The sequence below is a fragment of the Cytobacillus purgationiresistens genome, assembly GCF_030813235.1.
Lineage (GTDB): Bacteria > Bacillota > Bacilli > Bacillales > Cytobacillaceae > Cytobacillus > Cytobacillus purgationiresistens.
Map to the genome: position 1 here is coordinate 1 of NZ_JAUSUB010000013.1, position 57,671 is coordinate 57,671.

At 37.0% G+C, this 57,671-nt stretch carries 57 protein-coding genes and 10 pseudogenes (1 of these 67 running past the window's edge); 26 read left to right on the forward strand and 41 right to left on the reverse strand.

The window, feature by feature from the left end; translation table 11 throughout:
- Window positions 1–366: 366 nt before the first annotated feature.
- The 15 genes from J2S17_RS14690 to J2S17_RS14760 form a co-directional block, all read right to left on the reverse strand.
- Complete coding sequence (locus tag J2S17_RS14690; RefSeq protein WP_307476109.1) at window positions 367–1,350, reverse strand: hypothetical protein; 984 nt, start codon at window positions 1,348–1,350, stop codon at window positions 367–369.
- Window positions 1,351–1,582: 232 nt separating this feature from the next.
- On the reverse strand, window positions 1,583–1,762 hold the full coding sequence (locus tag J2S17_RS14695) for a hypothetical protein (RefSeq protein ID WP_307476111.1): 180 nt from the start codon (window positions 1,760–1,762) through the stop codon (window positions 1,583–1,585).
- Window positions 1,763–1,789: 27 nt separating this feature from the next.
- Complete coding sequence (locus J2S17_RS14700; protein ID WP_307476113.1) at window positions 1,790–2,110, reverse strand: hypothetical protein; 321 nt, start codon at window positions 2,108–2,110, stop codon at window positions 1,790–1,792.
- Between the two features lie 63 nt (window positions 2,111–2,173).
- Window positions 2,174–2,656, reverse strand: a complete 483-nt coding sequence (locus tag J2S17_RS14705; RefSeq protein WP_307476115.1) for a hypothetical protein — start codon at window positions 2,654–2,656, stop codon at window positions 2,174–2,176.
- 33 nt (window positions 2,657–2,689) lie between these two features.
- Window positions 2,690–4,852, reverse strand: coding sequence for a type IA DNA topoisomerase (locus J2S17_RS14710; protein WP_307476117.1), 2,163 nt, complete (start codon window positions 4,850–4,852; stop codon window positions 2,690–2,692).
- Window positions 4,853–4,856: 4 nt separating this feature from the next.
- A complete protein-coding gene (locus tag J2S17_RS14715; RefSeq protein ID WP_307476119.1) occupies window positions 4,857–5,342 on the reverse strand; it encodes a hypothetical protein in 486 nt (161 codons plus the stop codon).
- Window positions 5,339–5,596 (reverse strand): hypothetical protein, encoded by a 258-nt coding sequence (locus tag J2S17_RS14720; RefSeq protein WP_307476121.1) that lies wholly within the window; start codon window positions 5,594–5,596, stop codon window positions 5,339–5,341. The genes J2S17_RS14715 and J2S17_RS14720 overlap by 4 nt, the downstream gene beginning before the upstream one ends.
- A 152-nt stretch (window positions 5,597–5,748) precedes the next feature.
- Window positions 5,749–6,507 carry a hypothetical protein gene (locus tag J2S17_RS14725; protein ID WP_307476122.1) on the reverse strand — a complete coding sequence of 253 codons (759 nt, stop codon included), beginning with the start codon at window positions 6,505–6,507 and terminating at the stop codon, window positions 5,749–5,751.
- 12 nt (window positions 6,508–6,519) lie between these two features.
- Window positions 6,520–6,918, reverse strand: coding sequence for a DUF6075 family protein (locus J2S17_RS14730; RefSeq protein ID WP_307476124.1), 399 nt, complete (start codon window positions 6,916–6,918; stop codon window positions 6,520–6,522).
- A 24-nt stretch (window positions 6,919–6,942) separates the two neighbouring features.
- Window positions 6,943–7,179 (reverse strand): hypothetical protein, encoded by a 237-nt coding sequence (locus J2S17_RS14735; protein ID WP_307476126.1) that lies wholly within the window; start codon window positions 7,177–7,179, stop codon window positions 6,943–6,945.
- A 149-nt stretch (window positions 7,180–7,328) separates the two neighbouring features.
- The gene (locus tag J2S17_RS14740) at window positions 7,329–7,490 is read right to left on the reverse strand and encodes a hypothetical protein (RefSeq protein ID WP_307476127.1); all 162 of its coding nucleotides are present in this window, start codon (window positions 7,488–7,490) and stop codon (window positions 7,329–7,331) included.
- 230 nt (window positions 7,491–7,720) lie between these two features.
- Window positions 7,721–8,227 (reverse strand): hypothetical protein, encoded by a 507-nt coding sequence (locus J2S17_RS14745; RefSeq protein WP_307476129.1) that lies wholly within the window; start codon window positions 8,225–8,227, stop codon window positions 7,721–7,723.
- Between the two features lie 533 nt (window positions 8,228–8,760).
- A complete protein-coding gene (locus tag J2S17_RS14750) occupies window positions 8,761–8,967 on the reverse strand; it encodes a hypothetical protein (RefSeq protein WP_307476131.1) in 207 nt (68 codons plus the stop codon).
- A 518-nt stretch (window positions 8,968–9,485) separates the two neighbouring features.
- Entirely contained in the window at window positions 9,486–9,800 is a 315-nt protein-coding gene (locus tag J2S17_RS14755; protein WP_307476132.1) for a hypothetical protein, read from the reverse strand.
- 405 nt (window positions 9,801–10,205) lie between these two features.
- A complete protein-coding gene (locus tag J2S17_RS14760; RefSeq protein WP_107338624.1) occupies window positions 10,206–10,751 on the reverse strand; it encodes a TetR/AcrR family transcriptional regulator in 546 nt (181 codons plus the stop codon).
- A gap of 168 nt (window positions 10,752–10,919) precedes the next feature.
- On the opposite strand from J2S17_RS14760, the gene J2S17_RS14765 reads away from it, so the two are divergent.
- Window positions 10,920–11,042, forward strand: coding sequence for a hypothetical protein (locus tag J2S17_RS14765; protein WP_301554600.1), 123 nt, complete (start codon window positions 10,920–10,922; stop codon window positions 11,040–11,042).
- 159 nt (window positions 11,043–11,201) lie between these two features.
- The gene (locus tag J2S17_RS14770) at window positions 11,202–12,119 is read left to right on the forward strand and encodes an alpha/beta hydrolase (RefSeq protein ID WP_107338623.1); all 918 of its coding nucleotides are present in this window, start codon (window positions 11,202–11,204) and stop codon (window positions 12,117–12,119) included.
- Window positions 12,120–13,084: 965 nt separating this feature from the next.
- Here the strand turns inward: J2S17_RS14770 and J2S17_RS14775 are convergent.
- The 5 genes from J2S17_RS14775 to J2S17_RS14795 all read right to left on the reverse strand — a co-directional run bounded on the left by J2S17_RS14775 (window position 13,085) and on the right by J2S17_RS14795 (window position 16,695).
- Window positions 13,085–13,291 carry a hypothetical protein gene (locus J2S17_RS14775; RefSeq protein ID WP_307476137.1) on the reverse strand — a complete coding sequence of 69 codons (207 nt, stop codon included), beginning with the start codon at window positions 13,289–13,291 and terminating at the stop codon, window positions 13,085–13,087.
- Between the two features lie 71 nt (window positions 13,292–13,362).
- The gene (locus J2S17_RS14780; protein WP_307476318.1) at window positions 13,363–13,809 is read right to left on the reverse strand and encodes a JAB domain-containing protein; all 447 of its coding nucleotides are present in this window, start codon (window positions 13,807–13,809) and stop codon (window positions 13,363–13,365) included.
- Window positions 13,810–13,965: 156 nt separating this feature from the next.
- On the reverse strand, window positions 13,966–14,361 hold the full coding sequence (locus tag J2S17_RS14785; RefSeq protein WP_307476139.1) for a hypothetical protein: 396 nt from the start codon (window positions 14,359–14,361) through the stop codon (window positions 13,966–13,968).
- 90 nt (window positions 14,362–14,451) lie between these two features.
- Window positions 14,452–14,886 (reverse strand): hypothetical protein, encoded by a 435-nt coding sequence (locus J2S17_RS14790; RefSeq protein ID WP_307476140.1) that lies wholly within the window; start codon window positions 14,884–14,886, stop codon window positions 14,452–14,454.
- Between the two features lie 1,215 nt (window positions 14,887–16,101).
- Window positions 16,102–16,695: a TetR/AcrR family transcriptional regulator gene (locus tag J2S17_RS14795; protein ID WP_307476142.1), complete on the reverse strand. Its 594-nt coding sequence runs from the start codon at window positions 16,693–16,695 to the stop codon at window positions 16,102–16,104.
- A gap of 159 nt (window positions 16,696–16,854) precedes the next feature.
- On the opposite strand from J2S17_RS14795, the gene J2S17_RS14800 reads away from it, so the two are divergent.
- The 4 genes from J2S17_RS14800 (at window position 16,855) to J2S17_RS14815 (ending at window position 22,149) form a co-directional block, all read left to right on the forward strand.
- Entirely contained in the window at window positions 16,855–18,039 is a 1,185-nt protein-coding gene (locus tag J2S17_RS14800; protein ID WP_307476143.1) for an MFS transporter, read from the forward strand.
- 447 nt (window positions 18,040–18,486) lie between these two features.
- A complete protein-coding gene (locus J2S17_RS14805) occupies window positions 18,487–19,575 on the forward strand; it encodes an endospore germination permease (protein WP_307476145.1) in 1,089 nt (362 codons plus the stop codon).
- A complete protein-coding gene (locus J2S17_RS14810; RefSeq protein ID WP_307476147.1) occupies window positions 19,568–21,025 on the forward strand; it encodes a spore germination protein in 1,458 nt (485 codons plus the stop codon). Before J2S17_RS14805 ends, J2S17_RS14810 begins: the two co-directional genes overlap by 8 nt.
- Window positions 21,022–22,149 (forward strand): Ger(x)C family spore germination protein, encoded by a 1,128-nt coding sequence (locus J2S17_RS14815; RefSeq protein WP_307476149.1) that lies wholly within the window; start codon window positions 21,022–21,024, stop codon window positions 22,147–22,149. The genes J2S17_RS14810 and J2S17_RS14815 overlap by 4 nt, the downstream gene beginning before the upstream one ends.
- Window positions 22,150–22,335: 186 nt before the next feature.
- Here the strand turns inward: J2S17_RS14815 and J2S17_RS14820 are convergent, their stop codons facing one another.
- A complete protein-coding gene (locus J2S17_RS14820) occupies window positions 22,336–22,848 on the reverse strand; it encodes a MerR family transcriptional regulator (RefSeq protein ID WP_307476151.1) in 513 nt (170 codons plus the stop codon).
- 178 nt (window positions 22,849–23,026) lie between these two features.
- Here J2S17_RS14820 and J2S17_RS14825 point away from each other — a divergent pair.
- Window positions 23,027–23,230, forward strand: a pseudogene (locus J2S17_RS14825) (SDR family NAD(P)-dependent oxidoreductase); the annotation flags it as partial.
- A gap of 95 nt (window positions 23,231–23,325) precedes the next feature.
- On the opposite strand, the pseudogene J2S17_RS14830 reads toward J2S17_RS14825, so the two are convergent.
- Both J2S17_RS14830 and J2S17_RS14835 read right to left on the reverse strand, forming a co-directional pair.
- Window positions 23,326–23,882 (reverse strand): annotated as a pseudogene (locus J2S17_RS14830) (recombinase family protein).
- A gap of 496 nt (window positions 23,883–24,378) precedes the next feature.
- Entirely contained in the window at window positions 24,379–24,894 is a 516-nt protein-coding gene (locus J2S17_RS14835) for a DinB family protein (protein ID WP_307476153.1), read from the reverse strand.
- Window positions 24,895–25,678: 784 nt separating this feature from the next.
- Between J2S17_RS14835 and J2S17_RS14840 the strand changes: the two genes are divergently transcribed.
- The 3 genes from J2S17_RS14840 (at window position 25,679) to J2S17_RS14850 (ending at window position 29,091) form a co-directional block, all read left to right on the forward strand.
- Window positions 25,679–26,287, forward strand: coding sequence for a TetR/AcrR family transcriptional regulator (locus J2S17_RS14840; protein WP_307476155.1), 609 nt, complete (start codon window positions 25,679–25,681; stop codon window positions 26,285–26,287).
- A 95-nt stretch (window positions 26,288–26,382) separates the two neighbouring features.
- On the forward strand, window positions 26,383–27,333 hold the full coding sequence (locus J2S17_RS14845) for an SDR family NAD(P)-dependent oxidoreductase (protein ID WP_307476156.1): 951 nt from the start codon (window positions 26,383–26,385) through the stop codon (window positions 27,331–27,333).
- Window positions 27,334–28,155: 822 nt separating this feature from the next.
- The gene (locus tag J2S17_RS14850) at window positions 28,156–29,091 is read left to right on the forward strand and encodes a reverse transcriptase/maturase family protein (RefSeq protein ID WP_307476158.1); all 936 of its coding nucleotides are present in this window, start codon (window positions 28,156–28,158) and stop codon (window positions 29,089–29,091) included.
- 783 nt (window positions 29,092–29,874) lie between these two features.
- On the opposite strand, the pseudogene J2S17_RS14855 reads toward J2S17_RS14850, so the two are convergent.
- Window positions 29,875–30,018 (reverse strand): annotated as a pseudogene (locus J2S17_RS14855) (IS3 family transposase); the annotation flags it as partial.
- Between the two features lie 210 nt (window positions 30,019–30,228).
- On the reverse strand, window positions 30,229–30,975 hold the full coding sequence (locus J2S17_RS14860; RefSeq protein ID WP_307476160.1) for an SDR family oxidoreductase: 747 nt from the start codon (window positions 30,973–30,975) through the stop codon (window positions 30,229–30,231).
- Between the two features lie 287 nt (window positions 30,976–31,262).
- Between J2S17_RS14860 and J2S17_RS14865 the strand changes: the two genes are divergently transcribed.
- Both J2S17_RS14865 and J2S17_RS14870 read left to right on the forward strand, forming a co-directional pair.
- Window positions 31,263–31,640 (forward strand): MerR family transcriptional regulator, encoded by a 378-nt coding sequence (locus tag J2S17_RS14865; protein WP_307476162.1) that lies wholly within the window; start codon window positions 31,263–31,265, stop codon window positions 31,638–31,640.
- A gap of 278 nt (window positions 31,641–31,918) precedes the next feature.
- On the forward strand, window positions 31,919–32,143 hold the full coding sequence (locus tag J2S17_RS14870) for a hypothetical protein (RefSeq protein WP_307476164.1): 225 nt from the start codon (window positions 31,919–31,921) through the stop codon (window positions 32,141–32,143).
- Between the two features lie 142 nt (window positions 32,144–32,285).
- On the opposite strand, the gene map is transcribed toward J2S17_RS14870, so the two are convergent.
- The gene (gene map / locus J2S17_RS14875) at window positions 32,286–33,029 is read right to left on the reverse strand and encodes a type I methionyl aminopeptidase (protein ID WP_307476166.1); all 744 of its coding nucleotides are present in this window, start codon (window positions 33,027–33,029) and stop codon (window positions 32,286–32,288) included.
- A 507-nt stretch (window positions 33,030–33,536) separates the two neighbouring features.
- Window positions 33,537–33,938, reverse strand: a pseudogene (locus J2S17_RS14880) (Tn3 family transposase); the annotation flags it as partial.
- Between J2S17_RS14880 and J2S17_RS14885 the strand changes: the two are divergent.
- Window positions 33,936–34,019, forward strand: a pseudogene (locus tag J2S17_RS14885) (IS3 family transposase); the annotation flags it as partial. The pseudogenes J2S17_RS14880 and J2S17_RS14885 overlap by 3 nt on opposite strands.
- On the opposite strand, the pseudogene J2S17_RS14890 reads toward J2S17_RS14885, so the two are convergent.
- Both J2S17_RS14890 and J2S17_RS14895 read right to left on the reverse strand, forming a co-directional pair.
- Window positions 34,014–34,283: pseudogene (locus J2S17_RS14890) on the reverse strand (transposase); the annotation flags it as partial. The pseudogenes J2S17_RS14885 and J2S17_RS14890 overlap by 6 nt on opposite strands.
- A 19-nt stretch (window positions 34,284–34,302) precedes the next feature.
- Window positions 34,303–34,542, reverse strand: a pseudogene (locus J2S17_RS14895) (RidA family protein); the annotation flags it as partial.
- A gap of 350 nt (window positions 34,543–34,892) precedes the next feature.
- Here J2S17_RS14895 and J2S17_RS14900 point away from each other — a divergent pair.
- From J2S17_RS14900 to J2S17_RS14920, 5 genes are all read left to right on the forward strand, one after another.
- Window positions 34,893–35,477, forward strand: coding sequence for a nuclear transport factor 2 family protein (locus J2S17_RS14900; protein ID WP_307476168.1), 585 nt, complete (start codon window positions 34,893–34,895; stop codon window positions 35,475–35,477).
- 64 nt (window positions 35,478–35,541) lie between these two features.
- Entirely contained in the window at window positions 35,542–36,099 is a 558-nt protein-coding gene (locus J2S17_RS14905; protein WP_307476170.1) for a TetR/AcrR family transcriptional regulator, read from the forward strand.
- Between the two features lie 52 nt (window positions 36,100–36,151).
- Complete coding sequence (locus J2S17_RS14910; RefSeq protein ID WP_307476172.1) at window positions 36,152–37,078, forward strand: oxidoreductase; 927 nt, start codon at window positions 36,152–36,154, stop codon at window positions 37,076–37,078.
- Window positions 37,079–37,171: 93 nt separating this feature from the next.
- Window positions 37,172–37,873 (forward strand): NAD(P)-dependent oxidoreductase, encoded by a 702-nt coding sequence (locus J2S17_RS14915; RefSeq protein WP_307476174.1) that lies wholly within the window; start codon window positions 37,172–37,174, stop codon window positions 37,871–37,873.
- A gap of 3 nt (window positions 37,874–37,876) precedes the next feature.
- Complete coding sequence (locus J2S17_RS14920; protein WP_307476320.1) at window positions 37,877–37,957, forward strand: hypothetical protein; 81 nt, start codon at window positions 37,877–37,879, stop codon at window positions 37,955–37,957.
- Window positions 37,958–38,445: 488 nt separating this feature from the next.
- Here the strand turns inward: J2S17_RS14920 and J2S17_RS14925 are convergent.
- From J2S17_RS14925 to J2S17_RS14950, 6 genes and pseudogenes are all read right to left on the reverse strand, one after another.
- Window positions 38,446–39,821, reverse strand: a pseudogene (locus J2S17_RS14925) (Tn3 family transposase); the annotation flags it as partial.
- Window positions 39,822–39,925: 104 nt separating this feature from the next.
- Window positions 39,926–42,871 carry a Tn3 family transposase gene (locus J2S17_RS14930; protein ID WP_307476176.1) on the reverse strand — a complete coding sequence of 982 codons (2,946 nt, stop codon included), beginning with the start codon at window positions 42,869–42,871 and terminating at the stop codon, window positions 39,926–39,928.
- A complete protein-coding gene (locus tag J2S17_RS14935) occupies window positions 42,823–43,488 on the reverse strand; it encodes a recombinase family protein (protein ID WP_251162682.1) in 666 nt (221 codons plus the stop codon). Before J2S17_RS14935 ends, J2S17_RS14930 begins: the two co-directional genes overlap by 49 nt.
- An 806-nt stretch (window positions 43,489–44,294) precedes the next feature.
- Entirely contained in the window at window positions 44,295–44,462 is a 168-nt protein-coding gene (ytzI, locus tag J2S17_RS14940) for a YtzI protein (protein WP_251162683.1), read from the reverse strand.
- 73 nt (window positions 44,463–44,535) lie between these two features.
- Complete coding sequence (locus J2S17_RS14945; protein WP_251162684.1) at window positions 44,536–44,994, reverse strand: DNA mismatch repair protein; 459 nt, start codon at window positions 44,992–44,994, stop codon at window positions 44,536–44,538.
- A 148-nt stretch (window positions 44,995–45,142) separates the two neighbouring features.
- Entirely contained in the window at window positions 45,143–45,346 is a 204-nt protein-coding gene (locus J2S17_RS14950) for a hypothetical protein (RefSeq protein WP_251162685.1), read from the reverse strand.
- 576 nt (window positions 45,347–45,922) lie between these two features.
- On the opposite strand from J2S17_RS14950, the gene J2S17_RS14955 reads away from it, so the two are divergent.
- The 4 genes from J2S17_RS14955 to J2S17_RS14970 all read left to right on the forward strand — a co-directional run bounded on the left by J2S17_RS14955 (window position 45,923) and on the right by J2S17_RS14970 (window position 48,896).
- Window positions 45,923–47,683: a SulP family inorganic anion transporter gene (locus tag J2S17_RS14955; RefSeq protein WP_251162686.1), complete on the forward strand. Its 1,761-nt coding sequence runs from the start codon at window positions 45,923–45,925 to the stop codon at window positions 47,681–47,683.
- 27 nt (window positions 47,684–47,710) lie between these two features.
- Window positions 47,711–48,049: an ArsR/SmtB family transcription factor gene (locus J2S17_RS14960; RefSeq protein WP_251162687.1), complete on the forward strand. Its 339-nt coding sequence runs from the start codon at window positions 47,711–47,713 to the stop codon at window positions 48,047–48,049.
- A gap of 202 nt (window positions 48,050–48,251) precedes the next feature.
- The gene (locus J2S17_RS14965; RefSeq protein WP_251162688.1) at window positions 48,252–48,596 is read left to right on the forward strand and encodes a zinc ribbon domain-containing protein YjdM; all 345 of its coding nucleotides are present in this window, start codon (window positions 48,252–48,254) and stop codon (window positions 48,594–48,596) included.
- A gap of 39 nt (window positions 48,597–48,635) precedes the next feature.
- Window positions 48,636–48,896, forward strand: a complete 261-nt coding sequence (locus J2S17_RS14970; RefSeq protein WP_251162689.1) for a hypothetical protein — start codon at window positions 48,636–48,638, stop codon at window positions 48,894–48,896.
- A gap of 575 nt (window positions 48,897–49,471) precedes the next feature.
- On the opposite strand, the pseudogene J2S17_RS14975 reads toward J2S17_RS14970, so the two are convergent.
- Together J2S17_RS14975 and J2S17_RS14980 are read right to left on the reverse strand one after the other, a co-directional pair.
- Window positions 49,472–50,178, reverse strand: a pseudogene (locus J2S17_RS14975) (Tn3 family transposase); the annotation flags it as partial.
- A gap of 294 nt (window positions 50,179–50,472) precedes the next feature.
- Window positions 50,473–51,372: an AraC family transcriptional regulator gene (locus J2S17_RS14980; RefSeq protein ID WP_307476179.1), complete on the reverse strand. Its 900-nt coding sequence runs from the start codon at window positions 51,370–51,372 to the stop codon at window positions 50,473–50,475.
- A gap of 217 nt (window positions 51,373–51,589) precedes the next feature.
- Between J2S17_RS14980 and J2S17_RS14985 the strand changes: the two genes are divergently transcribed.
- Window positions 51,590–52,345 carry an SDR family NAD(P)-dependent oxidoreductase gene (locus J2S17_RS14985; RefSeq protein WP_307476181.1) on the forward strand — a complete coding sequence of 252 codons (756 nt, stop codon included), beginning with the start codon at window positions 51,590–51,592 and terminating at the stop codon, window positions 52,343–52,345.
- Window positions 52,346–53,002: 657 nt separating this feature from the next.
- Here the strand turns inward: J2S17_RS14985 and J2S17_RS14990 are convergent.
- Window positions 53,003–53,278, reverse strand: coding sequence for a hypothetical protein (locus J2S17_RS14990; protein ID WP_307476182.1), 276 nt, complete (start codon window positions 53,276–53,278; stop codon window positions 53,003–53,005).
- 260 nt (window positions 53,279–53,538) lie between these two features.
- Window positions 53,539–53,706: pseudogene (locus J2S17_RS14995) on the reverse strand (cupin domain-containing protein); the annotation flags it as partial.
- A 387-nt stretch (window positions 53,707–54,093) separates the two neighbouring features.
- On the opposite strand from J2S17_RS14995, the gene J2S17_RS15000 reads away from it, so the two are divergent.
- The 3 genes from J2S17_RS15000 to tnpC all read left to right on the forward strand — a co-directional run bounded on the left by J2S17_RS15000 (window position 54,094) and on the right by tnpC (window position 56,278).
- Window positions 54,094–54,288 carry a hypothetical protein gene (locus J2S17_RS15000; RefSeq protein WP_307476185.1) on the forward strand — a complete coding sequence of 65 codons (195 nt, stop codon included), beginning with the start codon at window positions 54,094–54,096 and terminating at the stop codon, window positions 54,286–54,288.
- Window positions 54,285–54,638 (forward strand): IS66 family insertion sequence element accessory protein TnpB, encoded by a 354-nt coding sequence (gene tnpB / locus J2S17_RS15005; RefSeq protein ID WP_307476187.1) that lies wholly within the window; start codon window positions 54,285–54,287, stop codon window positions 54,636–54,638. The genes J2S17_RS15000 and tnpB overlap by 4 nt, the downstream gene beginning before the upstream one ends.
- A 122-nt stretch (window positions 54,639–54,760) precedes the next feature.
- Window positions 54,761–56,278 (forward strand): IS66 family transposase, encoded by a 1,518-nt coding sequence (gene tnpC, locus J2S17_RS15010; protein WP_442342043.1) that lies wholly within the window; start codon window positions 54,761–54,763, stop codon window positions 56,276–56,278.
- Window positions 56,279–56,398: 120 nt separating this feature from the next.
- On the opposite strand, the gene J2S17_RS15015 is transcribed toward tnpC, so the two are convergent.
- Both J2S17_RS15015 and J2S17_RS15020 read right to left on the reverse strand, forming a co-directional pair.
- On the reverse strand, window positions 56,399–57,475 hold the full coding sequence (locus J2S17_RS15015) for a Ger(x)C family spore germination protein (RefSeq protein WP_307476191.1): 1,077 nt from the start codon (window positions 57,473–57,475) through the stop codon (window positions 56,399–56,401).
- Window positions 57,462–57,671, reverse strand: the 3' portion of a protein-coding gene (locus tag J2S17_RS15020) for a GerAB/ArcD/ProY family transporter (protein ID WP_307476322.1). The gene runs 846 nt beyond the window's last position; 210 of the gene's 1,056 nt are visible here — the last part of the coding sequence; its start codon lies beyond the right edge, outside the window; its stop codon occupies window positions 57,462–57,464. The genes J2S17_RS15015 and J2S17_RS15020 overlap by 14 nt, the downstream gene beginning before the upstream one ends.

A 57,671-nucleotide genomic window follows, 5' to 3' on the forward strand; every position in this document is an offset into this window, starting at 1 on the left:
TCAAAATTGGTCAATGGTCATGAATCAATTCTTACTCCACGAAAAGCTGAAAGAACGTGCCCTTACCTACCTAGAATAATTTACACACTTAATTTGACAAACCCTTCAATTAACTCATTCTTTTAAAAAAAAGATTAGTATTATTACATCTAAAGGTGTTCATGGATTTTTTAGCTTCCTTCATGACTTCACCCCTAAAATTGCAACAATGAACATTGATAAAACTACACTTAATAACAAAGATATAACCCAATGTTTTTTTTCTGTCATCTTAAAAATTATATTCAAGAATGAACTAATGCCAATAAAGATTAAGAAAACAAATAAAATCATAATAAGCTCCATTTTTTCTAACTCCTGAACAGGTTATTTTTTCTTTGATGAAGCTTCTAGTTGTTGGATTTTATTCATTAATTCTGCTATTTCCTTCTCTTTTGAAGCAATAACAGATTCTTTCTTTTCATTATCACTTTGTTCACGATCTAAAGTAACTTTCAATTCATAATTGGCATTCATTAATTTATCTTTCTCTCCAAGAACCTTTTCGTACTTTTCTTGAGAACGATTCATTTCTTTTGTTAAATGGTCCTGAATGACCTTAATTTCCTTAGCCTTTTCTTTATTTAATTCTTGTTCACATGCAAACACACGCTTTTGACATTCAAATTCAAGACTTTCTTTTTGTTTCTTTAATTCTTCATCCTTTGAAGCAATTGTTTGTTGTAAAACAGTAATTTCAGTATGTAATGAATCAATATCTTTCTTTAACTTGTCATTTTGAGCAATATCTTCTTTCATTGCTGAAATAACTTCTTCTTTTTGTGAAATCATCTCGTTTTTGGTAGCAATTTTTTCTTCTTTTTCATCAATAATCGATTTTTGCTCTACAATACGCTCCGTATAGCCGTTTTGAACACCTTCTAGTTCTTTCATTCTTTCTTGGTTAACCTTTAGTAGTTCAGTTAACTCCTTCATTTTATTATCTTTTTCAGTTAACAATCCCTTAATTTCATTATTCTTTTCTTTTAATTCCTTTATTTCTTCGTTCAAACCAATGGTCATGTTGTCATGTTGATTTCTTAGATCTTCTAGGTTTGTTTCATTTCGTTCTGCTAGATTAACAAAAATATCATTTATTCTTCTGGTGATTTGATTAAGTTCTTTCAAGTCAGCCCCGTATTCCATTTTCGTGGATAGTTCATCATGTTGAAATCTTTCAACAAACAAATCATAAATATCACCGTTAAATTCAATCATACCTGCTGCTTTTGCTTTTTCAGTTAACTCGGAGATGCGATCCTTTGTCTCGGATTTCACCTTAACACCCAATAATTCAGTATTTTTACTCACTTTAAGACACCCCCTCGAATAATCATAAACAGTTTATTATATCTACAGTATAACCATTAATGCTTATATTCACAATGGTTAACTATAATTTATATGGTTAACCATTGATATCATAGTATTTTCTAGTTAACAAAACTAAACCAAGAAATTACCACCAAGTAATAAGTGCAATCCTTACCCCTAGTAACCAAAAAAAACGAGTAGCAATTCGCTACTCGTTTTTTATTATTAATTATTCTTCCCAGAACTTCATTGCCTTTTTATCGTTTGTATAGACCGTGACATATTTTCCTTTTGTCAGATGTTTGTATGGTTCACCTTCACCTTTCATTTTCCGAAGCATTTCATCCTGTTTTTCAATTCGATTTAACAACTCATTGACTTCAAGAAAATCAGCTTTTTCTTCCTTCATACCAACACTCCCTTAATCTGAAAAGTGCTACTTGTTTTTCTTTAGATCATCCCAAAATACACCTTGTTTTCGATATTTATTAAGTAAACCTTCAATCATATTTATAGCAGTTTGCAAGGCATCTTCTTTAGTCTTGAAAAATGCGGCCAGCTCCATTTCAAGCTCTTGTAAGATTTCGTCGTTGTTGCTCGCACCATGATAAAATTTTTCCGGTAATTCTGGCCAAAACTTATCATCTTTGTAAATTTCAAATTCAAAACCCACTTGTTCTCCTGGAACATCAATCGTTTTAATATCAGCAGCTGTAATACCCTTATACCTAAATTTATAAGTTTCTACTTTGTACAACAGACTTCCTTCTGTGTGTTTGTAGGGATATGATGACATTTCAATCTACTCCTTTAGTGTCTTTTACTTAAATAATAAGGGAATATTTCTTTCCTCTAAGACATCTTTCAGTTCCTTATATATTTCGAGAAGGTATTCACAATTACTTTTCTTATGTTCAGTTCTTTGTGTTATATAGTTCTCTTGATACTTGAACATCTCTGCATAGCTTAAGTTAAGTTCCTTCATTTCAATATTTAATGCTAAGCGTTTCTCTTCCTCTTGAATGGTAAATATATTTATCATGTGGTTTGCATATTTAGGAAAATCATACCCATAGAACATAACAGCAGATGGATTTACTTTTCTTTCTTTGATTAGATCGATATAGCCAGACAGCCAATAATAAGCTCGCAAACCGTCCCCTGAAAACCACAAACAACAATGGTTGGCATAAGACGCAAATAGTTCTTGTTGTATTTGCGGATGTACATCATTCAGCAAAAACAATAAAGATCCATTTGGGTCATTGATCGAATCTACTACATTTTCTTTTAATGGATGCAAAACAATCACCTCCTGCTTTGAAAGTTTTATAGGTTAAGATTTTACTTTTTCTTTTTTGAATTCAAACCGTATGCTACCCGCTGCTTTATCTTTCCAAACAACATAAGCATCAAAATCGGTCTTTCCCTTGAAGCTCTTTATCAAATTTGTTTTTCCTTTTTCAAGCAATTTTTTCATATTGGACTCATTTATGGTCTTTTCTAAAAGCTTTTTATTCATTGTAAAATTACATTCTGCCGATTTATAAGCGGAACATCCATAAAAATTCCCTTTATCCACCACACCAGCACCGCATTTTGGACATGGACCAACATATTTATCTTCTTCCATCTTCTGAATGTAGGAATCAAAATTCCATGAATCGGCTTGCTGCTTAGCATCTCGGACAACCTTTTCAGCTAGCTTCTTTGATTGCTCAATAAAGTTTTTTGCAGAAGCATCGCCTTTTCCTATTTCTTTTAGGCGCTGTTCCCAACGTCCAGTTAGTTCAGGAGAAGCTAAAACAGTATCTTGTACCGCATCGATCAGAATAAAGGCTTTCTGCGTTGGTGCTACACGATTTTTTTCAATTTCAATATAGTCCAGCTGTTTTAAACGTTCTATAATATTTGAGCGTGTACTTTCTTCACCTATCCCTGAAACGGATTTCAGAACCTTGCTGATCTCTGAATCCTCAACCACTGGATTTTTCATCGCAAGAATCAATTCACCTTCTGTATATCGCTTTTTTGGACTGGTTTTTCCCTCTTTAATACTAACAGACTTTACCATTCCACTTTGATCTTTTTGAACGTTCGGAAGCAAGGCTTCATCCTCTTTATTTTCCTCTTCATCCGAATCAAACATAACTTTGCGCCAACCTTCCTTTAACAACTGTTTACCCTTTGTGATAAACACATGTTCACCCACATTAGTTTGAATCGTTGTATGAGAAAATGCAGCTGGTTCATAATGGGCAGCAATCAACGAGCGAACTATGATGTCATAAATTTTCTTTTCATCTTCACTCAAATCAACCAAGGAAGGAACTTTTTCTGTTGGAATCACGGCATAATGATCACTGACATGCTCCACATTGACATAACGCTTATCAGCCGAAATACTCCGTTCTACGCCTTCTATCAAGCCTGAATACGGCTCTAATGACTTGAGATTCTTTAGAATCTCTGGAAAGGCTTCAGCTTCTCCATCTGTTACATACTGACTGTCTGATCTTGGGTAACTGACATATGCATTTTGATACAGGGTTTGCAAAATTTCAAGGGTATGCTTAGGTGACATCTTGAACCGCTTATTTGCCAATGCTTGAAGCGTTGATAGACTATGAAACTGTGGCGGTTGCACATTCTTCTCTTCAATCTTAAGCTCCCGGATCATTGCTGGTTTGCCTTGACATTCATTCTGAATAACTACCGCTTTTTCCTTTGAATCAAACCGTGTGCCGCTTTCTATCGTGTACTTACCTTCATATTCATTGCCTTCCATAACAAAACGACTGACCAACTCATAGAAGGGGGTTGAAACAAAATTCTGTATCTCACGCTCCCGATTAACCACCATTGCACAAACAGGTGTCTGAACTCGCCCGCAAGAAAATACCCCACTTGAACCACTGGAACGATTTACACCTTTACTTTGGATCAATAAGGTATATACACGACTTGCGTTCATTCCTATGAGATAATCCGCATAACTTCTCGCCATAGCTTCATAGTAAAGGGGCTGTGTCACTTTAATATCAAGCAGATTGTCAAAAGCTTGTTGTACAGACTTAGGCGTTAAGCTCTGCGTCCATAACCGTTTCATAGGTTTTTTTACTCCTGACATACGAATCACCAGCTGCACAATAAGTTCACCTTCACGTCCGGCATCACCAGCTGCAACAATTTCTTTTATTTTCGGATTCGTCAATACTTCTTTTACGGCCTTAAAACGCTTTGCCTTTTCCGGAATCAGTTTGTATTTAAAGTCATTTATTATCATAGGCAATGTATCTAGCTGCCATATCTTTAATGATGCATCCATTTCATGTGGTTCTACAATCTCAAATAAATGTCCAGAACACCAAGTTAAGAGAGCCCCTTCAGGAAAGGTCTTGCATGGATCAATTTCGATATAGGAGCCCTTTTTCCTGTGTTTATAGGGTGCTGCTAATGATTCAGCTTGGCTTGATTTCTCGGCCACAATAGCTTGCATAGGATTATTCCTCCCTTTCCATTCTATCAAGTACAAACTTTATATATGGATCGTTATAAAATGTTGCATGCTTTGCGTAAAGCTTTACTTTTTCATAATGACCGGAAGGTGTATCAAAAGCTGCATCCATTAATATCCGTTTTTCATTCTGCCTATCTTCTCTAACTAGCTCTTTATAAATATGATCAAACTTGTACACTTCTCTTAGCTTTTTAAAAAGCAACATCCCTTTAAAGTCTGAAGACATAACTTCATCATACGTTAACGTATGAAAGCCTTTAAAAACAGGATGGCTTACAAAGCGAAAAGCGCAACGTACGCAAAGGACTTTTGTTAGATTAAACTTCAAGTATTCTCCCGGAAAATCGTCATTTTGATATACACCTATTTGACATACATCACAAACTCGGTCTGTTCGAGCTTTTGACACTTTTAAGCGTTTCACAAGCCATATGGAAGACGGATATAAAAAAGTGTTATTTGCTCTCACATATCTTCACCCTGACTTTTATCTTGTTTCATAATCTTTGAATTAATGATTTTATAAAGCCCATAAACGACTTTAAACACATAATAAGGAACGAAGATAAACCCAATTACAATCGAGACAACTATTTTAATTACCTTACCAATTAACCAAAATACCAATTCATAGAAGGGGTCTACTTTTACTCTTCTAATTTCTCGGACGATTATATCGGTGTCTGTCATCTGTCTCATTTGATTTTTTTTACGCATACTCAAGAAATACCATCCTGCTGGAAAGGAGCTAAACATATATGTTTCAAAAAGAGAGATCGAGAAGGTATTTTTTATGATTGAAAAGACAATTCCACAAAAAATCAAAGGAAACAAACTATCCATCACTCGATCAAAACGCATTTGGTTCATTGTTTTCAATCCTTCCCGTCACCTCTGTACTCTTCCAAACGTTCCCTTAATACATCGTTACCAAATGTATTTTCAAACTCATTTAAGGCATTCTGAAGCCGTTTTTCGGCGATTAATTTTCTTGCATCAGTATTTGATAATTTACCAATAAGCTGCTCCACTACATCACGCATGAGCGCAGTTCGGGTAATCCCTTTTGTTTGGATTTCCTCAACATATCCATCCAGCTTACGAAATGCTTCAACAGTAATACCGATCCTCATAGACTCCACTTCTTCGGGTTTATCCAACAAAAAGTCTCTTTTATGGCTCGGTTTATATTCTTCTAGAATAAATCGTTCTATAGCTGCGTTACGGTCCCGAAACGGAATAAACTGCTCTAGCACATCCTTAGTACCTTTCTCGAAATAAAAACTTGAATGACGTACCTCTCGCTTTTTTGGAAGCGAATCATTCTGATTCTTTAATTTTTCAAGCAGCTGAATCATGATATGACGCATTAAAGAGGAACGATTCGCTTTATAACCGGCTTCTCGCACTATCTTTACCAATTCATTGAGCCTTGCATCGGTATTTTCATCAAAATGAAATTTTTCAGGCTTTAACCCTTTTTTATCGCCTTCATTGATGATGCTCAAGTCACCGGGCAATTGATAATCATTCAATACATAGTTCCTCAAAATTTTCGACTGGACCGATGGATCAACCTTTGATTTAAAGGCTTCCGCTTGCCCCGGGAACAACGAGAAAGATACTTGTTTCATAAAAAGCAGCTCCTACAAATAAAGTTTTTCTTCAGGAAGGTCATAACTGTTTGATAATCCATAACGCCTAAACAAAATAGCATTGATAGCTAGCTTTAGACGTTCATCATCAAGCGTATCTACTAGATCAATTGGGCTTACTGTTTCATAGCCATTAAACAAATGAGCGGCCAACTTTGCTAAAATTCCCATGCCGTTGCTGAAATCCTGCTCTGCAAACATCTTAAAGGATACAAACAATCCATCTTTTGTATCAAAATAAGGGGTCATTTTGCGATAAAGTTCTTCATCACCAGTCATGATAAAAACGACTGCTAAATGCTCTTTGTTAAAGCGATAATCCTCTGCCATTTCTGATCGAATTTCTTGAAATTTTGTTTGATGCTCCTGATTTAAGAATTGTACTTTCATTTACATTACCTCCATTTATGAATTTCATTTAAATAAAAAGTCCGTTAACGTATATAAACCGTATAATCCCGCGAAAATAACAGTATAACCAATACCAATTGTAAATCCCTTTTCTTTTCCAAATTTTATAAAACAAGCAATACAACCAAATAACCAAAATGAAAATAATAAAACTAAGAAATTTTGCAGACCTATCATAATTACGGCCACTAATACAACAACAGCTAACAAATAACCTAATACGCTTGCAATTCTATCCATCTTTTTAACCACCCCATTAAATTTCCATAAGAGCTAACATTTCTAAATAATACTTTTAATAAGCTCCAGGGATCAGCTTTGGTTGTTACGCTTATATATCTGTTATGTTGAATACCTTTTGCTATACAAATTCTTCGAATTATTCACTATCATTTTTCTAAATCAAAATAAAATTTCCCGATCAGACCTTCACAATAACAACAATTTAAATCGAAATGACGAAACTCTTTTTTCATTTCTTGTATGTCTTTTGGTGGAGTTACAATCATTTTTGCTCCACAATCACATGTTACATTTATTGATACTTGCAATCTTTTCAACTCCTTCGCAATATACGTCTATAACGAATTTGTTTAATTCCTACTAGCATAATCTTTCGCAACATATTCATTTATAATCTATACCATTTGGACACTAAAATATACATTTAACAAGCTCCGGGGATCAGCCGGAGCATGTCAGTAACATACAATACTCAAGCACAAGAGTATTATAAATTAAAGTATACCCGATTTTACGCCTTATTTAAAGTTAATCTCCCTTATCCATTTACCTTTTTTTGTCTTTCTGTCCTTATAATCATCGGTCTATTTTTGTCCTTTTCAATGTTCTCCAAATACTTCACCAAATAATTTTCAGTGATTCGTGTTGGCACATAACCCAAACGTGCACGAATGATATTTTCCACGATAAATCCCTTTTTCGTGTAATACATATAATTCCGTCCGGTTTCCTTTTCGACTTCTTTAAACTCTGTATTTCCTTCCTCACCAGCACGATGGAAAACGTGCATATGGGAATACATATTAGAACGCTCGTTTCGGATCATTTTCAGCAAATACAATAGCTCAAACGTTGAAAATACCATCAATTCAGGGGTTGTTTTCTCTATAGCAGTGTCAAAAACTATATCCCGAAAGCGTACATCTAACCGTTCTCGATTCTCTTTTACAATGCTTGCTGCAAGTGTCATCGTACAAAAATCACAATAATATTGCTGCTGGTTCATCTTTTCAATGTTGCTACCGCAATAAGGACATGTTTTCATTTTTAACCCTCTCCCTTTTTCAATGGTTTCATATATTTTTCTATTGGACCCGATGGGGGATCTTCCCCACCGGCATTTTACTTCCTTCGTTTTTTAAACTGAAGGATAAGCCATGACACGAACGCAAGGACAATTACAATATCTAAGATGCTTTGCCATATTGAACCATAAGGATAATCTCTTATAAATAAGTAAACCAGGACAAAAATTAAGTAAAACCATTTTCCATCTGGTTTCATAAATTTCCGGAAGTGTTATATAATTTAAGTAGGAAGGAAAGACATGCAGTCTTTCCCTCCCGGCTCATTTTCGCTTACTTACGCTTGCGACGGCGGGGTTTTTTGCGATTTTGAGCCTTTTTGTTTTTCGACCGTAATCCTTTGATGTCTAGCCACGTCTTGATGATCGAGAGAATCGAAGCAACAATTCCTAAAGCTGTCAGGATGACTCTCAATTCGGTCTCTGTTAACACTTCCGTTTTCACCTCCCTTCTATACATATATTATACCATTTAGACACTATAATAACAACGTTTATATGGTACTTTTTACAATTTCCCCTGTTTCAAACATATAGTTATATCGTGTAATCTTACCCTCAATTTTAAATGTCCACGCATAGGATTCATCACTTGAAATATCCGTGAAAAACTCCGCAACTTCTTGTTTTTCTTCCGGTATTTTCTTAAATTCCTTTTCTAATCTTTTGATTGCTTTTTTCTCCATTTTTTCTTTACTCATTTTGTTCTTCCTCCTTTGATTTTTCCTTTTGATTTCCGAAGCGATTCAGTTCCCCAAAGGGGGATTATTTTTCCCCTTTTGCAAGTAGAACGAAAAACACGTATAGGCAATTGGTCAAGGGTGCTCTTAGCATAAAAGTTTTTTATGTTGCGGTAGCGTCCTTAATAAAAAAGTTTTTTGCCCCTTGACCGATTGACTAGCCTTCTTAGCTTCCTGCCGGAAAGGTTCGGGTGTCCTACCGGCTGGAAGGTTAGAAGGCTTGCGCTGTTTTACGATTCGGAAGGCAAAAGGGAAAAATATAAAAAAAAACAGCCGTATGGCTGTTCTCCTTTGGTGTTTTATTCTTTTAATCTCTTAATCTTTAGGTTTTCGGCTCGTGAAGGTATGGCGATGATAACCGCAAAGGGATCAGGAACCTATCGGAATGTAGGCGTAAGCCGTACAGACCGTAGTTATCGAGCCATTTAATACCGAGGCGACACGTACGGAATGACAGAAAGGCGCTCTTTCCTTTCTGATCATTCCGTAGTGCTGCCGCCCATATATTTATTTACTAATTCTTCATTTTCTTTAATCATATATTGAACCATTTCTGCAGAACGCTTTCTAAATTCCCAAAAAATATAATCTCTATGTTCTTTTATTAACTCTTCAAGTTCTTTTTCCTTTCCTTCATCTAAATACTTTTGGATTTTACCCGGAGTCAGCCCAAAGTGATCCAACAATCCAACGCCTTTTTTTCCCAGGACAAAACGTTCCATTTCGTTATTTCCTTTTATCGGGTATTCGGATTTTGTGGTGGAATGAGCGAAAGCCAAAAACCAATATTTCAAGAAAATGGTTACGAGAAAAATGGTTTTCTAAACGGATAAGAAGATTGAATGCCTAACGAACACGAGAACTGAAATTGATCTTTACCTGCGGGGAGTTTTTTAAAAAGATTCTCCTTTTTGTTGGGGGCGGTGCCTATGCAGCTTACACCATCGAAATACAAGTAAGGAATGATCAACACTCGTTATCCGCACCACTAATGTAAAAAAAGCCCTACATCCATTTTGAGGACATACCGATCGCATCAAAAGTATGTCCTTCAGACGAAGACGGACCGCCAGAACCCTTTCGGGAGTGCTTTATCATGGCTGTATTCAAACGTTGAATTTCTTCGTTTCTCATCTTCATCGCCGCCCTTGGGTTGAGTTACTATTCATTACCCTATTTGGCGATTCGAACGATCTCGTTTAGCTTATTAATTGCGTTTTATATAGCTGCACAACTTGCGTTGCTACAGCTTCAATATCACTATCTAATTCTTCTAATACATATGATTCCAATACTCCCATTGTAGCCGTTCCTAAAAACTTCAAAAAAATATGCTTATCGATAATCGGAAGTGAATCCTCATTAAGCTTTTTATTTATCTCCCCCATAGTAAAAGACAATAGCTTTTTGCGAAATGATGAGGCACCTTCACTTTTAAACAATGCTGCAAAAAATGATTTATGCTGCTCAAAATAAGAAAACCATAATATCGAACCTTCTATAATCCCTTTGTCTTGTTTTTGATCACATATTTCTCGCAATTGTGCTATATGGTTGTCCACAATCTTGTCTAACAGATCATATTTATCAATATAATGCAGGTAGAATGTTTTTCGACCAATGTCGGCTTTTTCCGTAAGATTTTTAACCGTAATCTCGTCAAACCCTTCCTGAAGTAACATTTGCAAAAAAGTCGATTGAATAGCTTGTCGAGACTTTAAAATTCTTCGATCTATTTTGTCCATACAGCAGTCCTCCTTGATTTTGTACACAGTGCAAACAATGTGTGTATTAACACGCATATTGCGTAATGTGGTTATTGAATTAATGGCTCCTTAGTTTTAATATAAATATACAGGAGGAAAATAATACGCGCAAGTGTATTATTAATATGAATAAAGGGGGGTTTAACTGTGGACATTAAAAAGAAAGCAAAAAGAAACAAAATCCAGCAATTGTTTGCGTTCATTCCAGGCAGCAATTGTATAGCTCAGACTCCGGGCACTTATGCGGAAAAACTTGCTAACGGGTATTAACGATTTAATTCGATGCATCCTATCAAGGAGAAGGTGAAGGCGAGCACACAGCAGCCCTCCCACAATGAAAACAATTTGTGTATTAACACGCATATTGCGTAGTTATTGAATCAACGGCTCGCAAGTGTATCTTGAATATAAATAAAGGTGGTTTTAACTTTGACAGTTACTAAAAAGAAAGTAAAATTTCATGCACATGGGCTACAAGTAGCAGCGATTCTAAATGTACCTGAACATGCTGAAGAAAAGAAACAAAATCCAGCAATTGTTTGCGTTCATCCGGGCAGCAGCTGTAAAGATCAAACGGCGGGCATTTATGCGGAGAAACTTGCTGAGCTAGGGTATGTAACGATTGTATTCGATGCATCCTATCAAGGAGAAAGCGAAGGCGAGCCTCGTTATGCCGAATACCCGGCTGCACGTGTTGAGGATATTCGGTCTGCGGTTGATTACCTAACTACACTGGATTATGTCGACGAAAATCGTATTGGCGTGTTAGGTGTTTGTGCAGGAGGCGGATATGCTGTAAATGCTGCGATGACAGAGCGTCGCATCAAAGCTATTGGTGCAGTTTCCGTTGCGAATATAGGTCGCGGATATCGTGAAAACGATCCAATCAAAATGCTAGAGCAGGTTGCCCAGCAACGTACTGCTGAAGCACGTGGAGCCGAGCCTCTGGTTACACAATGGATTCCTAACAGTCATGCTGAAAGAGAAGAAGCTGGTATGACTGAACTGGATCTTGTACAAGCGGTTGATTACTATAGAACACCAAGAGGTCAGAGCCCTAGCTCTCCAAACAAATTGAAATTCACTAGCGTGGATTCAATAATCGCCTTTGATGCTTTCCATTTGGCAGAAACTTTGCTGACTCAACCTTTGCAAATCATTGTAGGTGGCGTACAAGGAGCGTTTGGCTCATACAAGGATGGCCATGAGCTTTATAACCGAGCAGCTTCTGAGAAAAAAGATTTGTTCGTTGTTGAAGGGGCAAGCCACTATGACCTGTACGACAGAACAGAGCCAGTGAGTAAAGCCCTTGAAAAATTAGGTGCTTTCTATAAAGAAAATCTTTAGTAATAATGCAACGAGGGTGTCTCAAACAGACACCCTTTCATTATTTTTTAAAGACAACGGTCAGTTGAAAACAAAGGGTATTCGGATTTTATCTTCAGGCACTTATCCATTTGTTTGTACTTAATATTAGTCACTTTACTATTTTCAAACTGCTCATTTGACATATAATAACCCCAATCCCTCACTATTTTATAAAGGAAAGCAGCTTCAAAGCTGCAAGTAATCGTTAACGATTATGTCAGTAACCGAACTTCAACATATACACGATATAATTCGCTCTTTCCACGGTCTTTATATGGGTCTTATACCTATATACCTTTTCGAGCTATTTGGCCGCTTCTTTGGCTTCCTGAATCGTTCCATACAATCGAATTTTCACCATTCAATTTATATGATCAAGCAGCAGCTAACACACACTTTTTACTATGGGAATAGGATATAGTCCATACAGGAAACATGAAAACCTTTACATTACTCCCCACAACTTCCCCCAATGGTACTGCAAGTTGCCACAGTATCGGGGGAATTTCCGTGTGTTCTGTCAACATTAGAATTAAATGAATAATAATTTCCATACGGGGCCATAGTAATTATAGACCTAACGGTTAATCAATAAAATGCAACATACTGCCATTGCCCTTGTATCAGCTTAAAGTTGGTACAAGGGCATTTCTTATGTATTAACTCCCGTCCCACGGCCTTTATAATTTCTAAAAGAAAGCATTTGGCTTCAGCAAATGGTTTCCTTTCTTCCTTGAATAATCTTTCAAAGGGTTTAAGGTTGCTACAGCAACCGTCAAACAGGCTCGATGCCTGTTTTAATCAAGAAAAAACGGATGTTTTTTCTTCCATTCGTAAAGCTTCACAGCTGACGATCCAGCCATTCCTCTTATTTTATTCTCGTTTACTTTGATTTTTTCCTTTAAAGCAAAGGGGCAAAGCCCCTTTTTGCCTGTATTTACTTTTTAATAAGCTTCTACTTCATACCAAGTTTCCATTGCTGGTAGCGACACGCCGTCAAACATCATTTTTTCTAATGCCTTATGATACATGGCTTCATCTAACTTTTCGCCGTGCTTCTTTTTTTCTTCTTCGTAATTCAAATCGTCTAAATAAACCGTTAAAGAATACATACCGTTCACATCAAATTTCACTAAAATATTGTTACCCACTTTGTACCTCCGATAATATTTTTAATCAAGCAAAGGGGTAAAAAAATTCCCCTTTGCTCTTTTTCCACTTTTTATAGATAGCCTTTCTCTTTTAAGCTGACATGTTTTCCGGTATGACTGACTATTACATGGTCAAGAACTTCAATTCCTAGAACTTTTCCTGCTTCCGCAAGTCGTTTAGTAACTTCCAAATCTTCCCTGCTCGGCAATGGGTCTCCACTGGGATGCTGATGGCTGACAATGATGGAAGCCGCATTATTAAGAATTGCACATTTCATAACCTCCCTTGGGTGAACTATGCTTGAATTCAGGCTTCCTACATGCGCTTTATGAAGTCCTATAACCATATTTTTTGTATTAAGCATCATAACAAGAAAAACCTCTCTGTCCTCGTCTGCGATGAATGATGCCGCTAATTCTTGCGCATCTTGCGGCGAACGGATTATATAACTGGCAAACGGTGCTGTTGTTTCTTTGATTTCCTGTTTGATTCGTACTACTTCGAAGATTGGGGTCAATTCCACTTCTCAAAACTCCTTTGTGCTTGTGATTTTGTACGTTACTTTTGCCAACGATTTTCATTTTGTCGGCTGATCCTTTGGTCTTTCTCAACTCCTTTCTATATTAATATTATACCAGTTAGACACTAAAAAATCAATAAAAACACTGACATATCAAGCTTTCAATAATGATTCATTCACTTTGAAAACATCTAATGTTAAATTAATGTCTCGATGGGTGTTGTATGCTAATAATAAGGTCTGGACAAATGTTATATCTGATTCATTATTATTGATAATATGAACGGTATCACCTTCATATTGGATAGCCTTGAACGCTTTACTTAAAATTGGCATAATCTCATCCCATTTTATATCTAATGCTAAAGGTATATCATATCCGATAAAAATAGCTTGCATGGTTTTTTCCTCCTTCTCTATACGTTTTCGAAAATATTTTTCGGCTTCACTTAAAAGTAAAAATCTCCCTATGCGCTTTCTTTTTCTGTACACTCTGTAAAAGCTTCCTTCCTTTTTAATTGTAAAAATACCCTCTTTTTTCATAATCATTAATCTTTTCCCCTTTCACTTTTATTTTCTAATGGACATTCTATATTATACCTTTTAGACACTAATCCAATTATAAATAATGATGATATATCAGTGTTTGAATAATCCCTCCCAAGTTAATTCTTTTCTAACTTCATAATCGCATCCTAAAGCCAATTCATTTAGTTCGTCAAAAGTAACACCTGGTTTATTAAGAATTGACTCCACCTTATCACCTTCTATGTCCTCTTCTTCATTGTTGGGATTCATCCATAAACCAAGGATAAACTCCTTTACACCTTCAAAAGTAGTTGTATCCACTAATTCCTCAATATCTGAATCGTTAATATCAAAGATACTGTAAAAAATATCGTCGTTTGTCATGTTACGTTCTCCCTCGGTTTCTTCATCCATTCCCATATCTCCTTTGTGTACTTTTTCTATTTCACTTCTACCACATAAATCACATGAACTTGTAAAATCCTCAAATAGTTCTTGGCAATTTTGACACACATAAACAAATTGACTTTCACTATTTATAGTCATTTTTCTTTTTCCTCCTTTGATTTTGTTTTTGGGTTTTATGAATTTCTTTTTTCTTTTGCCTGAAGAAGCGATTCAGTTCCCCAAAGGGGGATTATTTTTCCCCTTTTGCAAGTAGAACGAAAAACACGCATAGGCAATTGGTCAAGGGTGCTCTTAGCATAAAGTTTTTTATGTTGCGTTAGCGCCCTTAATAAAAAAGTTTTTGCCCCTTGACCGATTGACTAGCCTTCTTAGCTTCCTGCCGGAAAGGTTCGGGTGTCCTACCGGCTGGAAGGTTAGAAGGCTTGCGCTGTTTTACGATTCGGAAGGCAAAGGGAAAAATAATCAAAAAAAAAAAGCTAACTTCAGTTAGCTTTCTCAACGCCTTTAGTCTTTAAGGTTTTAGGGTTTTGAACTTCACTTCAGAGTCGGACGGATCGGCCGTCAGGCAAATGGAACAGGAACCTACGGAATGTAGGCGTTAGCCGTACAGACCGTGGTTATCGAGCCATTTAGACCGGAGCGAGATGCCATAGAATGTTAGGTTACGTTTTTTGTAACCTTACAATCTATGAGCAGACCCTTTAGGTGTAGCTTTGGAATAAAGTTTGATCAAAAACAACAAGCAAACCCACATTTTACGGTAAATGAAAAGAATCCGTTTTGAAAGAAAGATTGATCAAAACGGGGTAATTCTTTGTGAAATAATGTGCAATTTTTATAATAAAGTTTGATCATTTTCTACTGTTGATCTACAACCATCGCGCCCGATTACGGAACCACAGTAGATAAGCTTTTCATCACAGATTCTTCAACGTGATAAATTGTTCTACCTACTATCACTCCTCGACATTTGAACTAGTTTAATATTCACAAATAAAATATTCATCACTCCAGTTTTAATCCTTTTTTACGTATGGTGAAGATTCATGGTAAATTCGTATAATATGAAAAAGTACCAAAGCTCCTAAAGCCTTGGTACTCCTGAGATGCGGTTGAGAGGAGTCGAACCTCCACGAGTTTAACCTCACTAAGCCCTCAATTTTGCGTAACCGTAGAAATGATTATATTAACCTTAAGTAGCTATATAAAACCCTTCATTTTTACATCTATTGCAGTTTAAATTAGATGGTTACGGAAAGAATTTGGAAAGAATTAAAGTAAAAAAAGACGAATAATCAACCGAATATATTTAAAAATAATCGTTTAAAAGCAGTTTACTGGTATACCGTTTAATTAAATATCACAAGTTTTCATAATTTGAGTTATAGCTTGGTCAATTGATTTATAACTTATTCCGTCTCTTGCTTGTGTAGAAATTCCATACATAAAAGCTTCTATCAACGTGCACAAAACATCCGCTTTTACCTCTCTAGTTATCTCGCCGTTTTCTTGCCCTCTAATTATACATTCTTCTAAATTCAACCGAACTAAAGAACGTTCTTTAAAGATAAGATCACGTACATGGTTATTTTTTTCTGAACAAACATTTGCTGATAATACCAACATGCAACCAGTAGGATGGCTAGGATCTGTCTGCATTTTGGCTGTCTGTCTTAAAGCTTGCTCTATTGCTACTTTAGATTTAATCGACGTGTCAACTAAACAATCAGTCACTTTACCGTAAGAAGTGTTATATCGATCAATAACTTCTTTGAACAGGTTCTCTTTAGAACCAAAAGCTGCATAAAAACTTGCAGATGATATACCCATCGCTTCTTTTAGCTGTGCAAGAGACGTAGATTCAAAACCTTGCTCCCAATATAAAACCATCGCTTTTGAAATTGCTAATTCTTTGTCAAATATACGTGGTCGTCCTGTTCGAGCCATACATTTACCTCCTTGAATACTTACTTATATACTAATCGTTCCATAAATGATTGACAAGTATAAAAATACAAAGTAACATATGGATTGTTCGGTCCGTATGTTATGAATGGAGCTTTAGCTTTTTAAAAAAATAGAATAATAAAAAGGAGATAACTTAGCATGTCTGATATTAGTCACACTCAAGTTTCTAATCCTAAATTACCATTGATTAGTTTATTGGCACTTTCAATGGCTGGTTTTATCTGTATAATGACCGAAACTGTTCCAGCCGGTTTACTTCCTCACATTAGTAACGGCTTAAATGTTTCTACTCCACTTGCAGGGCAGTTAGTTACCTTATATGCAATTGGATCACTTGTAGCCGCTATACCGGTCACATTTGCAACCCAAAGCTGGAAGAGAAAACCACTACTGCTTTTTGCAATCGGATTGTTTTTTATATTTAATACGATTACAGCTTTTTCTTCAAATTACACTTTAACTTTAGTTGCTCGATTTTTTGCAGGAGTAGGCGCTGGAATTGTCTGGAGTATGTTAACTGGATATGCAAGAAGGATGGTTGCCCCAGAATTAAAAGGTCGAGCTACAGCAATAGCTATGGTGGGAACACCTATTGCTCTGAGTTTAGGAGTACCAATAGGTACTATTTTAGGAGAATCCTTTGGTTGGAGAGCTGTTTTTATAATAATGTCGATATTAACTTTTATCTTAATTATTTGGATTATAGTAAAAGTCCCTGACTTTCTTGGTAATTCAAGTGGAAATCAGGTTAGTATATATAAAGTGTTCACCATACCTGGAGTACGTCCCATTTTATCTGTTGTTATCCTATGGATGATAGCTCATAACATTTTGTACACATATATTGCACCATTTCTTGTAGAGATGAACTTAGGTACGAAAGTAGGGATCTCATTATTTATCTTCGGTGGTCTTTCACTAATTGGTATATGGGTTACCGGTGTCTTAATTGATAAGAAACTTCGACTACTTGTCTTATTAAGTCTAATTGGTTTCTCATTGTCTACTTTGTTATTTCAATTCTCCGGTGGATATACTATTAGCATCTTTATTGGTATCGCCCTATGGGGAATAACGTTTGGTGGTGCTGCTACTTTATTACAAACTGCACTAGCTCAATCTGTTGGAGAAAAAAATGTAGACACGGCAATGTCTATGAATACCACAGTTTGGAATGCTGCTATAGCAGGGGGAGGTATTATAGGAGGTATATTACTAGACTCATTTGGAAGTATCTCTTTCCCACTAACTATTCTTATACTAACCGTTCTAGCAATTGTTATCGTCGTCTCTAACAAAAAACATGCTTTCGTAAAACAATAATATCTATTCTCCAGACCTGCCGAAAATTATTTAAGTCAAAATTGAAAATTGCGAACAGAATGAGCTGGCTATGCGTAGTTTTAAGCCACACTTTGTGGACGTTTAAGCCAGTAAGACCGAGATAGGAAGCCATTGGAACAGTATCATTCCAATGGCTGTTTATAATATTTAAAGCCCTTATCCTCTTGTTGGTTTTGAATAAATTTTGAGTAAAAGTATTGTTCCAATCCTTATTTATCCACATAAGAAAAGAAACCATTTTGAATAGAGATTGTTCAAAATGGTTTCTTTTCTTATCGTAGAGTTTGCTGTATTTAATAAAGATTGATTATTTATAGTGGTTCTTCTTAAACTGCTTCACAATATCTTCGTAGAGTTTACTTATAGAAAAAAGAAAATATGGCGATAGTAGTAGCATGATAATATTACCCTACTGGAGGATATCAAATGACAAAGATCACCATTTCACAGCTCTTCACTATCATCCTGTTAGGTACTGGTTTAAGCAATCATGTAATCGTTACTCCTATATTAATTAACGCTTCAGGTCGTGATGCATGGATCAGCGTTATTATTGGTTATGCATTTATCCTTGTCTTTTCACTGTTATTGCTCTACGTAACAAGGCACTTCAAATCGGTATCTCTATTTGAATGGTTATCATCCAAGTATTCTCCATTGCTAAGTCGGATTATAGCTATTTTTATAGTAGTTTACCTCCTAATAACAGGTTGGATTACCTTAAAAGAAACAGTTATGTGGACTGAAGAAACATTTTTGTTCAATACACCTACTATTTTTATAGCTCTGTTTTTGTTAGCTTGCTCCCTCTACATTTCATATGAAAAACTAAATGTCATTGCCATTTGTGCAGGTGTCTTACTTCCATTTGTTTTAATATTCGGCATATTTGTAGCAATTGGCACTATTCCTGATAAAAATTACCATCTTGTTACCCCGGTACTTGTGGAGAATGGATGGCAAGAGGTATTTCATGGTGCATTCATTGTCTTTAGTTCAATAATCGAAATTTTTTTAATAATAATTCTTCAGCACCAAGTTACACAAAAATTAAAATTCAAACATTTTATTGTTCTTACTACATTTTTGGCCATATTGACGGTTGGACCACTGCTTGGCACAATTGCAATATTTGGTGTAGAAGAAGCATCAAAACTTAGATATCCCTCTTTCTTTCAATGGAGAATCTTGGGGATTGGAACATATTTTAATCATCTAGATTTTTTATCGATTTATCAATGGACATCTGGTAATTTTATTCATTTAGCAATTATTTTGTATTTAATTACAGAAGTCTTTGACATTAAAAAGAAAAAGCAGCGCGTTAATATACAAGTATTTATTTGTATCATTTATCTACTGGTCATTATAGCTCCTATATCAAATGAGGATTTTTTAATCTTTTTAAGTCGTTATTATTATATTATCTCCAGTGTAATTGGGGTGTTTATTACTCTCTTTATTGCATTATTAATTAAATTTTCCAAGAACAGGAGGAGTACCCAGGTTGAATAATGAACAAACAAATGAAGAATATTTAACTAGTCTCTTCAATAATTCGTCGGATATAACCATCGAGAAGCAATATCTATTTAGTCCTAAAGAGAAGCAAGCTATGCTAGTTATATACTGCAATGGTTTAATTGATAATAATGTTTTATTAAATTATATCCTCCCGGATATTCAAAATAAGTACTATAACAATGGTCTTAAAGGGATAGAACACTTAAATTCTTCAAAGCAAATGCATTGGTCTAAAAAGGAAGAGGATGTTGATGTAACTCTGCTAGAAAAAGTATTTAATGGATTTACAGTGATTGTAATAGCGGAAACCATCTATTTCTTTAATATACCCAATCCACCAAAGCGTTCCATAGAAGAATCCAATTCGGAAGTATCCGTTCGAGGACCGAGGGATGCTTTTGTCGAAGACATTGGTACAAACATTGCATTAGTTCGGAAACGAATTAAATCGAAATCCCTTGTTACGACTACCTTTGTTATTGGTGATAGAAGTCAAACGCAAGTAAAACTAGTCTATCTGGTGGATATACAAAATAAAAAAATGATTAAAGAAGTGACTGAACGATTGAATAATATTAATATCGATTTTTTAAATGGTGACAATCAATTATTAGGGATTCTTGGTGACAACAATTATTCACTTTTTCCTTTGTTAAAAGCAACATCTCGTCCTGATGGTGTTGTCAGTAGTTTAGCTGTAGGAAGATTTGCTATTTTTATGGATAATTCTCCGAATGTGCTTTTAGGTCCAGCTAATCTCGGATTATTACTTAAAACTGCTGAGGATGAACATACTCCTTATTACTATGGAACCTTTGAATTGATTCTTAGATTGTTTGGACTTATAATAGCTCTTTTTCTTCCATCTTTCTGGGTGGCTTTATCATCTTTTAATGCAGATCAAATTCCATTTCCATTACTAGCTTCAGTAGCTTCATCTAGACTAGGTATCCCGTTTAATGCAACCTTTGAAATGCTATTAATGCTCATATTATTTGAACTGTTTCGTGAAGCGGGTGTTCGACTGCCTAAAGCAGTTGGACAAACTGTTGCGGTTGTTGGTGGGCTGATCGTGGGTAATGCTGCAATTCAAGCTGGAATCACTTCTCCAACCATGTTGGTAATCTCTTCGCTTACGGTAGTCGCAACTTTCACCCTTGGGAACCAGGCGATATATGGAACTGTTTCCATTTTGAGATTTTCTTCTATACTTCTTTCATCAGTCTTAGGAATGTTTGGGTTTTTCATAAGCCTTTATGCAGTTCTTGGTTATCTCGCTAAACTCGAATCATTTGGATTGCCTTATTTAAGTCCAGTATCTCCGTTTGTGAAAAGAGATTTCTTTAAATCAGTTCTTAAGCGACCTGTAGTTAAACAGAATGAACGTGCATCAATACTTAACCCTATTGATAAGGACAGACAGGGGGATGGAAAAAAATGAAACAATCAAAAATTTTAATAATATGCTTCATCTTATTATTCCTAACAGGATGTTGGGATGAGAAAGAAATTGGTGAAGTAGATTATATTACTACATTAGGAATTGACTATAAAGATGAAAACTATATTATTTATGTACAAATGCTTGATTTTTCTAATGTAGCTAAGCAAGAAGTCAGTAAAGTCTCACAACCCGCTCCTTTGTACATCGGTAAATCATCAGGTAAAAATATAAATGATGCTGTCTATAATTTATATCGAACAACACAACAACAGGTGAACTGGTCACATGTAGGAGCAATTATCTATTCAGAGTCCGTTTTAAAAAAAGGAATAGAGAACGTGGAGCAATCCTTAATAAAACACGGTGATTTTCGTTATACTCCATGGATGTTTGGAACAACGGAATCCATCGAAGAAATACTTAGTACTACAGGTTTCTTTCAATTGCCTCCATTATATACGATTTTGTATAAACCAAACGATATGTATAAAATTTATTCATATATTGAACCGATGCGTATGCATAGGTTTATCTCTGAGTATAAAGAACCAGGGGGAACTGCCTTGCTACCTTCTCTAACTATTAATGAAACAGACTGGAAGCAATCGGTTGAAGAACCAGAATCGAAAAAATTATTACAAATAAATGGTGCGTTTCCAGTTAGCAATGGAACATATAAGGAGTGGTTATCTTATGAGGAGATTGCTGGCCTTAGATGGACACAAACTCAATCTCAAAGCACACCGGTTGATATTGTCATAGGGGATGAAATAAAAGGTACAGTAAGAATAATGAAACCATCTTCAAAAGTTTATTTGGTTAGAAAAGGAAATGATTTTCACTTTAATATAAATGTTGAAGCTGAAGGTACTTTAATAGATGCGGAAGACCAATTGTCTCTAAAAAAAATTCAAGAGTTAGTATCAAAACAGATAGAAAAAGAAATTAGAACAACCTATCTAAAAGGTATTGATAAAGATGCAGATGTCTATAATCTGAAAAATATACTTTTTCATGATAGGATAAAACCCGAAAAATTAAAAGACTATCCATTAACTGCAGATTCCTTAAACAAAATTACTGTCAACTTCATTTTGAAGAGCAAGGGGGCATATGAATAAATCAAAATGATCAATCTTTATTTCAAAGCCACACGAATATTATTGAAACTTTAAAAAATAAAAAATATATAGTTGAATCAATTTCATAATTGCCTTATTTAAAAATTCAGAGACGAACAGAATTTTTAAATAAGTACGTTAAGTTATTGTCAGTTTCGCTGGTACTTCCCCTTGTTATTTGCTAGCTTATCTTAAGGAGGCCGGTGACTTGCCCGTCTTGGCCGATACGGAAAAATAACTCATCTCAAGGGGTGAGACGGGCTTTGGGTTCGGTTCTCCCGTCATATCCTCTGACACGCCGTCTTGGCTTTCATCCGAGCAGTCGCGGTAGTGGTAGTATCTTTCTCCCTCCAACTTCATGTCGATAAAATCGACGACCTGCTGCAGCGAGGCGATTTGGCTAACGATCTTTTCACGGTGGCTCCTTATGTGTTCTACCAGCTCAGGATATTCTCCGGGATCTGCGTCGGCGGGGATTGCCAAAAACGGCCGCATTTCCTCCAGCGGCATCCCCGTTTTTTTCAGGCAGGATAGCAGCCAGATCGTATTGATGTCTTCCTGCCGGTAGATGCGGTGCCCGTTGTCCTTCCGGTCCGCCCGAGGTAGCAGCGCGATCTTTTCGTAATAACGAATCGTGTCCTCGGAGATTCCTGTTTGCTCGGCGGTTTGCTTTATTGTAAAGGTTTGCTCTGCCATCATCCTGTTTCCTCCCGGCGATTGCTTTTTTTTACATTATATGACTTGGTGCTAGCTCCAAGTCAAGTCTTTTATCCTTAGGACAAAAACTTTGCTTACGCGCCTTGACTTAGAGTCGACTCCAAGTTATAGAATGTGTGCTATCAGGGAAAAATATCACACCATCAGGAGGAAACGTACAATGAACACGAACCAACGAGAAAATATCGCACTGATTACTGGTGCAAGCAACGGGATCGGGTTGGAATTAACACGGAAGTTGCTGTCGGAAGGCTGGCAGGTGGTTGCTTTGAACCGTTCCGACTTTCCTGCGGATGATATGAGAATCCAAAAAGCCATCAATAGTGGATCGCTTCGTATTTATAAAATAGCGGATCTTGCCGATTAGGGGTAGTACCAGCGTTCGTGCAACCAGGGGCAAAGTAGATTAGTAGATTGTAGATATTGCTCAAGTACCTCTTGCTCCCCATGAATTGTTAGTTAGCCTCCATTATTTTTTTGCATCTTGCGATATAGAGTCATTCTAGAGATACCAGCTTTCTCTGCAGCATCCGTGCGACTCATCCCTTGATCCATAAGATATAAGGCATAACTAACCTTTTCTTCATCTGTTTTCGGTCTTCCAGGATGTTTCCCTCTTTTCCTTGCAGCCTGAATCCCCTCCTTTGTCCGTTCAGAAGTTAAATCTCTTTCAAATTGAGCAATTCCTGCAAATATGGTAAACAGCATTTTTCCATGTGCTGTTGTTGTATCGAGCCAAGATTCCTTAAGGCTCTTCAAATGTGCTCCCTTTTGTGAGATAAGTTCTGTAATTTCAATTAGATCTTTCGTAGAACGGGATAGACGTGTCAGATCCGTTACAACAACTGTATCTCCTACTCTTAAAAATTCCACATATTGTTCAGCTCCGGTCGCTCCCGTTTTGTACCGGTTACTTTTTCGAAGAAGATGCGATCGCATCCAAATTCTTCAAGCTGTCTCTTTTGGCGGTCCAAATTTTGATCAAATGTAGAAACACGCATGTAGCCAAATTTCATGTTCATCCTCACCTCTACTACATATTGTATCAAAAACCTTTCATAACAGTTATTGTTACAATTAATTTTGTTACATATTTTTGTTACGATCGTTACACGAGTTAGCTAGTCCAAAAGCATGTCACTACCACCCGTAACAAAACTGGTCGTTTTTGTTACGGTAATTTGAATTCTTGTTGGTGCTGATGTTGTTAAAAAAACTTCAGTATGTTATTCAATTAAAGGGCCAGATTGTTGAAGAAGAAGTCCAAAATAGATGTATGTGACAATCTTAGGTAGCAGGTGAAAATACAATCAATAATTTTAGAGGAGTGATACATGGAGCAAACAATCCTAATGCCCAAGAAGAAGAAGAAGAGAGTACGACGTGAAATGATTTAAAAAAACAAAAAAACTCAAGAGTCTGTCTTTGAAAAAAATTGATCAAAGTAGACTCTCAAAATATTTTGCGATAGGCAATTTTTATATAAAAAGTTTCACTGTTTTCTGTTTCCTTTTAATTGTCGAATAGCCCTCTTCCTCTCAGGTTTGCGGAAACAGGCTCCTTTCCTATTTCACGTGCCCATATAGATAACTGGCCAATATGGTGGATTTCGTGGACAATGACATGACGTATGATCTCTCCGTGTGTACATTCAATGACTCGGCGCCTGATTGGTTCGTCTCTAGAGCTAATCGGTTCATCATTGAAATCAGTTTCTGAAAGTGTCCGAGAATCCATTTCATTTGTCCAAGATGTCACAAATGGCTCCACTTTCTCATGGTATTGACTTGAAAGATTTTTCACTTTTTGTAAGCTAGCATAATCCTCAAACGATGGTTCCTCAGGTACTGGTTCACCTCGCAAACCTAAGATCCACATATATTCCACATCTACAATGTGAAACAGGTTATGTAGGATACTGCCGAACCCACCGACCCGTTTCTTTAATAGTTCTTCCTCCGGTATGTCTTCGCACCATGTAAACCAATCATCACGAACTTGCCAGTTGTATTGAAACAGTTTCAACATCGCAACAACCTCCAAATGTTTAGTATTTTAACTCTTCGACAGAAGGTCACGCAGCCCTTTATTTTTTAGCTAAATTTAAAAGGGAATTCTGATGACTATATTTATACCACTACCAAATGGTTTTAACATCAAGATTCTTGATATTCAGCAAACGGGCGCTTTAATGGAATAAGGGTCACAGAAATGAACAAACTTTTTTACAAAAGAATGATTCAATTGAATATATTAAGAGTGTGTTTTGATCAATCTATTTTTAAAACACGCTCTTTCTTTTTGTTCGTTTATCAAGGTTATTAGTATCAATTTGATCAAACATTATTCTAAAGCAACAAGGAAAACCTCACACCCCAAAAAGTACAACAAAGCTAGTCATATCAACACTTAAAACCACTTTAAAAACATCTCTCTATTATCATTATTGTTTAATAGCAATTCGGCTTTAGAATTGCAATACTAAATTTGGATATTTTTTCGTTAAAAAAATTATAGCCATTAAGGCAATCCAGTCCGTAAGGATCGGAATGAAGGTCTTGTGTAGAAAATCGCAAGACCAAATTTTATTGACAAATACGATACGATGTAGTATCGTATTAATACAAACAGATTAAGGAGATGATCATATGAGAAAACCATTATAATTACAGGTGGAAATATAGGGCTAGGATATGAAACAGCTAAAGTCGTAGCTAATTCCTCAACTGACTGGCAGCTTATAACGGGAAAGACATTCTATGTGTTATAATTAGCAATACGTGACTAAAGAGATTTAAGGGAATGATGAAATATGGATACAGAACATCAATCGGTTCCAAGCGTATCCCGCGGGCGACCAAGAAGTACAAAAGTGCATCGTAGCATCTTGGAAGCAACACTGGCTTTGCTTGCCGAGGTTGGCGTTGAGAGACTGAGCATTGAAATGGTCGCTAAACGTGCAGGCGTTGGTAAAAGTTCAATCTATCGGAGGTGGAGCAGTAAGGAGGCTTTAATCGTCGATGCGCTGGAACAAATTAAACCCCAATTGAACACCTCTATACAAGGGGATCTTCACGAAGTTTTATTCGAACTAGCGCGAAATTTCATCCAGCAGATGAACACACCGCTTGGTAAACAAATGCTATCAATGCTGATTTCAACTTTATCTGGCAACTCTCAGATATCTGAGTCTTTTTGGGAAAAACATTCCTTACCTAAGACTAAGGAAATCTCAAGTGTTATTGAAAACTATCGTGAGAAAGAACAACTCCGTAACGATATTCATATTGATCTGGTTTCGGATCTTTTGATCGGGTTTATCATGTATCAGTTGTTATTTAAACCTCCTTCCTCAGACTTGGAAACTGATCTTAAAGAAGGTATAAAAGTCATTCTAGATGGAATTAGCCAATCGGAATGAAGGTCTTGTGTAGAAAATCGCAAGACCAAATTTTATCGATAAATACGATACGATTCAGCATCGTAATTATATAAACAAATTAAGGAGATGATCATATGAAGAAGGCAAAGAAAACAATCATCATTACAGGCGGTAATACGGGGCTTGGGTTTGAAACAGCAAAAGTCATAGCTGGTGCTTCAAATGATTGGCATGTCGTAATTGCATCACGTAGTCAACATAGAGGGAACGAAGCAGTAAATGAATTGATTCAGTCTACCCGCAATCCCAATGTATCTTCTATGGAATTGGACTTAGCCTCGATTTCGTCGATTAAGCGTTTTTCAGAAAAATTAATGAAAGCTGGACTTCCACCTCTTCATGCTATTATCTGCAATGCGGGGGCACAATTTGCACAAGGCACTCAAACAACTGCCGATGGCGTTGAAGCAACTTTTGGAGTGAATCATCTTGGTCACTTCCTACTTGTGAGGTTGCTGCTTAATCAGCTCCAGGAACAAGGACGCATTGTCGTCGTAAGCAGCGATACGCATGACCCCGCTAAGAAAACAGGAATGCCGGCTCCGAGCTACACCAGTCCCGCAATAATGGCTGACCCTGTTGCATCAGATAAGTTTCTGGGGAATATACCTGATTTGGCTAAGGGACAAATTCGCTACACAACGTCCAAGCTCTGCAATCTGTACTTTACCTATGAACTATCGCGCAGAATCCGGAAATCCAAACCTTCCATTTCGGTTGTAGCATTGAATCCCGGTATGATGCCTGGCAAAGGTTCAGCCCTAACTAGGGATTATAAGCCTTTTCTACGATTTATGTGGAATAATGTTATGCCGCTCATGCGTTTCGTTCGCTCCAGTGTTCGCACGACCAAACAATCCGGGGCCGATCTTGCAAACCTTGTATTTAATGAATCTGTTATTACCGGTTCATACTGGGACGGGTCGAAGAAAATATCATCTTCAGATGAGTCGTACAATCAAGATCGTGCTGTTGAATTGTGGAATTGGAGCTCGGAAAGTCTTGATTTGAGCAAAGAAATTTAATTAAGGTAAAATGCGTTGATTGACTCAACTATAGAATGCGATTGTTGAACAACATAGGTAGAAAATGATCAAACTTATTTTATAAAAAGCGTCTCATGAAATATATTAAGAGTTTCAAAAACAGGCTCTGTCCTTTTGGTTGTTTATCAAGGTTATTAGGGGTACAGCCAGGGTACAGCCAACATTTCGGAAATTTTGTACGCTAAGCAAATTTCGACATAAATATAGCCAAATACCTGTACGTTAAGGAATTTGGCTTATGTTATAGCTTAGTTTTTATTTAATGGGGTAGCGTCAGGAAAATGCGTATTTGTGCGCCATGTCATTTGGCATTGGATTTCTTCCCTAGGAAGAAGAAGCTCGAAAGAATGGCTTCTGGGTCAAACAACTCACCTAGCGGTGAAAGCCAAAGGGAACAATAGCATGTTGTTAAAGCAAGGAGTGCATAGAAGACGTGTATGGCACAGCTTTGCAAGTCCCGTATGGTATGGTGAAAGCTAAACTGCCTGAACCTCAGTATCCAGCGATGTAACATTTCATCCCTTGAATATCACGTCTGTAAGCAAGGTTACTAATATAGGATGATTGTAAATCCGTCATCTGAACCTTTCGATTAGTAAGCAGTAAAGAATGACTTTACTCAAGGAAACGAAAGAGGCACCTAACCCGTACTATTACGTCTAATGTCAAGGAACATGGGATTGCCTAAAGGGCGCGAGCCCCATGGCAACGGAGTTTCCATAGTAGTCCGAGAACGGGAAAGCCGTTCACATGGCGAAGGGAAACAGGTATTTTCGATTCTTAGTAAGGGAGGTACGCGAGATGCGAAATGCCGAAACTGCTCTAGGAATCATCCGTGACCGTGGCAGACGAGGACTGCCACTTAATAGAATTTACCGTATGTTGTACAATCAAGACCTTTACCTATGTGCATATGGAAGAATCTATAAGAACATTGGAGCAATGACTTCTGGTGCAACAACAGAAACTGTGGATGAAATGTCCATAAATAAGATTCAAACTATTATTCAAACTGTAAAAGAGGAACGCTATCGTTGGAAGCCTGTACGACGTGTATACATTCCTAAGAATAACTCAAATAAAAAGCGTCCTCTCGGACTGCCTACCTGGTCGGATAAGCTATTGCAGGAGGTCATGAGGCTCATATTAGAAGCTTACTATGAACCGCAATTTAGCACACACTCCCACGGTTTTCGTCCAAAACGAGGATGTCATACTGCCTTATCAGAAATAGAACGTAAGTGGCCTGCGACAAAGTGGTTCGTTGAAGGTGATATTTCTAAATGCTTTGACAGTTTGAATCACGAGGTCCTTATATCTATCCTGCGTAATAAGATAAAAGATAACCGTTTTCTGAGACTCATTGAAAACTTACTTAAAGCAGGATACTTAGAAAATTGGCAGTATAATACTACATTGAGTGGGAGCCCTCAAGGTGGAATAATTAGTCCGATTCTTGCGAATATCTATCTGGATAATTTGGATAAATTCGTCGAAACAAAATTAATACCGCAATACAATACAGGTACTATCCGTAAATCAAATCCTCCATATGTTAAGTTGCGAAATCGTAGAAGAAAATTAGTAGCGCGAGGAGAAAATTGGGAAGCAAACAAACTCTTGAAGGAAATGAAGCAGATTCCCTCATATGATCCTAATGATAATGGATTTCGTCGACTACGCTATGTCCGCTATGCGGATGACTGTGTGCCACGAAAGCTACCAAAGTGTGCGTAAGCACACAAGGAAGCTATGCTGCACAAAAGATGAGAGTAGGCCTCTCGCAATCGCTATACAGGTAGAGATTGCAAACCACCCTAAGGTGCTGTAGTCAAAAGTTATGGTATTGAGCGTTAGGGAAAAGGCAGGGCTAGACTTTGTCAGGTGAGTATTAAGGAGACGAAAACCATTGAACCGCTGAGGAAGTATCGAAAGCATATAGATGTCATCAAAACCGAGGGGGAGTCGTTAACTCGGGATGAGTTCGGAAGGAACCTGTTTACTGTCCGTTCGGTGACCGGAATAAAGGCGGCGTGTGGAACGTGGGAACCTACGACATGGATGTTAAGGGAGAGATTTAAGTGGAAGCCCCACAAGAATCAGAGTACCAATGCCGTGTATAGGGGCGGAATAACTCGTAGTAGTTATGAAATCTCCTAACGGAGATGGAGCGAAGGGGTTATATTATTCAGTTTTACAAATAAGTCAACCATAAAAACTGGGAGGAACTTATGAGGAAAACAAATGTAGCTTTGAAATAAAGTTCGATCAAAAATACCTCACAAACCCATATATACCGTATACAGAAAGAATCCATTTTGAAAAAAGATTGATCAAAATGGATTCTGTACTTGCAAATAAGTGTGAAGTTTTTATAAAAAAGTTTGATCATTTTCTGATTGTATTATTGCGTTAAAGCGCTTCGTTTGTTGATTATCGTTATCATTACATGTGCTCAAAGTGCTTTAAACTAAAGAACCCTGTTATTGCAACGAGTGAAATTGGATTGTCAACACTACACTAGACAACTTTTTTAAGGTGCAGGAACTTGTACTCCATAGGGCTTAAATAGCCTAATGTTCCATGAATTCGAATGTTGTTGAACCAGTTAATATAATCGAATAACTCCAGGTCTAGTTCTGACTGACAATCGAAATAAATGCCTTAATCTCTTTTTCTGTAAACAACTTTTTACTCATGTATTCGTTCTCCCGTCCCGTTTTGATTCAATTGTACACAAGAAGCCCCTGCATGGAGTTGTGCGGAAATCGCAAAAAGGCGGCCGAATTTTATGCAAGAAAAAAGAAAAAGTATTAAACAAATTAAAACCATAAAAAGGCCAATCAAAATTTCTGATTGGCCTTTTTGATCATTTTAAAGTTGCTGTCCTGTAGGACGAACCAGTATTTCATTAATACCGACTTCCTCTGGTTGATTAATCGCAAAGTAAATAGCTTCGGCGATGTTTTCTGGTTTCATTCCAACAGATTCTTCGATCTGATTGATTGCATTTTTTTGCTCTTCATCGGTGATATGCGTTGATAATTCAGTAACAACGGATCCCGGTGAAATGATCGTAGAGCGAATATTACTTTCTGGAGATTCCTCCATTCGAAGCCCTTCACTAATATCTCGAACTGCTGATTTGGTAGCACAATATACTGCACTTCCTGGAAAAACGACATGTCCAGCAATGGACGATAAATTAATGATATGCCCATGTTTTTGATCTCGCATATAGGGGAGAACCGCATAAATGCCATAAAGCACGCCTTTAATGTTGACATCTACCATACGATCCCACTCTTCAATTTTTCGTTTATTTAGTGCAGACAAGGGCATAAGCCCAGCATTATTGATAAGCACATCTATCGAACCAAATTGATCATGGGCAAATGTGGCAAGTTCGCTCATTTGTTCATGTGAGGTCACATCCGTCACTTTATAAACAGCTTGACCACCACTTTTTTTGATTTCCTCCTGTAGCTTTTGTAAACGATCTTCACGACGTGCAGCTAATACCAATTTTGCACCGTTATGGGCAAGTTTAAGTGCTGTTGCTTCCCCCATTCCACTGGAAGCTCCTGTAATGATTACTACCTTGTTTCCGACGTTAGACAACTGTATCTCTCCTTTTATTTCTTAAAATTAGTTTTGTTTTCTATAACTGCTTTTGGAATGCAGGAGCGACGTTCACTTCTATAGTGTTTTTTGACTTTGAAAGTTATACCCCCTTTATCTTTCCTTTATTTGATTCAATATCATTGTATTTTATTATTGTAACGATAAGTCAAGGATAAATTTTTATTACCTGAAAAGCATTGTTAAATAAAGGCTGTTGAAATTCACTACTTTAATTTGGTATACTTAAACCTATAGTTACTATAAGTTAAAAGGAGAAGATTCAGATGTCCTATTCAATGAAATATATAGTTGATCATTTAAATGTAACACCAAACACACTTAGATTTTATGAAAAGGAAGGAATTTTAAAGAATGTCTCCCGTAATTCCAATGGTCGTAGAATATATAATGATGAAAATATTGAGTGGATCAATTTCATCCGTGCTCTTAGATCTACTGGAATGCCTATCTCCAAAATACAGGAATATGTTGACCTTTATGAGTTAGGAGATGATACATTGTTACAAAGAAAAGAAATGATGATGCAGCATAAAACAGAGGTACAAAATAAAATAAATGAAGATCTAAAGCACCTAGAACTTATAAGTTATAAAGTAGCAATGTATGAACTTCAGGAAAAGGAATCCCGACAAATAATTTAATCTGTGAAAGGCAGTCACGCCTGATGAGTCATAATCAATGTCTGTAACCTCATTGGATATAATCGGGAAAACATACGCTGTGATTGCCCCGCTATCAGGCGCTTTAACGGAATAAAAGTAAACAACTTTATTACACAAATACTATCGCTATGCCTTCGATTAGATTATTGAAAAGTAAAGAACTATTTTTAAAACAAGCCGCATTTCTCAACGGAAGAATGCGGCTTTACGACGTCAAGTATCATCATTATATTATAGATACTAAAGGAGGCCTACTTATGCGCGTTATTAATTTTGAAATTAGTGCTGACAAGCACTATCTATCGTTTAAACTTGGTGACAAAAAGGAACGTATAAGCCCTTATTACCCCTCTTTACATGCTACTGCACAGCACCTTGAAAGCCTTGTCCGTAAGTTTGGCGTTATTGATGAATTGACATATTGGTTTGGAATAAAGTTTGATCAAAAACACCCCGCAAACCCATGTTTTGCGTTAAATTAAAAGAATCCGTTTTGAAAAAAGATTAATCAAATCGGATTCCTTCTTTATGAAGTAATTATACAATTTTATAAAAAAGTTTGATCATTTTTCTACCCATGTTGTTCCACAGGCGCGCCATATTGTGGTGTTAGTGCGGGTGCTCTTACAATGTAGTAATAATCGGTCCTTTCTTCGTAAGAATAATCGTATGTTCGTATTGAGCCACAAAGCTTTCATCGGTTAGGAATGTCCATCCATCTTCGGATTGGAAAACTTCCTCTTCAAATGTAGAGATCATAGGCTCAAAAGCAATAACCATACCATCTTTTAAAATTTCGTCATCCCAGTGAGAGTAGTAATTGAAAATATGTTCTGGTGCTTCATGAATTGAGCGCCCTATACCGTGTCCAGTAAGATTTTTTATAACTGTTAAACCATGCTGTTTTGCTACATTGTGTGCAGCCTTTCCGAGCCCACTTTTTTTCGAACCTGGTTTTGCCTTCTTAAGTCCAGCGTCAAATGCTTCTTTAGCAACGTCGCATATTTTCTGTAAAATTCTCTCCCCCTTCCCTACTACAAAGGAAATTCCAGTATCTGCGAAATACCCGTTTTTTGAACCTGAAACATCAATATTTACTAAGTCCCCTTCTTGAATGATCCGTTTCCTCTTCGGAATCCCGTGCGCTACTTCTTTATTTATGCTAATGCACGTATATCCGGGAAAATCATATTCTCCTTTTGGGGCAGATTGAGCCCCTGCTTTTTCAAACATCTCTCTCGCAATTTCATCGAGTTCTTTTGTGGTAATCCCAGGTTTCGTACTACGGACTAATTCTTCTCGAATCGCCCCACAGATTTCACCAATTACTTTTAATCCATTAATATCCTCTTTATTCTTTGCAACCATTGATATCCCCACTTTTTAAAATATTTTATGATTAGTATTCCATTTAGTTTCTAACATAAACGGAACGGTTTTTCTTCAACAATCAGTTCCGTTTGCAGTATAACCTTAATATTACTTTTACCATAGGAAACCATTTAATAAAGCATATCCAAAGTAGAAAAACGGTGCAACTTTTTTTTAAACAATACGACTTTATTTCAAAGCCACAGCATCATCGAATTCTAAACCCGTTAGTAGCCTTGAAGGCAACTATAACGCCTAAAGGCGTTCTCAAGCCTTTGTTATCTAAGGTATGGTATTTGATGCCTTCTTAGTGTCAAGACATCACAACATTGAATACGTTGAATACATTGTTTACTGAGCTAAGATATCAAGTAATCAAAGTTTCTTTTCACTTAATTTTTCTTCTTCGAATACTTTAAATACTCCTAATTTCCACAGTATAGATAATTAACGAAAATATACGCTAAGCCAATATTTGGAATAAAAAAGCCGAATTCTCCTACGCTAAGGAGTTCCGGCTTTAGTTATATTCAATGACGGTAAAGACTGAAAACCAGCCTTACTATTAGGTTCGAATTTGTACTCACCAAGGAAATTAATATGTTCCCATGCCAGAGGTGATACATGAGATAACAAGTCCTCATCTAATTCTCCGTTTTGCTTTAAATGATTAGTGGCTTCTGTAAGGTAAACTGTGTTCCAAAGACTAATAGCATTGATTATAATGTTCAAAGCGCTTGCTCTTTGCAGTTGATCTTGTAGCGCCCGTTCTCGTAATTCTCCATGCTTTCCAAAGAGGATTGCCCTAGCCAAGGCATTCATGGCTTCTCCTTTATTTAGTCCCCGTTGTACACGCCGACGCAACGATTCATTTAAAATGTAATCAAGTATAAATATAGTTTTTTCAAAATAATCAAAACAGAATTTGTGAAAGGGGTGATATTTGAAACCCTGGAAGACTTAACAATCAAATTAGATGACTATGTGCGCGGCTTGCTTTAAAATATCATTCTCCATCATGAGCTTTTGATTTTCTTTACGAAGTCGAATTAACTCCTCTTGTTCAGAAGTGCGATTGTCTTTCTCTTGAAAAGAACCGGTTGTCTTATGTTGACGAACCCATTTATCAAAGGCCGAAGGCGTCAGCTCGTATTCTTTGATAATTTCACTTCTAGGTTTACCTGAAGTATGCAGCTGAACGATTTGTTCTTTAAATTCTTTTGTGAATGTCCTTCTTTCTCTTTTAGTCATGATTGATTCTCCTAAGTTTTTAATCAGTGTGTGCGACAGCCATGACTTCAATTAGTTGCTCTGGGAACGCCAAGTAAGTCACGCCGATGAGGCTGCCGGCCGGCCGATGCTTTTCTAGATATTCCTTGAACAGGCCGATGACTGGCTCGGAATGCTCTTGCGGATTTGTTAGATAGATTTCCACATAAGCGAGGTTGGACTTCGTGACACCAAATCCCTCCAGTACATGATCGAGGTTTTCCAGAGTTTGTCGGGTCTTCTTCCCTTAATATCTCTAAAACGATGTTGGCTTTTTCTTCTGGTTTGTAAGATCTTCGTTTTTTGCTCATACCATTATCTTTATCTTAATTAACTGTTTTTAGTGTCCAATGGTACGGATACATTATATAGATTACATCATAGAATTAGAGATAGATGATCATAAAATGAGATAATAATAAATTATTATTGACTTTTAAATAAACATAGAGTATAAATAACATTAGTTATATAACGTTTGTTATTTATACAGGTTACTTTATTTTATGAAAAAGTAGAGTGAGGACGTTTCTATTGAGTAGCTCAAAAGCATCCTCATACTATGAATAAATTACTTAAGGAGAGGAAGTTATGACCATACCTACTGATTTAGAAAGAATTATTGCAAAGCAAGAAATACAGGACCTCTGTTACCGTTATGCTCGTGGGGCAGATCGACTGGATGCTGAAAGTTGGGCATCTGCATTCTGGGAAGATGGTACATTTAATCAGCCTCAAAGTGATGTGGCAATTAACTCTTATGCAAATCAATTAGTAGGAACTATGGATAAATTCTTTGAATTAACTCATCACATTAACGGTAATATTCTGATCAATTTTGATAACAAAAATTATGCAACTACTGAAGTTTATTTTCAGGCTTTTCATCTTACAAAGGCTGATGCGTCGATTGAAGAACTTCGTTTTATTATTGGAGATAAGCGCTTGTCCGAACTATCTTATGTAGATGGCGATACCTTTGAGATCTTGGTTGGCGGGCGTTATCTCGATCAAGTTGAACGACGTGAAGAGGTCTGGAAAATCAAATACCGTCGTCTGATCTTTGATTACACTACGGTACGTCGTAGTATGGCGTTGTCCTCTGGATTAGGAATGACAGCTATGGGGGCAGCAAAAATGAGCCGTGATCGGACCGATCCTTCGTACAAATGCTGAATATATCACCTTAGTCGGTAGATGAATATAAAATTAAAAATTCGATATAAAATGAGGTGAAATCATGGCCCCAAAGAAGAGAATTAATAGAGAGGACATAATTTCTGTTGCTTTTCAGCTTATAAAAAGTGAAGGAATAGAAAGCTTAAATGCTCGTAATTTAGCTAAGAGGCTTGGCTGCTCTACGCAGCCAGTTTTTTCTGAATTTAATACTATGGAAGAACTAAAACAAGAGCTTTTTGAGCAAGCAGGGTATTATTTCTTAGAATACCTTGAACGTGCCACTTCATCTTACAACCAATTATATAGTTTTGGTTTGGCTTTCATTGATTTTGTCCAAAAGGAAAGGAATTTCTATCAACTTATTTTTATGTCAGGTGCTTTAAATAACATTAACATCCTAGATGTTTGTAAAGCTAACTATAATCTTGTAACCAACCTTGCTGAACATTACAGTTTAAGTTTTAGAAACACTGAGAAAATGTTTATTCAACTCCTTTTATATTTGCAAGGCATTGCAGCAGTCCTATACTCCAATGAAGAAGCATTCCAAACTGAAGAGATAAAGGAATATCTGAAAGATGCTTGTGAAGCTTTCTTAGAGGCTTACAAAGAGAAGTAATTTTACGATACCATATTAGTTTTGAGATGAGTATTAAGACAGGGGGGAACAGATGATACGAAAGAAATGGACATACGAAGATATTCCAAACCAGAGTGGACGTGTAGTGGTTATTACGGGGGCAAACTCAGGAATCGGTTATCAGGAAGCTCTAATGCTTGCAAAAAAAGGAGCGAAAATTATATTAGCGGGACGAGATCTTAAAAAAGTCAGAACAGCGATAAATCATATATTAAATGAAGTTCCATCCGCAAAGTTGGATTATGTTATTTTGGATTTAGCTGATTTAGATTCCGTATTTAGGTGCGCAGAAGAAATACAAAGTAAATACGAGAGCCTAGACCTTTTAATTAATAATGCTGGTGTCATGATTCCCCCCTTCTCCCGCACTAAACAAGGATTTGAGTTACAATTGGGAACCAATCATCTTGGGCATTATGCTCTCACAGGAAAATTGCTACCTCTTATTTTGAAAACTCCTAATTCTCGAATCATATCAATGACGAGTTTAGCAGGAGTGTTAGGCTCAATTAATTTTAATGATCTCAACTACGATCAAGATAGACATTATATAAAAATGTTAGCATATGGACAAAGCAAGTTGGCTAATATCATGTTTATAAACGAATTAGCTAATCGGTTAAAGCAAGCGGGATCAAATGTAATAGCAGCTTTAGCACACCCTGGTGGCTCAGCCACGAACCTGCAAAAAAATGGGGATTTTTTCTTTAGGCGAATTTTAACGCCTCTAACGTCACATCCAGTATCAGAGGCAGCTCTCCCTATCCTTCGCGCAGCTTGTGATACACAAATAAAAAATGGCTCATTTTTGGCGCCTTCTGGCATATTACAGTTAACCGGTTCACCGGTAGAAGTAAAAATGCCAGCCAAAGCAATAAATAAAAGTCGGTGCAATCAGTTATGGACCATCAGTGAGAAATTAACTAACGTATCTTATGATAAATTCCTCCCTGGTTAATGATATGAAGTTTACAAGATTGTTATATAAAATTTACTAAGAATAATCACATATAAAGTTAATAGGTATTTTAAAATTAGGGGGAAGTTTGTATTGAAGATAGCAGTAATTGGAGCAACAGGAGCAACAGGGGAAGCAGTGTTAACTAGGGCCCTTGAACTAAATCATGAAGTTATAGCCGTGGCTCGCAGACCAGAAAAAATTGTTAATGACTCTAGACTTACAATAAAACAAGGAGATGTCTTAGATCTGCAAAGTATACAAAATGCTATTAAAGGAGCGGATGCCGTTATAAGTTGCATAGGTCCGCCAAGCAACAACTCTCAAAATACTTCTATACATGGCTTAAAAAATTTCGTAGCAGGTATGAAGGTTATGAGGGCAAACTTTACACCAGGGACAGTTATGTCAGAAGGAATACCTAATATTGTGAAAGCTTGTAAACAAGCTGGCGTCAAACGATTTGTTATGCAAAGTGGGATCAATTTAACCGATGGAAAAGAACTGAATGCAGCTAATAGAGTAATGGTTAAAATAATGAGAACGATCTTTTCGAATGCAATTAAAGATAAAGAAATAGCTGAAAAGGCCGTAATACATTCTGATCTACAATGGGTAATTGTTCGTGCTTCTGTGCTTAAATACGGATCAAAAAGTTTAAAGTATACTGCAGGTCCGAGAGCTCGTATCGCGCCACTCCAACAAATACCATTTGCAGATTGTGCTGATGGTTTAGTTAGAGCATCTTCGAGCGAAGATGAATGGGTTAGAAAAATTATCAACATAGGAAAATAGAGAATACTATTCACTGGAGAGATCTGCGATCAAAACCTCTCATTGGCCAACGGTAAGATCATATTAAGTCCACAGGGCGCGTAAGACGTACTAGCGAAGCTAGAAACCTATCTGGGGTACCGCCAACATTTTAACGTTATCTATACTTATAAGTAAAAAGTCTTGATTTGATAAGGAGTTTTACATTGAAGACATGTAAACAACGTACACGTCTTGACAACGAGACTCGCAGCACCGAAGTCTACAACCGTTGTTTCCTTCAAAGCAAATAAAAACGCCTTAAGGCGTTCTCAGAAAGTAGAATGGCATTGAAACTTCCCTGGAACTCTTCATACGAATGGCAAGAATTATCAAAGCAAGGTTATTCGATGCCTTCTCAATGACAAGATACTATCACATACTTTTATTACTATAAATACATTGTTTTCTGAGTTAAGATATCAAGTATTTAAAGTAACTTTCCACTCAATTTTTCTTCTTAGAATACTTTAAATACTTCTGATTTTCATAGTACAGATAATTAACGAAAATATACGCTAAGACAATTTTCGGAACATAAAAGCCGAATTTCCCTACGCTAAGGGAGATTCGGCTTTTATGTTCAATGACGGTAAAGACTGTAAACTAGTTTTACTAATGGAATCGAACTTGTATTCACCAAGGAAATTAATATGTTCCCATGCTAGAGGTGATACATGAGGTAACAGGTCTTCATCTAATTCCCCATTTTGTTTTAAATGATTAATGGCTTCTGTGAGATAAACTGTATTCCAAAGACTAATAGCATTAATTATAATGTTCAAAGCGCTTGCTCTTTGCAGTTGATCTTGTAATGATCGTTCTCGTAATTCCCCATGTTTTCCAAAGAAGATTGCCCCGGCTAAGGCATTCATAGCTTCTCCTTTATTTAGTCCTCGTTGTACACGCCGACGCAGCGATTCATTTAAAATATAATCCAGTATAAATATAGTTTTTTCTATTCTTCCGATTTCGCTAAGCGTCTTTGAGACCTTGTTCTGCCTTGCATAAGATCCAAGTTTGCCCATAATAAGAGACCCAGAAACGGTTCCCTCCCGTATAGAATGTGCTAACCGTAATACATCATCAAAATTATCTCGAATGATCTTGGTGTTAATTTTCCCTCGAAAAAGAGTATGTATTTCTTCGAAGTCTTCCATTATATCCATAGTGTATAGTTTGGAATCAGTTAAGTCCCGGAGTCGTGGAGCAAAACGAAATCCTAGTAAATGACTCAATCCAAATACTGAGTCTGTATAGCCAGCTGTGTCTGTAAAATGCCCTTCAATATTCAAATCTGTCTCATGATGAAGTAACCCATCAATGACGTGCACAGCATCCCGAGCATTGGTATTAATGACTTTAGTATAAAAGCTTGAAAATTGATCACTGGTGAATCTATAAATGGTAGCTCCTTTTCCAGAACCATAATGGGGATTCGCATCGGCATGTAAAGAAGAAACACCCACTTGTACACGCATTCCATCAGAGGATGATGTACTTCCGTCTCCCCAAAATGAAGATAAAGACATTTTATGATGGAAATTGACAAGGGTAGCTTGTGCTCGATTTAGAGCATCTTCATCCATTCGCCATAGAGCAACGTTTGCCATTTGTCGATAGGAGATCCCTGGTGTTGCTTCTGCCATTTTCGTGAGTCCAATATTTGTCCCCATACCCATTAATGCTGCCAGATCATGGGTTTTTCTTCTGGATGCGGAGGCTTTCCAGTAGACGTGTGAATGAATTCCTTATCAAATCCTGTCCAATTGGAGACCTCCATTAATAAATTCGTTAACTTTATGTGTGGAAGCATACGATAAAGGGATGCACTGAATGATCGGGCTTTTTCCGGAACATCTTTTTCAAGCCTGTGTATGTGAAGTTTTCCGTTAGCGAAATTGACTCCCTCTAAATCATGAATATTTTCTTTTAGGGGTACCACCAGTAAAACGCGGATTTACAACGTTAAGGGAATTCGGATACAAAAATAGCCGGTTTTTACCACGATAAAGTGTAACCGGCTGATAGCTATCATTGGTTTAACGGTCGTAATGATTCTAAGGTAGTAACTCCTTTTGGGTCAAAACGATACTCGCCAAGAAAGTTGATATGCTCCCATCCCAATGGAGACACATGTTTTAATAAATCCTCTCGTAACGCTCCTTTACTCCGTGATAGATCCGTTGCTTTTCCTAGATAAACTGTATTCCAAACGCTAATCGCATTAATCAGGATGTTCAAAGCACTCGCACGCTGCAATTGATCCTGTAAAGCACGTTCTCTCAGCTCTCCATGTTTACCAAAGAAAATTGCTCGTGCCAGAGCATTCATTGCTTCTCCTTTGTTTAAACCGCGTTGAATACGGCGACGCATCGATTCGCTTGAGATGTAGTCCAGGATAAAGATGGTCTTTTCTATTCGTCCCATCTCTCTAAGTGCCTGGGCAACCTTGTTCTGTCGTGCATAGGAGCCAAGCTTACCCATAATGAGCGCACCGGACACTTTACCCTCTCTAATAGAATGTGCCAGATGTAAAACATCATCGTAATTTTCACGTATGACCTTCATATTTATTTGGCCGCGTAGAAGATTCTCCAATTTTGAAAAGTCTCTAGGTTTTCCGATCACATAGAGCTTTGAGTCTGATAAATCACGAAGACGGGGGGCAAATCGAAATCCCAGTAAATGAGTCAAACCAAATATCTGATCTGTATAACCAGCTGTATCCGTATAATGCTCCTCAATTGATAAGTCCGACTCATGATGCAAAAGGCCATCGATGACATGCACTGCATCACGAGCGTTTGTATTAATAACTTTCGTATAGAACGATGAATATTGATCGCTGACGAATCGATAAATAGTAGCTCCTCTGCCTGATCCGTAATGTGGGTTAGGATCGGCACTGAGAGACGAAACTCCTACTTGCACGCGCATACCATCGGATGAAGATGTGCTTCCATCCCCCCAATAAGATGCTAATGATCGGCGATGATGAAAGTTCACAAGTGTTGCTTGTGCTCTGTTCATTGCATCATCGTACATTCGCCATTGAGCAGCATTGGCCATTTGATGATACGAGATACCAGGCGTTGCATCAGCCATTTTTGTTAAGCCAATATTGGTACCCATTGCCATGAGCGATGCCAGAACAATCTGTTTTTCTTCAGCATTAGGTTGACGATTGGTCGAAGCATGGATAAACTGCTCGTCAAACCCTGTCCAACTTGACACTTCTAAAAGTAGGTCTGTCAGCTTCACTCGTGGCAGCATGCCGTAAAGAGTGGAACTATATTGTTTCGCTTCTTCTGGTACGTCCTTCTCTAGCCGATGAACATGCAATCTACCCTTTTCTACATTGACTCCTTCAAGTGCATCGATGTTGTCACTAATACATTGCAATCGACGTAGGAGAGACGTAGTTCTTTCCTCAAGATAGTCTTCAACACTTAGACCAACGGCTAATCTAGTACCAGTTGCCTGAGTAGATTTCCATTCGTCTTGTGGTACTAGGTACTCGTCGAAGTCTTTATGTTGTTTGCTTCCGACAATAGAAACATCTCCGGATCTCACATAGTTTCGTAATTCCGTAAGAGCAGCCATTTCGTAGTAATGCCGGTTAATGGTTCCGTCTTCGTCGAAAACATGCTTTTGCCATCGGTTCGATATGAAATCTAAAGGAGCACCTTCAGGTACTTTTCGTTTTCCGGTATCGTTCATCTCTCGAATGGTATTGAGCGCTCTTGTCAATGGTTCAGCTGACTTTGTAGAACGAAATTCCAATGCATTTAGTAGGGTAGGTGTGTATTTTCGAAGATAATTAAACCGACTTTCTAAAAGATCCAAATAATCATAGTCAAGTGGCCGTGATAGTTTCTTTGCTTCTTCTACAGATTCAACAAACTTTCCCCACGGCATGACCGTTTCTAGCATAACAAAAGGATCAATACCCTCACCTCGTGCTTTAATAAGAGCAGATCCTAAGTCAGCATAATGAATAACTTTTTCATTTACAGCTTTGCCGTTTTGTTTCTGAAGCTCCTCTTGTTGTTTTCGTCCTTTTGATTGCAAGGTTAAGATTTGCTTATCGTGGATCTCAAATGCCTGGTCAACTAAATCTTGACTAAGATCCAATAGGTACGCCACCAATATTGTATATCGTTTTGCTTCATGGAAACGTCGAAAGGATTGTGGCTCGTATCGTGCGCCAAGGCGCGAGAGCTGTCTTAATCGGTTGGGATGGATCGTTTTAGTATCGATATTTAGTTGCAAGCTCCGTATATAATCTAACCGTTCAATAACCTTTAAAAAGGCTTCAGGAGAGAATTGTCCTGTCGTTTCTTTTAGCCAACCAAGTTTTGTTTTTCCAGTACCTACCACAGGTTCGATAAGCTTGTCTAGTTTCTGTTTTTGGTAAGAAGTTAGAGAGACATGGATCTGGCGGTAAATCCGTTCTTCTGCACGGTGACGTGCTTCCCATACGACCCTTTCAATCGTTGTAATGGCCGGCAGGATTATTTTTGAACGACGCAGCTCGTCTAATGCTGCTCGAATCAAATGAATAGCATTCCCGTTTTCCAGCGCCAGCTTAAATAAGTACTTCAACAATCGTCGATAATCGCTCGTTGTAAACGTGGTAAATCCATATTCCTTACGGATTTCTTTCAGATGATCCCATAGAGTGTTTCCCCTTCGGGCATATAAGGAAAATACTCCTGGCTCAATATCCAACTGTTTTGCCAAATAGTCAAGCAAGAAGTCGGGGATCTCCTTTATATCAGTTAAGCTCCATCCTGGATAACGGAGTAGTGCTAATTGGACAGCAAAGCCTAACCGGTTGTAGTCTCGTCGGTGACGATTTATGATTTCCAAATCATGTTGCGAGAAGGTATAGTAAGTAGCAAGCTCCCATTCACCATTGGGAGGGGTCATCCATTCTTGTCGCTGGTCTGTTGTAAGAAGTTCTTTACCGCGCAAGGTATCTGCTCCTTTCTTTGATTTTCATACTCCTTTACACGTCGATAAAAAGTATTTGGCTTTAAATCAAGACGCTTCATTCCTTCCGTCGCAGTGATTGATCCAGATTTCCACTCATCATACACCCGAATAAAATCTGCATTAATCTCGTACTTACGTCGCCCAAATCTCACACCCTTCTTCTTTGCCACTTCAATTCCTTCGGCTTGCCGTTGCTTATTTTTTTTACGTTCTTGCTCGGCTACATAAGAAAGCAGGCTTAAAAATTGGTCCTCCATTAACTTTCCAAGATCGCCCATTCTTCGGAATTTTCGGCTATCAAAAAGCGTCTCATTTTCTAGTACCACGATATCTGCGTTTAGCTGCCGTGTAATATACTTCCACTCTCGAATAATACCATCATAGTCCCGACCTAATCGGTCCAGTGCATCAAGATATATCAAATCCCCTTCGCGAATGATTAAAAGCATCGCCTGATACTGCGGCCGATTAAAATCTTTTCCACTTTGCTTGTCAATAAAGATATAACGTTCTTCAATTCCAAGTTCACGGAATTTTTTAAGCTGCCGTTCTGGATTTTGATCCTTAGCAGAAACGCGAGCGTACCCTAGTTTCAAAAATATCAACTCCTAAACTATTAAACTATGTCAAAAAGTATATCAACAAAATGAAATGTTTCAAAATAAAAAAGCACACTTTTTGACACACAGAATATTATCTGTTTTCCAACGTGTCATAAAGTATACTTTTTGACAGTAACCATAATATGAAAAATACCTTACATTACTGTTGTTAAATGACAATAAAGATATTTAAACCAGTAAATAAATACATTATTAGCGTTGTTTAAAAACGTTATTAGGTTACCTTTGTAAGATTAATACAGGAAATAGAGGTTGCATAAAACCAATTTTTTATGTAGTAAGAGGATTCTGAAGAAGCTTGAAACGTTGATTTTATCAACGATGTATTTTTAAATAAGAACCTTGTATATCCGTTTAATGGATGTTACATAATAAAACCGATAAATCACATAATATTAAAAAAAGAGTATATATTTGAGGTTATAATAAATGATAGATCCTTGGAGATGTTAGTATCGAATGATTTATTAGTAGATATTTACCGTAACGCTGTTGAGCGAAAAGTTAATAATGGTCTCATTCAAACATCCTTTAATGAAATTTAAAAAAGAAATTTAAGAATTAATAGACCTAGTGAATTACAACAGCTACTCGGGGCTTACGGAATCTGTCAGAGCCGATGTAGGAATGATGTTTATAAGTAACTAATAACGAAAGTAACCTTTCCTTAACATTAGGAAATACTTGAGTAATAGGAAATTTCTGAATTTTATTATTGTGCTCTTTTTATTATAAGGAAACAAAAAAACTGAAATGGAACAACCGTTTGATACACTGTTCTATCGTTGTTGATTGTCATTTTCTTGTTTTTTTGAATTGTTAGCAGCTGAATGGGGATCAACTGGGTCAATAGTATGTTTATATTGGTATGCTTTCGATGTAGTGGTTAAACTTAATATTAAGATAATAAAGATAATGACTAAGCTTACAATCAAAAAATTCGCCATTTTTATAGTTCCTCCTCAAATATTTATATAACTAAATGATTTTATTTATAAATTTACATGACCTTACTATCTTCTATATAAAGTTTTCTGAATTTCTAAGATCAAAATCTAGGTTCAACTTTCTTTCTAACTTATCTATATTTCCTCCCTCTTTTACAAACAATTCTAACTTTTCAGCCATCAGTTTTCCTATTTTACTATCTAACTGTTCATGATTAAGTAATGATTTTATTTTTATTGTTTCTGGGGTGTTATCCCTACGGAACCATTGTCCAGGGACCTGTTCCCATAAGTTTTCCCACTCATCTAACAATTCAATTTCATTTAAAAAGAATTTTTGTAAACCACATAACCAAGCAGTACAACTAGTATTTCTTTTTTGGCACCCTAAACCGTCTTTTAAAAGCTCACACCCTTGACAACAAGAGTTCCCACTTTTTATACAAACCTCACAAATATAATGTGACCCAACTAATTGAAGTACCTTCAATCCATATTGGATAATGTCTTCTCTTTTTATTTCTATACTCAACTTATTCGCTCCATCCGCAATTAAATTTCTCCCTTAGATTAACCAATTTTTTACCCAATCCGACCATGGCAAACAGGTAACTATGTATCCATCCACGTACCTATGAACGTTATTCTGCCCACATTGTCCACCTCTTAGTTCTGCCCATTTAGTATAATTTTCTAGTATGCCTTGTGCCCCGCATCCAAATATGTCCTTCCCCCTCTAAGTTTATCCAAACATAGTGACCTATTTTTTCTATAGCTACTACCTTACCTATTTTTTCGACATTAGGTTCATGATAAATGACCTCAACTAGATCACCTATAACAACCTTGTTCCCGTCTTTATCCTTGTAAGATTTTATGTCCATTTCCCCACCATCCTTACTAGTAATTCTATCTTTCTATAAAGGGGGATATTTCCTATTTCCATTAATTATGTTCTTAGGCTGGTGCTTGGACATAATGAGAGCACAGGTAAAAAGGAAGTCAATTAGTTCCAAAAAGTGCAATAGGTATTTAAAATATTCCTTAACTTAAGCAAAACACTCAGTAAGTACCTTCAAAAACTACTTTGTTTATTATATAGGCGTTCAGCAGTAGGAGCAGGTATTGTAGTCTCTTATCCAATGTTGAAAAGCAATAATTATATTACGAAAAGAGAAAAGACACATACTCTACCGTTGTTCTACTTTTTGTTCTTGTACTTTTTCGATTGTTCGTTTGAGATTAATTGGGTTAATAGTATGTTTAAAATACCGTTGGATAAAATATATAAAATTTTATATATTGTGTTATTAAACAAAACCCTTGCTCCTATTCTCATGTATTTCACCTCAAAAATTCCTTTTGACATAATTAAGGAAACAGTGTAAATTCATATCATAATATATTCAAATAATCAGATATAGAGATATGCAAATATTATAAACGAAGAAGGGTTGGTTATGCAACATAAATGGTTTTTTACTGGGAGATATAATGGGTATTCTTTACCGAATTTTCAAAAAGACCTATTGTCTGGTCTAGTCGTTGGTGTCATTGCTATACCTTTGGGTATGGCGTTTGCAATTGCTTCTGGTGTTAAACCCGAATATGGAATATATACTACAATTATTGCAGGTATTTTAATTTCACTATTTGGTGGGTCAAGGTATCAAATTGGTGGACCTACAGGAGCCTTTATTCCTATTTTATTTGGAATAGTCATGACTTATGGATATGAAAACTTATTAATTGCTGGATTTTTTGCAGGTATTATCCTATTTTTAATGGGGATTTTTAAACTTGGTTCATTAATTAAATTCATTCCAAGGCCAGTGACTATAGGCTTCACATCAGGAATAGCCGTCATTATTTTTGTGGGTCAGATTGCTAATTTTCTAGGCCTTACAGGGGTAGAAAAACATGAAACCTTTTTAAGTAATATCAGAGAAATTATCATTCACATTCATTCTATTAATTTTTATAGTGTATTAACTGCTGGAATATGCCTTATTGCGGTCTTGTTAACGCCAAAATTTTCCCCGAAGGTTCCAGGACCACTAATAGGATTATTATTTTCTACAGTGATAGCCAGCATATTTTATCCTAATCAAATAGCCACAATTGGCTCAACATTTGGTGAGATTCCAAGTGCCTTACCTCATTTTAAGGTACCTGAAATGACCTTTGAACGCGTGCAACAATTAATTGGGCCAGCTTTTGTAATTGCATTGCTTGGGGGTATCGAATCTTTATTATCTGCAGTGGTCGCTGATGGTATGACAAATAGTAAGCATAATAGTAATCGAGAATTAATTGGTCAAGGTATCGCTAATATGATTACTCCTTTATTTGGTGGAATTCCTGCAACAGGAGCCATAGCCAGAACAGCGACAAATATCAAAAATGGTGCGTTCTCGCCATTTTCCGGAATGATTCATGGAATTGTCGTTTTGTTAGTATTAGTACTTCTTGCTCCTTATGCTTCAAGTATCCCATTAGCCAGTATGGCCCCTATCTTAATGGTTGTAGCGTGGAACATGAGTGAGAGGCATGTATTTTATCACGTGTTAAAAACAAAAACGGAAGATTCACTTGTTCTAGTTGTTACTTTTTTATTAACGGTTTTTGTTAATCTTACAGTTGCTGTTGAAATAGGTCTTTTATTAGCAGTGGTTTTATTTACAAAAAGAATGAGCGATATTACGGTAACAGTCAAGGCACTACCTAACCCAAACAATAAACATGAAAAGATGGAATCTAAAATGGTGACAGATGCTCGTGACTGTCCTCAAATTAGTATTTATAATGTAGAAGGTCCTTTATTTTTTGGGACTGCTCAAGCGTTTGAGCACTCAATAATGAATACGATCAACTACAAACCGAGAGTTTTACTCTTAAGAATGGGAAAAGTCCCTTTTATGGATACAACGGGTGAATCTTATTTATCAAGTATCGTAAAGGATTTTTCCAAACACGGGGTTGTATTGATATCTGGTATTAAACCTCAACCTAAAAGCGTTCTAGTAAAAACAGGTTTATTTGAATATATAGGAGAAGGGCGTTTTTTTGATCGTACTGGAAATGCAATAGATTTTGCACTTGAACATCTAAATAAGGACAAATGTCTTGGATGCAAACATTTTGCTTTTAGGGAATGTACAGTCTTTTCGGGTGCACATGAGAACATTGAAAAAAAAGGAAAAGTAGTTACGACATCTTAATTGTATCTAGAAAGAGAGGGAAATAAATTGAACTTAGAAATGCAACGGTTTAAAGCTGAATTTTTTAAAGCTCTTGCTCATCCACTTAGAATAAGAATTCTTGAACTTTTAGCTGACGGAGACAAAAATGTAAATGAAATTCAAAATCTTGTAGGAAGTGAAGGTTCGGCAGTATCGCAGCAATTAACAGTCTTGAGAGCAAAAAATATAGTTACAGGTACCAAAGATGGTAATCGGGTCGTTTATTCCTTAAGAGATCCTATGATTATTGAGTTGCTCAGTGTTGCTCGTCAAATTTTTAATAATCACCTTGTTGATACGATAACAATGTTAGATAAATTCAATGATACAGATAATGAGGAATAGAAAAAAAGAAAAGGATAACCTTTTCTTCAAATTTGAAAAGAGTTTAAATGAATTTCATCTAATTCAAGAGATCATGACAGGATATAATCATATAAGGAACTCGCTTTCAAGTTCGTAATTGCTATTCTTACGAAGTTTTAAAAAAGGAAATTGAAATTAACTCTCATATAGAATTAACAATAATGAATGGAGGAAAGAAATTATGGTTAATGTGCCAAATTGCCCAAAATGTAGTTCAGAATACACTTACGAAGACGGAAGTCTTTTTGTTTGTCCAGAATGTGCTCATGAGTGGACTTTATTAGAAAAAGAAAATGATAATAGTGAAGATAAAAAGATTTTCAAAGATGCAAATGGAAATGTCTTAAATGATGGTGATTCTGTAACAGTTATCAAAGACCTTAAAGTAAAAGGAAGTTCATTAGTCGTAAAAATAGGTACAAAAGTTAAAAATATACGTTTAGTTGACGGAGATCATGATATTGATTGTAAAATTGATGGTATTGGAGCTATGCAATTAAAATCTGAATTTGTTAAAAAGATATAAATGTTTCTAAAGGGTATCATTTGAAAAAGGTGTGAAAAAATGGAGACACAAATTTCATCAACCTTCTACTATATAAAAACTAAAGACGAAATCGGGGATACTATAAGAACAGCTGTTTTTAAGCTTAAAAATGGATTATTTCACGCGTATTCTTCTTATGATCAAAAAGATGATAAAAAAATTATTGGTTTTGGTGAGAGTGAAAATGATAAAACAGCTATAAATTTATCAAAACAAGACCTAAGAAAAGAATGGGAAGCAAAAAAAGGCATAAATTTTTTGGATCATACCCTTTATTAAAATTTTTAATAAAGGGTATTTTAGTCAGTCTTCTATACTATTCCATAATCAGGCGCTTATCTACAGTATGTTTTTCTACCGTATCTAACGTATGTAATGATACAAAAACGACCAGATTTCTATCTATGTGGAAACATTATATACTGATATTTCTTATAGTATTCAACGTATCCAAAGGTATGGGGAAATAGACTTGGGTAACTGGAGAAAGAAACAACCTTGAAGTTTAGTGTGGAAGTGTACTTCTTCCAGATTAAACTTCAAGGACAGTAAGCGTTAGCGCGGTAGGTGTGATAGATAGGCTCGTTGCCTGATGGAAAACATACTAAGCCTAAAGTATCAATTGTACCCACTGGGGGCTCAAGTCACGTCCTTAATACGTGTATCTATGACTACATGTAATCAACGATAAAAGGTGCATTCTTTCAACTTTTATGAGCTGATACTGTAGATAACTACCCAATCGTTGAATAATTAAATCCCAATTTCTCATTTAAATCACTGAGAGATTGGGATTTTTAATACTGGAATATCCTTAACGTTGTAAATCCGCGTTTTGCTGGCGGTACCCCTTTTATGAGTTGAAGGCGTTTTAATAAAGAATTTCTTCGTTCTTCAAGATAATGGTCTACAGACAAATTAACCGCAAGCCTTGTTGCGCCCGTTGTAGAGACACTATCCCATTCTTTTTTAGAAACTAGATAATCCTCAAAATCTTTGTGTTGTCGACTCCGACAATGGAAATATCCCCTGACCTTACATGGTTACGCAGCTCCGTTAATGCTGCCATTTCATAGTAATGCCTATTAATGGTCCCATCTTCTTCGTATACATGCTTTTGCCACCGATTAGATACAAAATCCAAAGGAGCACCTTCTGGTACTTTGCGTTTATTAGATTCATTCATTTCACGAATGGTATCTAATGCTTTCATTAATGGCCGTGTAGATTTGGTCGAACGGAATTCAAGTGCCTTTAATAGAGTCGGTGTATATTTCCGAAGATAGAAAAAGCGATTCTCTAAGAGGTCTAAATAATCATAATTCATCGGTCTAGATAAATCCTTAGCTTCTTCAATGGAAGTAATAAACTTTTCCCATGGCATGATGGTTTCTAAGGTTGTAAAAGGATCCAACCCTTTTTCGCGTGCTTTTATAAGAGCTTCACCTAAGCGAGCATAATGGATGACCTTCTCATTCACTGATTTCCCATTTTTCTTTTGCAACTCATCTTGAGCTCTACGCCCTTTCGCTTGAAGAGTCATGATTTGTCTGTCGTGAACCATTCCAGTTAAGGCTAAGAATGGCCTTTGTCAATGAAAGAGCACCTTGGTATGATGGGTTTGTCCAAGGGTTAATCACCCAACACCATCAAGGAGGCGCTCTTATCATGAAGTTTAAACAATCAGAAGCACAAAAATCAACGAATTACAACCTCGCATCTCATTGTAGGCATCGACATGGCAAAAGAAACCCATGTGGCACAGGTTACAAATTATCGTGGAACCGTGCTAACGAATCGGCATCTATCGTTCAGTAACTCCATTGAGGGCTTTTAATGCCTCCAAAAAGAGGGGTTACCATATTGGCGACGCCTTTGTGCTTTCGATTCGTCTTAGTTTCTCAGTATCCCGGGCTGGAGATGAACCAAAGAATCGAGAGTACTCTCGATTAAACTGTGAGGGACTCTGATAGCCAACTTGATATGCGGCACTGGCTACTGCATAGCCCTCAAATGCAATGAGGTTTCTAGCCTCCAAAAGCCTTAATTGCTTTTGAAATTGAATAGGACTTAAACCCGTTGCACGTTTAAACTGACGGTGAAAGGTGTTTATAGCCATACCAGATTTTGATGACATCTCACCGATGTCTATTGGCCTCATAAAATTATCGCGAATCCATTTTACAATTTGAGAAATCTTAGAGAAATTACTTTCCCGCAGACCAAGTTGCCTCAGGTACCATCCTTGTGGTCCCATCAGAACGCGATAAAGGATTTCGCGTTCATAAGCCGGTGCAAGAGCTGGAATATCTCTTGATGTATTCCTTAATCGTAATAAGCGCAGCCATGCCTCCATAAATTCAATGTCTATTTCACAAGCTGCGAAATGCTCAGAAGCAGTTGGTATTAGATTTTCAGGAAGATCTCTTAATAAACTCTGAAGAACATTCTGATTCAACTCAAGACCAAGGGACATGTAAGGACGGCCATCACGGTCTGGATGTACACTCGCCGTTGCGGGAACATGTACCGGTAACACGTAATACGAAGGCCCTCCCAGGGTAGTGCTACGCTCCCCGATTGAAAGAATCTTTGTTCCTTGAACCGTAAAACCAATCATCGGCTCGTAGAGCGCTGCGAGTTGATGTGCGGGAATGTCTCCCTTAATCATGCTTAGCCCCGGTACTCCGGTTTCAATTGGTCGAGTGCCTGCACTTTTCATTAGATCAATAATTTCATCTAAAACTTTATTCATACACTTATTTTATCACATGACTTTTTATTCCTCAACACAACTCTGAAATGGATCGGCATTTTTAGGATCTTCTTATAATAAAAAAAGGGAATAATCCGAGTTTCTCGAAATCATACATGGTGGTTTTAGGCAATTAAAAGGCATTATTAAATCTATATTATTTCAGCAGAAACGACTAAAATAAAATATAGATCGAACACAAGAAGGAGAGGATCTTATGAAAATTGCAATCGTAACAGGTGGAAGCAATGGCATTGGGAAAGCGACGGCTCTTGAGTTTGGCAAGCGCGGAATTAGCGTCATTCTCACATACAATTCCTATAAGGACCGGGCAGAAGCTGTCGTCAAGGAAATTGAGAAGAATAAAGGAGTTCGGGCTGTAGCACTGAAGTTGGACCTGACTCAAATATCAACATTCGAAGGTTTCGTTCTAGAAGTAAAAAAGAGCCTCCAAGAAATTTGGGACAGAACGACTTTTGATTACTTAGTTAATAATGGCGGTGTTGGTGGGCCAATGATGTTCACTGAGATGAGCGAAGAGTACTTCGACAAAATGCTTAATACGAACTTTAAAGGACCGGTTTTTTTAACACAACACCTCGTCCAATTCATGGATGATGCTGGAGCCATCGTAAATACCACGAGTTCATCCAAGAACCAATCATTCCCAGGATACTCCACCTACGGCTCGTTAAAAGCAGCATTCTCAACTTGGACTCGCTATATCGCCAAAGAACTTGCACCTCGCAAAATTCGGGTCAACGCAGTTTCTCCCGGTCCTACGCACAGCAATTTTGGCGATGGAGCATTCGATAAACATCCTGAATTCATCCAGCCGTTGGCTGAGCAATCTGTATTTGGCAGAATCGGCCAACCCGAAGATTCTGCGAAGGTCATTGTGAACTTATTGTCCGATGATTTCAGCTGGGTTACAGCCCAAGACATTGAAGTGTCTGGCGGACATTTGCTTTAAGAGTGTGAGGACGACATGAGAGTCGGAATCTTGAAGAAACGACGGATGCTAAACATTGATAGACACCTAACCAGCTCTCACACATTTTTAAAAATCGGGAAGAAAGAAGATTATATTTCAATCTAAAATGACCAAAGAAAAAGACGTGAGAGCTTTGTAAGCCTTCCGGCCGCAATGGCTCAAGTGTTGCAAGGACGCATGCGCGGACGCTCTGTCGTGGCAATGTCCTGATCCGAGTGAACGAAGCTACATTTCGATGAACGAGGAACGTTACCTCAATAAAACAGCGACTGCCAAGATGATGTTCTCGTCCTCGATATCCTACCTATATCGGGTCGGTCCCAACACGTCAGTTGAGGAATCGGTTGGCACAATGGTGGGATGGGTTCAAAAGGGTAACGGTCGGTTCCTCGGCCTGACCGAAGCAACACCGGATGATCCGACGGGCTGCTTCTACTGCTATCTACAACCTTTATTTTTGGCGTCACAGTAGCGTTTCAACAAACCTTTACATTATAATACGAAAGGCCACCTTCCCTTTAACTCTTGAAGGTGGCCTTTCATGCCGATTTATTGCTGATCCCCATGTTTTTAAATTTACCTCGTAAAAAACAGAATACCGGGTTAAATAAAGAGTGGTTTTCCGCCGTGACTTTTTTACGCGTTACTTCCGATTTCCATCTTGGATTGGAAAATAGCAATCAAAATCCCGATCACGGCCAGTACGATGAAAACAATTCCAATCGAGAAAATGGCTACGAATCCAGAAAATAAAAGTACCGCAGCAGACGTAAGGTGGCTTGGAACATATTGTACACGTACTGAAAAAATCCCGATGATTACACCAATAGCGATCAGCACCCAATATGCGGGTGCAGGGATTGCCGTAATCGTAATCGTTTTTTCGTCTTGCAGAAACAGATTAAGGAACACGACGAGAGAGAGAGAAGGAACAACCCGTTAAATGCAAGAAGTATTTGCGGGATGGGGCCTTTTCTCTCCTTTTTAGTTTGAATGGAAATAAAGGAGGAGAGCAAAACAAGAATACAGGACGCCATCGTGAACAGCCACATCATGAACCCTTCCTTTTGTTGCAATGTTAAGTATAGCATAAGATAAACCTGTCCCTGGTTTTAATTAAAGCCTGACATGTGACGATGGACATCACCATGCCGTGTATGAACGGAAGATGGTTATTCTGTAGACATGGCAACTGCTTTTGTTTCATGAACCGTACCATATGGATGCTCAGGCGGTGCATAGATCACGTAAACTTTAAGTGGTATATTTCCCGTATTGGTTACATTGTGCCATTTTCCAGCAGGTATCATAATGGCATAGTCATCATAGGGGTACTGCCGACAAAACGCAGATATTATACGCTAAGACATTTTTTGGATATAAAAACCCTGATTTTTCTACGCTAAGCAGAAGGATCAGGGTTTAATATTTTTCTTCGTATTCTTTTGGTTTCGTAGTTTCCAAATAATGTCATGTTGAACTAACGCACCCGTTTGTTTAAGTACATTGTTTCACATAATTCACAAAGAAAGCCGGTTTTCTTATCGAAAAACAGCTTTTTATTATCTATTTATTTTTTCAATTGTTATATTCAAGATAACTGCTGAGATAACATAAATTTGATTCATAAAATCCAATCCAGTGTAAGCCCGTAATCAAATAACGCATATAAACACATTGGCATCTCCGATACCATAGACATATCAATTCAAGGAGGTGCCAATTTTATGCCAACCACAAAATTAACGATTGTCCCTGTGACATTAGATCCTATTATTAACAACCTCTCATCTGTAACATCACAACCACAAGCCCATGTTCCAAGCTGCATAATTAAATCAACTGATGTTGAAATTTCCTTCTTCAATGGTGTAGATGAGCACATTATCCAAGTCATCATGAGGGAGTTGAGCAGTCGATGAAACATAATTTTACAAGTGTAAAAAACATATATATCATCTGTGGCAAAACGGATATGCGGAAAGGAATTGATGGTCTAGCAACCCTCATTCAAGATTCATTTGAATTGGATCCGTATAGTGATTCCATCTTTCTGTTTTCAGGATGGAGCAAGGATCGTTATAAATGCCTGTACTTTGATGGCGATGGCTTCGCCATGCTTTATAAACGATTAGATAACGGCAAGCTGCAATGGCCGAAAAATGAAAATGAGGTACGTAACCTTTCGCAACAGGAGCTTCGTTGGCTATTAGAAGGGTTATCAATTCAACAGCCAAAGGCGATTTCAAAATCTGCAAAAGGTGTCTTTTAAATTAATTCATCTAAATGATATAATCATCCATAACTTATATTGAACGAAATGTGGTGAATGATTTGGATAACGCTTCAACAACAGAAAAAGTGATTCGATTACTTGAAGAACAATTAGCCTATATGAAAAAACAAAATGAAGAGCTTTCGATTAAGCTGGATCAATCGTTATCCCAAAATCAGGTGCTAGCTGAACAAATTCGCCAATTAACAAAGGCTTTATACGGTTCTAAATCAGAAAAATCTAAGTATCAAGCGCCCGATGGACAAGGTTCATTATTTGAAGATGATCCGTCTTTTAGCGATTCTGAGCACACAGAAGAACAAAGCACGCCAACTGTTACTTATACAGTTGTTCGGAAACTACATAAGAAAAAACGGAATGATGCTTTTTTAGATGGGATTGAAGTGGAAGAAGTCCACCATCATCCTGACAATACGCAGTGTGACTGTTGCCATGGTGAGATGATTGAAATTGGTACAACAATTGCACGTGAAGAAGCGAAATTCGTTCCAGCTACAATGAAGCGTGTTCAGCATATCGAACATGCTTATGAGTGTAGGCATTGTAAAAAGGATACCTCACAAAAAGCACAAATCAAAAGAGGGAAAGCACCGCAAGCTGTCATTCAGCGAAGCATTGCAGGACCGACTGTTTTAGCAAAGCTTATCTACGATAAGTTTATTCAATATTTACCCCTTTACCGTCAGGTAAAAGAATGGGAAAGATATGGTTTACTTACTAATGATAAGAATTTATCGAATTGGGTCATTCGTGTAGCTAAAGATTGGCTTCTACCGGTTTATGAACAGATGAAAAAGATATTAATAGCAAAATCTGTTCTCCATGTGGACGAAACCTATGCACAAATTATTAAACGATCAGACGGGAAATGCGGTCAATCAAACGCCTATAATTGGGTATTCCGAAGTGTTCCAAGCCAAGGGCCAATCATTATTCTTTTCCAGAGCGCTTTATCTAGAAGTCGTACCGTACTGGAAGAGTTTACGGCTGGCTTTAAAGGAACTCTCATTTGTGATGGTTATTCTGCATACGGTAATCTACCTAATGTCATCTTCGCTAACTGTTGGGCGCACGTTCGACGTTATTGGCTGAAAGCCGATAGTAAAAACGGGCAAATTGGCGTTAATTATTGTGATCAACTCTATCACTTAGAACGCCAATTTAAGCAGCTTTCACCAAGTGAACGCCGAAAAGCAAGGCAAAAATATTCCAAGCCAATTGTAGAGAAATTCTTGAAATGGGTAGATGAATCACCTTTCTTCGGGAAAAGCGCACTCGCAAAAGCAGCGGAATACACTTTAAATCGTGTACATGGGTTAAAGGCGTTTCTGTTTGATGGTCGGATTGAAATTGATAATAATCCAGCTGAAAATGCGATTCGTCCAAATGTAATTGGTCGCAAAAACTGGCTCTTCTCTGTTAGTGAAGCTGGTGCTAAAGCAAATGCCATCTGTTTAAGTTTGGCAGAAACGGCAAAAGTGAACGGTATCGATTTCTATCAGTACCTCGTGAAGCTGATGACCGAGTTGCCGAATTTGCCAATTAATCAACAGCCAGAACTTTTAAATGATTACATGCCTTGGTCGAAAAATATCCAAGCCAATTGTGCAAAATAGCCAGCTATCCGAAAAAAATTTCAGATAGCTGGCCATTCGTCGTGCGTACCGAAAAGGTGCGCTATTTTTTATATTTCGGGCTTACAATCCAGTTACAAAAATGGATATAGATATAATTCTTTAAGTTGTTTTCAGATAACCTTCATTTTGAATGTCTATTTTAACATTAATATTAATCTTCATGTTTTTAAAGTAATCTGACCTCCAGTTTTTTAATTCATCACGAGGGATTTGATTTCTAAAAAACTGACCCATTCCGAATACATCAGCCTCATTCTCTTGAAGTTTTGTAAATAATTTATTATACCTCTCAGAGATTAGAGTATTAATTTCCTCTTTAATTAAATTCAAACTGGGTTCTCCTTTTGTTTCCAATATCACAACTCTCACTTTTATTAGACTTTCCATATGTGCATCATTATTCACTAGTCTTCCTATATTGTCAGTTTTAGAACCCAGTAGCATGACTGTAGCATGTTCCATTACTTCCATTTTTCCATTACCACTCTCCCCTTTAAAAACATTGTACAGCAGGGTTTCGTTTGAACTGATTTGCTCGACCATTTTTCCTCTTTTTAATATGGCAGAACCGATTTGATCCATAGTCGTATCTTTTCCCGAACGAATCAAAGGTATAGCCACATCATGTGTATAAGAATGTATGCCTCGGAAGACCTCCCAAACTCTTGTAAGGGCAATGTCAGGATTCCAGCCTGCATTTTTTTCGAAATAGTTATAAGTGCTGAGCCCTTTTTTTTCGGCATTAATTTTAATGTTATTGAAAAATTCTTGAAGATCCTCATCACATATTGCAACTAAAGCTTTTGGGGAAACGTCTCTTGAACGCATAAATCCTGCAATTATATCGTTTATTCCATCCTCAGCAGTTTCTTTCTCAATAAAGATTAGCTTTACATGCAATAAATACACATCGCTCTCCATATTTCTACTAATTGTATCCACTGCTTTTGAGACCGTTTCAGCTTTAGCAGATACAATTTTCGTTTCCATACTACCATCTATAGGCTCTGGTATATTCAGGATCACCAAATATTGGTCGTCAACTTTCTTAACACCTATCGACACTGGTAGTAGACGATGATTTATATCCTTAATATCCCAACAACCGCTCAATATCAAAACCATAGTTAAAAGACTACAAATTAAATAAATGACTTTTTTATTAGATAGTTTCATTTGTATCCTTCCTCTTTAATCTTCTTCCAATATAGTAAATAGAAAGAGGTACAACAATTATAACGTATGACCTTAAAAAAGAATTCATAAAAAGGATATTTTCAACATCCTTCCAGTCTGGAATCCAAAAGCAAACGAAAAAGATTGCTACAGACAAACCGAACAATAGGTAGCTAGGTCTACTTTTAGGAATGTA

Bases quoted from the DNA above. Each gene is read 5' to 3' on its own strand.
- J2S17_RS14850 (WP_307476158.1), top strand. From the start codon at position 28,156: ATGCGAAATGCCGAAACTGCTCTAGGAATCATCCGTGACCGTGGCAGA.
- J2S17_RS14820 (WP_307476151.1), bottom strand. From the start codon at position 22,848: ATGATGGCAGAGCAAACCTTTACAATAAAGCAAACCGCCGAGCAAACA.
- J2S17_RS14865 (WP_307476162.1), top strand. From the start codon at position 31,263: ATGTCCTATTCAATGAAATATATAGTTGATCATTTAAATGTAACACCA.
- J2S17_RS14905 (WP_307476170.1), top strand. From the start codon at position 35,542: ATGGCCCCAAAGAAGAGAATTAATAGAGAGGACATAATTTCTGTTGCT.
- J2S17_RS14985 (WP_307476181.1), top strand. From the start codon at position 51,590: ATGAAAATTGCAATCGTAACAGGTGGAAGCAATGGCATTGGGAAAGCG.
- J2S17_RS14735 (WP_307476126.1), bottom strand. From the start codon at position 7,179: ATGGATAGAATTGCAAGCGTATTAGGTTATTTGTTAGCTGTTGTTGTA.
- J2S17_RS14760 (WP_107338624.1), bottom strand. From the start codon at position 10,751: ATGGACAAAATAGATCGAAGAATTTTAAAGTCTCGACAAGCTATTCAA.
- J2S17_RS14725 (WP_307476122.1), bottom strand. From the start codon at position 6,507: ATGAAACAAGTATCTTTCTCGTTGTTCCCGGGGCAAGCGGAAGCCTTT.
- J2S17_RS14805 (WP_307476145.1), top strand. From the start codon at position 18,487: ATGACAAAGATCACCATTTCACAGCTCTTCACTATCATCCTGTTAGGT.
- tnpC (WP_442342043.1), top strand. From the start codon at position 54,761: ATGAAAAAACAAAATGAAGAGCTTTCGATTAAGCTGGATCAATCGTTA.
- J2S17_RS14710 (WP_307476117.1), bottom strand. From the start codon at position 4,852: ATGCAAGCTATTGTGGCCGAGAAATCAAGCCAAGCTGAATCATTAGCA.
- J2S17_RS14950 (WP_251162685.1), bottom strand. From the start codon at position 45,346: ATGGACATAAAATCTTACAAGGATAAAGACGGGAACAAGGTTGTTATA.
- J2S17_RS15000 (WP_307476185.1), top strand. From the start codon at position 54,094: ATGCCAACCACAAAATTAACGATTGTCCCTGTGACATTAGATCCTATT.
- ytzI (WP_251162683.1), bottom strand. From the start codon at position 44,462: ATGGCGAATTTTTTGATTGTAAGCTTAGTCATTATCTTTATTATCTTA.
- J2S17_RS14955 (WP_251162686.1), top strand. From the start codon at position 45,923: ATGCAACATAAATGGTTTTTTACTGGGAGATATAATGGGTATTCTTTA.
- J2S17_RS14835 (WP_307476153.1), bottom strand. From the start codon at position 24,894: ATGTTGAAACTGTTTCAATACAACTGGCAAGTTCGTGATGATTGGTTT.
- J2S17_RS14745 (WP_307476129.1), bottom strand. From the start codon at position 8,227: ATGAAAACATGTCCTTATTGCGGTAGCAACATTGAAAAGATGAACCAG.
- J2S17_RS14870 (WP_307476164.1), top strand. From the start codon at position 31,919: ATGCGCGTTATTAATTTTGAAATTAGTGCTGACAAGCACTATCTATCG.
- map (WP_307476166.1), bottom strand. From the start codon at position 33,029: ATGGTTGCAAAGAATAAAGAGGATATTAATGGATTAAAAGTAATTGGT.
- J2S17_RS14815 (WP_307476149.1), top strand. From the start codon at position 21,022: ATGAAACAATCAAAAATTTTAATAATATGCTTCATCTTATTATTCCTA.
- J2S17_RS14900 (WP_307476168.1), top strand. From the start codon at position 34,893: ATGACCATACCTACTGATTTAGAAAGAATTATTGCAAAGCAAGAAATA.
- J2S17_RS14695 (WP_307476111.1), bottom strand. From the start codon at position 1,762: ATGAAGGAAGAAAAAGCTGATTTTCTTGAAGTCAATGAGTTGTTAAAT.
- J2S17_RS14970 (WP_251162689.1), top strand. From the start codon at position 48,636: ATGGAGACACAAATTTCATCAACCTTCTACTATATAAAAACTAAAGAC.
- J2S17_RS15015 (WP_307476191.1), bottom strand. From the start codon at position 57,475: ATGAAACTATCTAATAAAAAAGTCATTTATTTAATTTGTAGTCTTTTA.
- J2S17_RS14840 (WP_307476155.1), top strand. From the start codon at position 25,679: ATGGATACAGAACATCAATCGGTTCCAAGCGTATCCCGCGGGCGACCA.
- J2S17_RS14750 (WP_307476131.1), bottom strand. From the start codon at position 8,967: ATGAGTAAAGAAAAAATGGAGAAAAAAGCAATCAAAAGATTAGAAAAG.
- J2S17_RS14790 (WP_307476140.1), bottom strand. From the start codon at position 14,886: ATGACTATAAATAGTGAAAGTCAATTTGTTTATGTGTGTCAAAATTGC.
- tnpB (WP_307476187.1), top strand. From the start codon at position 54,285: ATGAAACATAATTTTACAAGTGTAAAAAACATATATATCATCTGTGGC.
- J2S17_RS14785 (WP_307476139.1), bottom strand. From the start codon at position 14,361: ATGATTATGAAAAAAGAGGGTATTTTTACAATTAAAAAGGAAGGAAGC.
- J2S17_RS14795 (WP_307476142.1), bottom strand. From the start codon at position 16,695: ATGGCTCGAACAGGACGACCACGTATATTTGACAAAGAATTAGCAATT.
- J2S17_RS14965 (WP_251162688.1), top strand. From the start codon at position 48,252: ATGGTTAATGTGCCAAATTGCCCAAAATGTAGTTCAGAATACACTTAC.
- J2S17_RS14730 (WP_307476124.1), bottom strand. From the start codon at position 6,918: ATGAAAGTACAATTCTTAAATCAGGAGCATCAAACAAAATTTCAAGAA.
- J2S17_RS14800 (WP_307476143.1), top strand. From the start codon at position 16,855: ATGTCTGATATTAGTCACACTCAAGTTTCTAATCCTAAATTACCATTG.
- J2S17_RS14845 (WP_307476156.1), top strand. From the start codon at position 26,383: ATGAAGAAGGCAAAGAAAACAATCATCATTACAGGCGGTAATACGGGG.
- J2S17_RS14910 (WP_307476172.1), top strand. From the start codon at position 36,152: ATGATACGAAAGAAATGGACATACGAAGATATTCCAAACCAGAGTGGA.
- J2S17_RS14980 (WP_307476179.1), bottom strand. From the start codon at position 51,372: ATGAATAAAGTTTTAGATGAAATTATTGATCTAATGAAAAGTGCAGGC.